The organism is Embleya sp. NPDC025285, from assembly GCF_055558835.1.
This window is the reverse complement of the sequence record NZ_JBVHLU010000089.1, coordinates 1-44,670: the sequence shown is the minus strand read 5'-3', so window position 1 is coordinate 44,670 and position 44,670 is coordinate 1. Positions and strand designations below refer to the sequence as shown.

Below are 44,670 nucleotides of genomic sequence, written 5' to 3'. Positions count from 1 at the left end.
GGCGCCCCCCTCCCCCTCTCCCCCTGTCTCCTTTTTTGCTCTTCCTTTCTTCCCCCCCCCCCCCCCCCCCCCCCCCCCCCCCCCCAGACACCCACCCCCCCCCCCCCCCCCCCCCCCCCACCGAGGCACCCACCCTCGCCCACCGCATCGGCGCACCCCGCTGCGTCACCCTCGTCCGCGCCCTCGCCCACGCGTTCGCACCCCATCACGCCGTCGATCACGTATCCGCCGGCGCGCCGGCCCCAGCTCGCGCAGTAGTCGCCGAGGTCCTGCGGGACGCCGTGGCCGAAGTTGTAGCTGCCGTAGTCGTAACCCCGGCCCGGCAGGTGACCGTGGGACATGGGTGGGCCGGCCTGGTCGTAGCCTGCGGCCGGATTATCGGGTGCCGGCTCGTGGCTCGGCGCCGCCTCGGAGGCAGGCCGGTCGTAAGGGAATGCCGGAGACAAGTGGGACTCCCTGGAAAGTCGCGTGCCGCGCATGCGAAGAAGACGGATCCAGGCGAATCGACGCGCGGTGCCCGGGACGGGCGGCGACGTCTTCCCCACCCGCCCGGGATCCCGTTGACGGCGGCAACCTACCCCGAGCGGTTGGCGATTGACAGAGGTTGTTCACGCGCGAGCGCGCTCCCGGCCGGGAGGCGGAACCCCGGAAGCGAACAACCGGCCCGGAGCAGCACGGAAGCAACGAAGCACCGACATTCCTGGGCGTACGGCTGCGTCTTCCGTGCCTCGGCGCCGAGGTGGTCCCGGTGGTCCCGGTGGTCACTCCAACTCCCGTGCGGATCAAGCGCGAGTCGTTGACGACGGATCGGATCGGGATACCGCGTTCCGCCTGCAGGTTCGGCCCATGTCCTCTGGGTGCGTTCATGCATGATGACGGGATGAACCATACCGACCAGCGCTTCCACGTCATCGTGCTGTCGAACTTCGCGAAGGGCTTCGACAAGTACGCGTTCGCTTACGGGAAGGAGGGAATACCGGAGAGTACCTACCCCGACCGGTTCCACCTGCTGACCCGTGCGGAGTTGGGAATCGGCATCGGCAAGGCGCGACGCTTGCTGGACCGTCTGGCCATTCCGGGCGATCGGCTGCTGGTGCTGGAAACCACGGTGGACCCCGACAAGCTGATACCCAACGTGTCGACAGGCCTCGGCACGGAACTGCACGAGGCTCGCATCCGGTTGTCAGCAGTCCACGAACTCGACCAAGTAGGCAACGAGTTCACTCTGCGTCCGACAACCGTCGAGGATGCGATGGCGGCCTCCCTGCACCTGCACGAATCGGCACAGCGTCGCTACGCCGACACGCGACCGCGCACGGTTTCGCTTCTGCCGGTCGCCTCCGCCTGCCAGGCCCGGTGTTCGTTCTGCTTCTCCTCGGCTTCGATCTCCAGCGACCAAGCACCGGCACGGGTCCCGTGGGACGCGGTCGCCCACTGGCTGGAGCGCGCCCGTGCGGCGGGGGCCGAGCGTGCAGTGATCACCGGCGGCGGGGAGCCCACGCTCATACCGTTCGAACAGCAGTTGCGACTGGTGTCCGCCTGCTCGGCGGCCTTCCCGAAGGTCGTCCTGATCACCAACGCGCACACTCTGGCAAGGGGCGGGCACGCCGACCGAGCCGACCGCCTCGCAGCCCTGAGCGCCGCAGGTCTGAGCGTACTGGCGGTCTCCCGGCACCATCAGGACGACGCCGTCAGCGAGCGGCTGATGATGCTGCGCACGCCGGTGAGTTCTGTGATCGACACCTGGCGCGTGGGACGTGACCGGTGGCCGGGGCTGCGGATGAGGCTGATCTGCGTGCTCCAGCACGGCGGCGTCGCCGACGCGGCCGAGGTCGCCGACTACCTGTCGTGGGCCGCGTCTCTCGGTGTCGAGGAAGTCTGCTTCAAAGAGCTCTACGTATCCACCAGTACCGAGTCGCTCTACTTCGACCGCGCCGCCAACGTCTGGAGCCGAGAGCACCAGGTATCGCTGTCCATCGTCACCCGGTTCGCCGAGCAGCACGGCCTCGAACTGGCGAGCCGCCTGCCCTGGGGCGCGCCGGTCTACCACGGCAGCTGGGACGGACAGCCGATGCGGATCGCCGCCTACACCGAACCCAGCCTGCTCTGGGAACGCACCAACGGCATCGCACGCAGCTGGAACGTCCTGGCCGACGGACGCTGCTACGCCTCGCTGGAAGACCGGGCCAGCGAAATCGTGCCGGAAGGTGCGACGGCATGAGGTTCGACGAGTTCCAGGAATTCCGGCAGCGGCAACTCCGTGCTTCCTCGTCGCTTCTGGACGCCGCCGAGACCAACGTGTACCGGGCGCTTGCTCCGATGCGACCGGAACCGCCGACCGACATGAGCACGGTGCACCGATGCGATCTCGCCCGTGCCTGGCTGCGGCGCTTCGAGCTGCCGGAAGAGTGGTCCGGCCACGCCATGGTCTGTCGCGGGGTCCGTCACGGGCTCGGCGTGGTGTTCCACCGGCTGCGCGCCGTGCAGGCGCGGTTGTGGCTGCCCAGCGACGTGTACCCGGTCTACTTCGAGCTGGCCCGCGCCGCGGGCCTGGCGCCCGCGTCCTACCCGACGCTACCCGCGCCGGTCCTGCCGGGGTCGCCGGCGTACCACCGGCCCGAATACCTGCTGCTCGCCAACCCCAGCAAGCCGCTCGGCCGATACCTGTCCGATGCCGAGTGCGCCGCGGTGATTTCGTGGTTGTGGGTATCACCACACCGCCGCCTGCTGATCGACAGCGTCTACGACCTGGGAGCCCCGCTCGCTGCCGGCACACGGCGATTGCTGGACACCGGTGGTGCGGTCCTGCTGCATTCGGTCACCAAGGGATGGCTGTGGCCACGTACGTTCGGCGTGGTCCTGCTGGGTCCGGCGCAAGCCGAATTGGCCGAAGCGTTCCGGGCGGATCCGCCGACGTCGGCACAGCTGAGGCTCGCCGACCGTCTGCTGACCGAGCACAGCGACGTGCCCCGGCAGGTCGCCGACGAACTGGCCGCACGGGCTGAGCGGCTGTTCGAACGGTTGCCGGACGAAGTGCTCGGGGCGATTCCCACGGCGAGCCGCACTTGTCCCGGCAACTACTTCTTCCCGGTTGAAATCCCAGCGGAGACGCTCCGGCACGAGTGCGGCGTGCTCGCCATGCCGGTCGGCGTGTTCGGGGAGAGCAGTTGGTCCGGCTCCATCCTGACCAGCCTTGCCGACGCTTTCGGCCCGACGCCGGCGGTGGCACGATGAGCCGGCCCAAGCCGGCCGGAGTGCGCGTTGGGTTCCCGGTGCCTTTCTCGATCGGGCAGGTCAACTGGGACCCGTCGGATCGGGGGTCGGCGCCGGCCCGCCGGAGGCGATCGGTGCGCGACCGTTTTCGGCTGATCCTCGGATGAGGAAGCGGATCCACCGGGCGGCGCGTGCGGCGGCGAACCCCACGAGCACGCCGATCAGTGCCGGAGCGAGATCGGCGGCGGGAAGAGTCTCGGTGCCGAGCAGTTCGCGCAGCCACGGGACGTACACGCCGGCCAGGCCGAGCGCCGCGGAGGCGAGTACCGCGATCGGCAGTGACGGGTTCGCCCGGGTGAGCAGCCGGGTGCGCAGGCCCGTCACGACGCCGAGTTGGGCGCCCAGCAGGGTCAGGAACAACAGGGTCTGCCACCCGCGGCCGGTGTGGTCGGCCCAGGTGCCCACGGCGAGACTGATCGCGGTGACGACGACGCCCAAACCGAGGACGCGTTGCCACAGGCCGTCAGCGAGGATGCTCTGCTCGGGCGGGCGCGGCGGGCGGTGCATGGTGCCGGGGTCGACCGGTTCGGCGCCCAGGGCCACTCCGGTGAGGCCGTGGGTGAGCAGGTTGATCCACAGGATCTGGCCGGCGACCAGTGGGATGGGCATCCCGAGGGCGGGTCCGATCAGCATGATCGCGATCTCCGCGATGCCGCCGGAGAGTGCGTACAGCAGGAAGCGGCGGATGTTGTCGTACACCCGGCGCCCTTCCTCCACGGCGGCGACCACGGTGGAGATCTCGTCGTCGGCCAGCACCACGTCGGCGGCCTGGCGTGCGACTTCGGTGCCCCGCTTGCCCATCGCGACACCGATGTCGGCTCGTCGCAGCGCAGGCCCGTCGTTGACGCCGTCGCCGTTCATCGCGGTCACGGCGCCGCGAGTACGCCACGCCTGGATGATCGTCAGTTTCTGTTCGGGGGTGGTCCGGGCGAACACACGGGCGGAGGTGAGGTCCAGGGTCGAGTCGGCGCTCATGTCGGCGCCGGTCAGGACAGTGGCGCCTCGCTCACCGATGATGCCCAGGCGCAGCGCGATGGCGCGGGCGGTGGCGGGGTGGTCGCCGGTGATCATCACGGGGGTGATGCCGGCGGCGCGGCAGGCGGCGACGGTGTCGCGGGCGGTGCTTTTGGGTGGGTCGGCGATCGCGATCAGGCCGAGCAGCGTCATGCCCGTCTCCGCCGACTCGGCCGGCTCCGGCAGGGTTTCGAGCCGGCGTGTCGCGAAGGCCAGGACGCGGTAGCCCGCGGCGGCCAGTTCGTCCGCCGCATGCCTGGCGATGCGCAGGCCGGTCGCGTCCGTCGTGAGGAATCGTGAGGTGAGCACGACTTCGGGGGCGCCTTTGAGGAATGCCCGCAGGCCGTCGTCCGGGTCGTGGTGGATCGTGGTCATGCGCTTGCGCACACTGTCGAACGGGGCCTCGGCCAGCCGCGTATGGCCCTCACGCAGGCAAGTGCGTTCGAGGCCCGCCTTGCCCGCCGCGGCGACGAGTGCGCTCTCGGTGGGGTCGCCCAAGGCCCGCCATTGGGTGTTGTCGGTGTCCGGAGGGACCAGTGTCGCGTCGTTGCAAAGCACTGCGGCAGTCAGCAGATCGCGAATGTGCGGGACGGCCTCGGCGTCGACCGCTGAGCCGGCGACGCGGAGTTGTCCGACCGGGCCGTATCCGCTCCCGGTGAGTTCGGCTGTTCCTGTCGGCGTCCACAGCCGCTCGGCGACCATGCGTCCTTCGGTGAGGGTACCGGTCTTGTCGGTTGCCAACACCGTCACCGAGCCCAGTGTCTCCACCGCCGGCAGATTGCGGACGATGGCGTGTCGGGCCGCCATGTGCCGGGCGCCCAAGGCAAGTCCGAGCGTTACCACCGCGGGCAGCGACTCGGGCACGGCGGCGACCGCGAGGCTGATCGCGGTGATCGCCATCGCCTCGATCGGTTCGCCGCGGAGCAGGCCGAGGCCGAACACCACCGCGCACAACGCGATCACCGCGACCGCGAGCACCCTGCCCAAGTGCGCGAGCCTGCGCTGCAACGGTGTGGGGCCCGGGTGTTCCCGCATGAGCACGGCGATCCGGCCCAGGGCGCTGTTCGAACCGGTTGCGATCACTTCGACCACGGCCCGGCCGCGGAGCACGACGGTGCCCGCGCCGAGCAGGTTTTCCGGCTGTACCTCGCCGGACGGGTCCGGGGCGGACTTGTCCGCCGGCATCGACTCGCCGGTCAGCGCGGACTCGTCGACGAGCAGGGCCGACCCCTCGGCCACGCACGCGTCCGCAGGAACGACGTCCCCCTCGACGAGGAGCACGACATCCCCCGGAACCAGTTCCGCGGCGGTGAGTTCGCACTCGATTCCGTCACGGCGGACCCGAACGCCGGGGGCGGCCAGATCGGACAGCGCGGTCACCGCGTGGTCGGCTCGGATCGCCTGCGCCACGCCCACCACCGTGTTCACCATGACCACGACGAGGATGATGGCGGTATCGGCGAAGTCGCCGGTCACCGAGGTCAATACGGCGGCGGCGAGCAGTACCAGGACCAGCGGATCCCGCAGTTGTGCCACCACTCGCGCCCATACGGGTGTCTGCTCGGCTCGTTCGATGGTGTTGGAACCGCACTCGGCGCGTTTGGTCTGCGCTTGACGCGTGGTCAGTCCCGTTGCGGACTCCGTGGGTCGGGTCGGGGGGTACCGGGCCTGTGCCTTGTGCATCGTTGTCCGCCGTTCCGAGGGGATGCAAGGTGGGTCGGGGCGAGCCGATCAACGCTGCGCAGGTTCCCGGTCGTCGTGCGCGCCGGGTACGACGACCAGGGGGCAGTGGGCGCGATGGATCAGTCCTTGGCTGACCGAGCCGAGCAACATGCCCCGGAATCCGCCGAGTCCGCGGCTGCCCACGACCAGGCACAGGGCGTGCTCGGACGCCCGTACGAGGGTGGCGACGGGGTGGCCGACCAGGACGTCCCGGGACACCGCGACCTCGGGATATTTCTCGTGCCACCCGGCGAGCGTCTCGGCGAGCCGGATCCGGCCCTCCTGCATCTCGTCCGGGATGGAGATCCCGCTTATCAGCCCGGCGAAGGGCTGCCGGACATGCAACGCGAGCAGCGGGAGAGCGCGTACGGAAGCCTCCTCGAACGCGTACGCCACCGCCGTCTCGGACCGCCGGGCCCCGTCCACCGCGACGACGATCCGCCGCGTGTCGACGCCCGCCGGCTCACCCGCCCGCACCACGACCACCGGACACGAGGCGTGCGCGGCGACCGGCACCGCGATGCCACCGGTCGTCATCAACTCCTTCGCCGAAGAGAGCTGTCGCGACCCAAGGACGAGCATCGCGGCTGTACGGGCCCGATCCCGCAGTACATGCGTCGGTTCGCCGTCGACCAGGTCGGTGTCGACCTCCAACCCGGGGTGTCGGTCCGTCGCCAGGACGCGGGCCTCGTCGAGCGCAACTTGCCCCGCGTTGCGGAAGCGGCCCGGCCAGGTCTGCGGGTACGCGGCGCCCCTGGCGTCGCGGTCGATTCCGAGCGGCCAGTCCAGGGCGTGCACCAGAAGCAACGGGAGCTTCCGTCGCGCCGCTTCGTCCGCCGCCCAGGCGATGGCGAGCTTTCCACCGTCGGTGTTCTCGACACCGACGATGATGGGCGGCAGTCCTCCGTGCGCCGTCATGGGCACTCCAATCGACCAGGGCCGACGCGATGTCGGCGCGTTCGAACTGTGCTCCATCGGAGCGTGCCGACAAAGGACCGGTCGGCCCCACCGAAAGGACCGATGGTCCCCTCGGCCATCGAACTCGGCTGCCCCGAGGGAAGTTCGGTGGCAGCCGCCGACGAGGGGATCCCGTCGGCGGCCCACTTCGCAGTGTCTTGCCGCACTTGCCCACGGGTGGGGACGATGGGCCGCCGTTGCGCTCGGCCTCGACGTGGCGGGCCATCGCCCGCTTCATGTGGTGCGGGAGTCGGGTGTCCTTGAACTCCGCCCGGGCCGATCGCGACGGTTCGACCGTCCGTTGTCGAGGCCGTGTCACGGGTCGTGTCGTCTTCGATCCGGTCGCGCGGCATCGGCGTCTCCCGACGGGGTGCGGCCGGCTCGCAACGTGCGGGCGATGTCGTCCGCCCAGGCGTCGATCTCGCCCCAGTCGCGATAGTCGCCGTAGTGACCTCGGAGCATGCGATAGAGGTTGCGCCCGAACCAGGGGAGATCGTCTTTGTCCAGCGCCCCTGCGAACACGTGGTGTTCGTGGATGCGCATGACCTCGCGGAAGCACGCGACCTGTGCGGGCTCGGGGGTGCGACGACCGAGTCGGCCGGCGACGATTCGGGTGAGGCCGACGCTGAACAGCCATCCGGGCCGTCCGTCGAGGTCGGCGGCGTGGCCGCGCAGGAACGCCTCCGCGGGCGGCAGCCAGCGACCATTGCGGATGGCACTGCCCAGGACGAACGCGTCGTAGCGTCGTGGGTCCGTGAGCGCACTCATGGGCGCGGTCTCCGCGTGTACGCCGTCCTGTTCGAGCAGCGTGGCGATCCGGTGCGCTATCTCGTGCGTGGAGCCGTGAACGCTCGCATAGCCGACGAGAACGATCACCGCGTCACCTCCCTGAGGCTGTGTCCACCCACCATCTCTCCACGTACGACCACACGGCAGGGCCGATCGGCCCTTCACAGTTGTCGTTGCCTCGATCTGCGAACGCCCCGGCACATTTCGACGCTGACGCTGTGGGTCAATTCGGGTCCTCGCGTGACGTACGGCCTTCAAGACGGCGGTTGTGGTCCTGAGGGCCGACGCGGTCGTTTGGGAGGGTGTCGATGTCGATGCAGCCGAGGGCTCACGGGGAGATCCCGGTCGAGACGGTGCGGGTGGCGTGGGCGGCTTTCCCGAAGGGAAGCCCGGCTATTCGGATCCGGGACGAGTTGGGTGTGCTGTTCGCCGACGAGCGGTTCGCGGATCTGTTTCCGCGCTCGTGGGAAACCCACCCGGTCACCGGGTCGGCTCGCCTTGGTGCTGGTGTTGCAGTGCGTGGAGGGGCTCACCGATCGGCAGGCCGCGAACGCGGTACGGGCGAGGATCGACTTCAAATACGCGCTCGAGCTGGAACCGAGCGATCCGGGCTTCGACTTCTCCGTGTTGTCGGAGTTCCGGGACCACCTGATCGAGGCGGCTGCCGGACGCTTCCGACCCGGATGGACTGGACGACACGCCCGTCGTCACCGACACGGAGTCGCGCAACGTAGTCGACCCCGCATTTCGCGCCCCGACGGACCGTTTGCGGCGTGACGAGCCCCCTGCAGCCGGCCCCTCGAAGACCGCGCCATAGCCCGGGAGTAAAGAGTGACCGCGCACGAGGGCGCGCGAACAGGGGGCGCCGATACCCACCATGCGGGCCCGGCGCAGTGAGGCGGGGCGAGCCCCCGGCGCAAACGTCGTGGAGGAATCCCCCACGTCGGAGAGCGATCCCCGTGATCCATTGCTGTTCGAGGGCGAATGCGTGTGGACTGTGACGGCAACTGCCCAGAAGAGTGACCGCAGTTGGGCTCGACGATGTCCTGCGGGGCGGCTCGAGGCCACCCCGCTCATCTGGTTAGTGGCGAAACGGTAGTTCGCGGTCAGGTGTTTCGTACCAGGGTCGTTGCTCCACCCGGCCGTCCTCGTCCACGGTGACGGTGAGTCCGAAGCGGTCCGTGTTCGACTTCCCGGCGGCGTCCCACCGGTGGTAGGCGGCTTGGACCTCGGCCCACAGGTGGCGGGGCCCGGCCTCGCGCGCCTGGGGATCGTAACCGTCGCCGAATGCGGCTACGGCGATGGACGGGCCCCTGCCGGTGTCGGCGCCGTAAAGCCACAGGTTCGTACTCTCCGCGCCGTGGACGAGCCGCGGTACGCAGTGCGGGACGTGGAGTCCAATGACGAACTCGGCAGGCTCGTACAGGGCCCCGGTGATGTCGGTGATGTCAATGTCCGGCTCGGACATGCGCGCGGTCGCCGTCCAGTCGGGCGGGAACGGCGACTGCGGGTAGCGGGCACGCTGGGACCGGAGCTTCATGAATGCGAGTGGCGTGGTGAACGGCCCGGACGCCCGGCCGGGGTCGGTCACGGTCAGCACCGCGGTCCAGTCGTACGTGGAGTAGTCGGTGCCCCAAGGCATGACGATCACGCCGCCGGGGCGGGTTTGTTCGATCCACGCGGCCGGGGTGCGCCGTACCCCGGCCGTGACATGTACGCGGTCATAAGGCCCGTGTTCAGGGTGTCCGAGCGTGCCGTCGCCGGTGACGACGGTGACGTCCCGGTGCCCGGCTTGGGAGAGGTTCTTGCGGGCTTGTTCGGCCAGGTCGGTGTCGAGTTCGATCGTGGTGACCCGGCAGCCGCGTGCGGCGAGTAGCGCCGCGGTATATCCCGTACCGGTGCCCACCTCGAGGACGTTTTCGCCGCCGGTGATGTTGAGATCGCCGAGCATGCTCGCGACTGCGGACGGCATGGACGCGGACGACGAGGGGCTGTTTCCGGGCTCGTCGCCGGTGTGGTTGCCGTCGTCCCATTGAGTAACGAGCGCGTTGTTTCCCTGGACAGCTTCGTCCCAGGTGTCCCGGCCGTGGCTGCCGCTCCCGGTGCGATCGATGACTGTCGTGTACTGGCTGCCGTCCCATGCCCAGATGCGATCGGGTGCGAAGTCCGCGCGGTCGACTCCCTCGAAGGCACCTTTCCAACCGTCGGGAAGGGCGTCCACGTCGGCGAGGACACGCGCAATGCCGGCGGGCGCGGTCACTTGTCGTCGCGATGCCGGCCGGGACCGGGGGGCGTGTTGCCGTCGGGATGGTCGTTGGGGCCGGTTGGCTTCGGATCGGGCACAGGCTCTTGGAGCGGGGCGGGGCCCTTTCCTCGGTTTCCCATACGTGCCTCCCTCGGCGCCGGCGACCGAACCCCTCGGGCGCCGTACGGGTGTCCCTCCTTCGCAACATACGGGCGATACGCACGGGCGTCAATCACGATCAGCTAGGAAGCGGCGACCCAACGTCATCGTGTGAGTCAACGACCAGCCGGGCGCCACCGACCTGTCGGCACTCCCGCTCAACTCTGATGAGCCCACGAATCCGTGGTTGTCCACCGTTACCGTCGGGGTCGGCAAGTACGGTGACACAAACGAGGATGCCCCCCATGGGCCGGGGGGGCATCCTCCCTGGAGCTGTGGTTATGCAATCGACGCTATGCAGGCCGCAAACGCGTTCGGTTCGAACATCAGCGCGGGGCCGGCGGGAATCTTCGAATCCCGGACGGCGATGGATCGCCTGGGCAGCGGGGCAACTTCCACGCATTGGCTGTTGTTGCCGGTGTAAGAACTGGTGCGCCAGGGAGCCCCGGACAGCTCCGTGGCATCGTGGACGTAGGCGTGGCTCATGTTTCTCACTTTCTTTCGGTCGATCAGACGAGGCTGCTGATCAACGTGCGACTGTCCTCTGGGCTGAGGGCCGCGTTTTGCAGCTCGGTGAACAGCCTTCGCAGGTGGCGTAGTTCGAGCGGTGCTGTGATGGCTGCTGCTCCACTCACCGATTCGCCGAACGCCAGGTCCTTTTCGCCGTAGGGCATCTCGTACACGTTGAACGTACCCGTCTGCGTGCCGTTTTCCCCAGCCGCGTAGGGGATGACCTGCACGGTGACGTGGTCCAGGCGGTCAACGACATCAAGGAGGTGGCGGATCTGACCTTTGTAGACTTCCGGCCCGCCGACGACGAACCGCAAGGCTGCTTCCGTCACGATCGCCTCCAGTCGAAGCGGGTGATCGCCTTGTAGGCGCGCCTGCCGCCTCATTCGAACCTCGGTGAGGGCATCGACCTGACCACGGCCCAGGTCCGCTGAGCCCATGGCGTTGACGGAGAAGGCGTATTTCGGCACCTGTAGCAGGGCCGGAACCAGAACGGTTTGATAGTCAAGGCAGCCCATCGCCGCGGATTCAGCTTCGAGCAGGCGTGCGTATGCGTTGCCGACGTTGTAGGGCGTCCACCACGGAGCCTCGGCCTCGCGCGCCTGTTGGCGCAGCGACTCAAGGGCGGCGACCTGTTGCTCGTCAAGATCGTACTCCTTCGCGAAGGATCTGATCAGCGCGCGCGTTACGATCCGCTTCCCGTTCTCCAAGCGACTGATGTGCGCTCCGGAACATCCGAGTTTCCCGGCGACCTGCGCACCTGTCATCTCGCTGTCTATCCGGTGCTCGCGGAGGAGTTCCCCAAGCCTGCGGCGGGCGTTCCCGGTCGTAGTCAGCATCAAGTCATCACCCTCGAAAGCCTGTTCGCTGCCTCACTTCGGATCGATTCGAGTCTGAGGCTAGTGGCCCGCTCGCGTCACGTGACAGCGTCTTGGTAATTCTTGGTAAGTACCGGTAAGGGACTTGGTCGGCTTGACCATGCGTCCACGCCCGGACGACTCTATCGAGCGTGACGGAACGCACTTCTCCGCTCACACAAGATCATCGATCTTCGGCGCGGTGAGTCACCGTATGCCGTTCTCCGACATGCCCTGAGCACCATTCAGCAAGGGGAGTTCCTGCCATGTCCACCCAGTTCGAACTGTCGGACCAACCTGCATCCTTGGTCAAACTGCCGATGTCGCGGCAAGCGCCGGGGCTGGCCCGCGTACACATTCGCGGCGTATGCCACGCGGCCCGCATGGACGACGAGCAGACCAATGCCGCAGTGCTGGTGATTTCCGAGTTGGTGACCAACGCGGTCAGCCACGTAGGTTCGGGCATGGTGACGGTGGAGTGGATACGGCGTGACGATCTTCTGCTCATCGAGGTCGGGGACGAAGCACCGCACAAACCCCCGCGCCTTCACCTGATGACCGGCGATGATGACGAGCACGGCCGTGGACTGCCGCTGGTCATGATGCTGACTCGGCAGTTCGTCGTGCTCCGTCGTGACCGAGAGCCGGGCGTCGCCTCGCAAAAGATCATTCGCGTCGCCTTCGATTGCCCGTAAACGGGGAACGATTGCTGCCTCGCGCAGCCGGCCTGGGCCGGCGAGTCGTGAGCCGGCGACCGAAGCGCCCGACAGTCTCAACATCCCCCCGACTACGAGCCGGTCATCGCCGGTACCGCTCGCCCCGGGCGGTACCTGCCCGTTCCTGTGTCGCGCGTTTCCGAGGGGCGCGCGACACGACCCGGCCTCCGGGGATGGGCCAAAGCATTCCCGGCGGCCAACCACCGGCCTTCCCGGCCGGGATGTGCGGCAGCACCGCGAAATCCGCGTGTGGCCACCGCAACGACTTCCGCACCCGACGCCCTCCGACGATGCAGGGCGCACGGGTCGCGGGCTCCTCACACACCCCGGGTGAGGCTGCGCCAAGTCCCCGGCCGGGAAAGGCCTTTGGGGCACGGCGCGGCCGGGTGATGCGGTCTTGAGGATCGCCCGCATCGCCCGCACCACACGAGAGCCGCGCGTCCGGTTCCGACGCGCGTCCGTTTCCCCGGCCACCCCCGCTGCCGGTGCCCGTCCGTCCCATCCGTGGCTGCCGCCGGCGCAGGCCGGGCCGTTGTCCGCCTTGGCCGAGGTGGGCAACCGGCGAACGTCACCGCCACCGGCCCGGCCGTGGTGTTCGCCGTCCCAACCATCAGTCCGTGATTCGTCTGGAGTGTCATGAACCAGCTCAACCCGCCGGAGAAGTCCGGCCGAAGGAATGTCCGGGCGGCGAGGAGGTCTCCCCTGGCCACCACCCTCGCCCTGCTCCCCCGCCTGCGTGCATGGGCCGAGGGCGGCGCCTTGTCCGACGCGCGTGTGGCGCGGGTGTCGTCCGTGTTCGGTGAGGACTGGTTGGGCAACCTGGCACCCTTCGAGTGGAGCACCGCGGCGCCCACCGTGGGAGTGGGCGCGACCACCTTGAACCTGGGCGCCGAGGGGATCGGCCGCCTCGACGGGGCGTTTCGCCTCGCGCTGACGGTCGAGTCGATCAACGACGGCACGGCGGTGCTCGCCCGTTCGCGCGAACTCGCGCTGGAGTTGGCGGTTTTCGCCGATCAGCGCCGCGCCGGCCTCGCGTGTGCCGCCCATCTGCCCGCCGACCACCCCGGTCGGTCGTTGATCCCCCCGGGCAGCGTCGAAGCCGCCTTGGCCCTGCCCGCCGAAACGGTGGTGTGGTCGATGGGGCCCATGGACATGCGTGTCGAGGAGTCGGGGAGCCCGTGGCTGCTGGGATGCGGAATGGTGCCGGCCTACGGGCCGTTCGGGGCGAACCTGGCCGATGTCGTCACCCTGCTCGGACGCCACGAACTCACCTGCGACGCGCTGCGCGAGGCCGTGCGGCACTACAACAAGGGCCTGACCGCCGTTCTCGGTGACGGCGCCCCGTACCTGACCGAGGGCAGGTTCGCGGTCCTGCTGGAGATGGCCGCGACCGGCCCGGTCGCCTCCGACGCCTGCGAGTCGGAGAGGTGGGCCGCCGTGCGACCGGACGGATTCGACGTGCTCGTCGGTCTCGGTCTGACGAACCTGCCGACGCCCGGGGGCCGGTCGTGAACCACCCGAAGGCCGTCGAACCCGACGTGCGGATCTCCAAGTATCCCAAGCACGGCAGGCGTCACGCCGGCGACGCCAAGCAGTACCACGTGTCGGTCCCCATCGGCCGCGGAACCATCCACGGCCTCACCGAGGTGCTGAGCCTGACCCCGGCGGAAGCCGAGGCGGCCGTACTCGGCCTACTGTGCGAGTTTCCGGTCGCCGCCGCCGGCCGGGTCACCGCCGCATCCCTGGCCCGACTCCCCGACACGCTGGAGACAACGCCTCTCGACGGCGACGAACTGATCCAAGCCGCCATCCACGCGGTGAACGCCGCAGCCAGGCTCGCACCGCCCGGGAGCAGTCGCCGCTTACGGGAGGCCATGGCCTCCACACTCGGCACGCCCCCGCTCCCGGCACCGGACGGGAGAACACGATGAGCGCCCCCAGGACCCGGCCATACCTCGCCGGGTACCCGGAATGCGTCCCCCGAGAGACGTTCCGCCCGTTCCTTCCGCTCGCCCACTCGGTCAACGCCGTGTACGTCCCGCACCCCGCCAGGCCCATCGTGGTGGCGTGGCGGCACAACATGTTCGACGCCTCGGGCCGGCACATGATCCTGTCCGAGCCCCGTCACCTGACGAAGCCGGAAGCCCTGCACTTCTTCCGGGAGTTGCGGGACTCACTGGCGGCCGCGGGCTTCACCCCCGAAGAACTCGGACTCTCGGCATGATCGTGACCAGCGGGAAACCCGCGAGCACCACCGCCTCGGCAGCCTCCTGGCCCCACCACGGATTCAATCGGCGCCGCCGACGGCTGATCGCCATCGAGGGCGGCCCCGCCTCCGGCGTGACCTCGGTCGCCACCCGCGTCGGGAGGGCTCTGGGCATCACGGCCATGGCGTGCCCCGACCCCCGGTTCTCGGAACTGGCCTGGGATCACAGCCTGCTCAGTCCCAACGCCCGCACCCGGATCTGGCAGGCGGCCCTGACCTGCGCCGCGGAGAACCAGGAACTCCTCACGTACGACACCGTGGTGATGGCCGGCTACACCGCAACCGCGATGGCGGCCCTGTGCACCGATCTCGCCTGGGACACCGACGACCCCAGCGACCGGGTCGCCCACATGCGTGACCACCTTCCACCCGCGCACCTGACGATCCACCTGCGCGTGAGCCCGAACGTGGCACGCCGCCGCATGCGCACCGCCGCCGACCCGTCCGCGCGCTACCTGCACCTCGTGGCCTCCACCCCGGCCCTGACCGAACGCCTACAGGCCCAGGCCCGGATCGCCGAACTCTTCCCCGGCCCGGTCGTCGACACCGACGAACTCACCGCCGAGGAGGCCGCCGCAGCCGTGGCGTCCCTCATCCGCGAATGGCCCGGCCACACCCCACCGGCCCCAGTGGAGGCGCAGTGAACGCGCAACCACGCGCACCGGAGCCGATTCGCTGCGTCTCGTACAACATCCGCGACGGCGGCGGCGACCGACTCGCGGCCCAGATCGAGCTGCTCCGGGTCATGTCCCCCACGCTCCTGTGCATACAGGAGGCCAAGGAGTGGGACGCCGGCATGGGCAGGACGATGTACGCGTTCGCGAACGCCTTGGGCCTGGTCGCGGCCCCGCTCGCGTTGTCCGACAGCCACCGCTGCCACCTGGCGATGTTCTACGACCCCACCCGGCTGCGGCCGACGGCGTACGACCCTCGCGCCGACCAGGGCACCGCCCATCACCGCTTGGTGAAGGCCGAGTTCGAGACCACGGGCGGGATCGCGTTCACCGTGCTCCACACCCACCTGGGCCCGTTCAGCCCGGCCAAACGACTCGAAGAGGTCGGCTGGTTCACCGAGGCCGGCGGCACCGGCCACCGCACCGTCCTCCTGGGAGACCTCAACACCCGCCCCCTGCGCCGGGGCCGCCTCGACTGGAGCCTGATGCCGCGCCACCTGTGGTCACGACATCGCTCCGCCCGAGGCAACCGCTTCGCGGATCGGCTGGTGCGCCGGTGGTCCGGAGACGACCATCGCGCCATCGCCGAGCTGACATCGGCGGGATTCCGCGACCCCTACGACATTCTCGGCATCCCCCACCCCATGACCGTCGGCCACTGGTCCCCGGACGAGCCCCAACGCAGACCGGTGGTCTACGGCCTCGTGGCCCAGGACATTGCCGACTGGGTCGAAAACGCCTGGACCGACGACTCCCCGGCCGCGCAAGAAGCCTCCGATCACCTGCCCTTCGTCCTCGACCTGCTGATGCGAGCCCACGCGTGACGCCCACCCGCCGACCGCGCATCGGCCCTCTCGCCGTAACCGGCGCCGTCGCCCTGACACCGCGGGGTCGAAGGGGCGCGACAAGTGCACTCCGGCCCGGCCGCCGCCCCGCTTGCCGAAACCACCACGAACCGGTCCCCGAAGCGAGAGTCTGAACCCGGGGCATCGGTCATCGAACCCATCACCCTCGAAAGGCAGGAGCGCACCATGGCAACCGCTGTGGAATGCCCGACCCACACCGCCGAACACGGACTCCGCTTTCTCTGGCTCGACATCACCCGCCGATGTCAGGCCGGCTGCGGCCACTGCTACAACTCGTCCGGACCGAGCGGAACCTCGGGCGACATGACCCGCGAGGACTGGCTGAACGTCCTGGACCAGGCCGCCGAGATGGGCGTGCAACAGATCCAACTCATCGGCGGCGAACCCCTGCTCCACTCCGACCTGCCCGAACTGGTGGACCACGCTCTCGACCTGGGTCTGACGACCGAAATCTTCAGCAACCTCATCCACGTCCGCAAGCGAATGTGGCCCGTGCTCCGCAGGCGCGGCGTAACCCTGGCGACGAGTTTCCACAGCGACGACCCCGCCGAACACCGGGCGATCACCCACCACGGATCCCACGGGAAGATCGTCGACAACATCGCGAAGGCCCTCCGCCTCGCCATCCCCCTGCGCGTGGGCATCATCAAGACCCGCGACGACCAACGGATCGCCCAGGCCGAGGCGATGCTGCGCGCCATGGGCGTGCAAAGCATCGGCATCGACCATCAACGTGCCATCGGCCGCGCCGCCGGAGGCGACACCGACGTCGCGTCCCAACTGTGCGGACACTGCACCCGGCGACAAGCCGCGGCCCTGCCCGACCGAACCGTCGCAGGCTGCACCATGTCCGCCGGGCTCGGCAACGGCGGCAACGTGCACACCTCACCCCTTACCACGATCCTCCACAGCCGGCCTTGGCAGGCCATCGCCGAACGCGTTCCGCCGCCGCGCGCGAGTGCCTGCGCGCCCGAGACCTGCACGCCCAAGGAAGACTCCTGCCAACCCTCGCCCGGCATCGACCCGTTCGACGCCCCGGGCGGCGAAGCGTGCGTGCCCCAGACGTGCACATCCAACGAAGACTCCTGCCAACCGTCGTCCGGCATCGACCCGTTCGGGCCGTCGCACGGAAAGAGGACCCCATGAACTGGCGAACCCACGCCGCGACACTGGCCGAACGGGTGACGCGCCCTTCCTCGCGCTGGCACCAGCCGATCGCCGGCACACCCCGCCACGTATTCGCGCCTCGCTGGTGGCAGTACATCCCCGACCGGGGATGGACCCTGCGCGACGGTGCCGCACACCCCGACCTGTGGCAGCGCCTGTACCAGGACCGCACGTTCGTCACACGCATCGGCCCCCTGCACGCCGACCACGCCGCCGAAGACGACCACCCCACGGGTCTGCCCACCTCGTCTTCAACACTGCCGACCCTGATCGTGGCGATGTACCGCCACGCCCTGATCGACGACGGGAACGACGTCCTGTGCGTGACCGGCACCGGCTACGGCACCGCCCTGCTCACCCGCCGCCTGGGCGAGGGTCACGTCACGAGCGTCGACGTGGATCCGCACCTGGTCGACGCGGCCCGGGGCCGGCTCGCCTTCGTGGGAGCCGCCCCCACGATGCTCGTGTGCGACATCACCGGGCCCCTGCCCGGCCGCCACGACCGCATCGTGTCCACCGTCGGCCTCCCCGGCATCCCCTCAAGTTGGCTCGCCAACCTCAAGGAGTGCGGCCGACTGGTCACCAACCTTGCCGGAACCGGTCTGATCATCGCCGCCGACAAAACCCCCGATGGCGGGGCCAAAGGCCAAGTCCTTCCCGACCGCGCGGGCTTCATGGCGACACGCACCGGAGACGACTACCCGCCCTCACCCGACACCGGCCCCGCCTGGACCGCCGACGCCGACGACGTCACCACCGGCCGATACCCCGTCGTCCGCGTCGACGAGTCCTGGGAACTGAGATCCGCTCTCGCACTCGCGGCCCCCGGCATCGAACACGGCTACGACGAGGACACCGACGGCGTACGCACCGCGGTCATGGTCCACGAGGACGGCTCGTGGGCACGAGCCACCGGCCGACGCGGCGAAGCCCCCACTGTCCACCAAGCCGGCCCACGACGCCTGTGGGACGCCCTGGACGACATCCGCCACCGCTGGCTCTCCGACGGAGGGCTCCCGGAGTACGGGGCCGGTGTGACCATCGCCCCCGACGGCACCATGAACATCTCCCGCGGTCGGTGGAGCACGACGATTCCACCGGCCCCGCAGAGCACAACGGCCGTGTAGCCGCGCCCTGTTCGGGAAAGGAGAGGCGACCTGGAAATATCCCCGAACGACCACCTCGATCGTCCCGACAACCACGTCGGAGACCGAAGAACCCGTCGCCTCCCCTATCCCCACCCACAGTCGGCGGACACTCCCGCGCCACGCCCGCTCGTCATCGACGTCACGCTCATCCTCGACCGCGAGGACGACGCGATCCTGCTGGGCGAACGCCACGGTGAACATCACCCGCTCCCGCCTCGGCCGCTTCGGCCGCTTCGCCCGCCAAGGCGTCCTCACTCAGCCCGGACGCGGCCTGTACCAGAGACGGATGTAACGGCCTCTCAGCGGGCTGGGATCGGCACGGTCGGCGGCCGCCACTCTCGCCTGATCAACCCGAACACCCACGTGTCGGATACCTCGCCGTTCACGATGCATTCTTCCCGCAGCGTCCCTTCACGCACGAATCCGATCTTCTCCAGGACCCGGGCAGATGCCACGTTGCGCGTATCGGTCTCGGCCTGAACTCTATTCAGGTCCAGTGTGTCGAATGCCCACTGCAGCAAGGCGTGCGCGGCTTCCGTCGCGTAGCCGTGGCCCCACACAGCATCGTCGAGGCAGTACCCCAACGACGCGCTGCGGAAGTCCGGATTCCAGTTGGTCAGACCGCACCAGCCGACGAACGCCCCGTCAGAAGCACGGTCGATGGCCACCCGCGCCCCGGCGCCTTCGTCCGCTATCTTCCGGCACATAGCGATGAAGCGGTCAGCGCGGGCCCGTTCGATCCACGGTGCGGAATCCCAGAAGCGCATCACGAGGGTGCTGCTGTGCAGCGCGAAGAGGAGATCCGCATCGGCGTCGGTGAAGGGTCGCAGTCGCAGGCGAGCGGTGTGCAGCGAGGGAGTGGCCAAAGTCATGCGCACCATCGTGCGTCCTCACGGGCCGCGCAGAACACCGAATATCCGACCCCGCTCCGGTCCTCACGACCAAGGCACCACCCACCGGAAGCGGACTCAACGCCCTCGCAGGGGCGAACCGTTTGCGGTCCACGGCTGGTAGGACGGCTTCGACGGCGGGTCGTGGTTCTCACCGACCATCCGACTTCGCGTCGCAAGGACGCCGGATGTCGAAGTCATCGGAACCGCCCGCGCCGCCCCGGCTGCGTGGATTTCACGCTGGGCGCCGATCCGCTGGAGCCCGGCTGCTGGAGCCGGGCTGCTGGAGCCGGGCTGCTGGAGCCCTGCTGCTGGAGCCGGGCCGGATCAACGTCCATGAACGCCGGGAATCGGACGCTGCGCCGGAGCGGTTCCGCGCGTCGGGCCCCAGTAGGGAGCAGTCGGCCGCGGATGTTGATGTCAACTCCCGGAACCGATTGTCCCCTTGCGGACGCGGAAGCGGAGCATCGTCACGGCACCCGACCTGATGGTGCTGAAAGGTTCCAGGTCGATCCTGCCGAGGCCCGGGGGTGAGAAGCGGACACCGTCGCCGAGCAGGACCGGCAGGACGTACACCAGGACCTCGTCGACGAGTCCGCGCTGCAGGCACTGGGCTGCGACGTCGGCACCGAGGATCTCCAGGTTCCCGCCGCCCGCGGCACTGCGTGCCGTGGCGACGGCCTCCTCGATGTCACAGGTGAGGAACGTGACGGTGGGGTCCGGCTCGGTGGGAGGTTTGTGCGTCAGGACGAACTGTGGTCCGCCGTCGTAGGCGGTGTCCTCGTCGGACATGCCCTTGGCGACGTCGTACGTACCCCGCCCGACAAGCATGGCTCCCGTGGCCGCCATGACCTCCGGGAACATGTCGTCGGACAGGTGCTCGAAGATCCAGTCCATCGCGTGGCCGGGACCGGCGATGAAGCCGTCCAACGACATCGCCCTGTTCACGACCACTTTGCTGGTGCTGGTGTCGGTCTCAGTGCCGGTGCGCACATCACCCATGCGTCTTCTCCAAGGATTCAGCAGGCTTGAATCTGGATCGTAGTCCGGCCGACGACTGTTGGGGGGCCGGTCCGGACCGCAGGCGGCGAGATCGGCGCCGGCAGTTCGTACCCCGACCGACACTGCGTGTGGGCCGAGCGAGCGGGACCGCCGGCGTCTCGAACAGCGCCTTCAACGGGGCGATGCCGATCCGCCGACGCAGGTCACGCAGCGCCTTCTCCGATGGGAAAACACCGCCGACCCCTCCGGACCGCGAGTCGACTTCCGCCGGACCAAGCCCGCGCCGACATGCCCGAACGGTCCCAGCACGGGGACGAAGTACACCCTCGCTCGCGACGGCAGTATCCGCAGCCGGTCAGGCCTGTGGGAGTGGGCGCCGCGCAAGAGGTCAGTGATCGTCACGGCGGGGGTTGAAAAACACCCCGGCAGGCTTCGGGCGGAGACGGCGCGGCTGGTCTCACCAGGGAATCGGCCCGTCCTCGGCCAGAAGGGCGCCCGTCGGGCCATCCTCGCCCGCCGTCGCCAGGTCAACCGCGACGGCCGCGCCCTCCTCCGCCGTGCGTATCCCGGTGTGGCGGTTGAGGTCGGTCGCGCAGTAGCCGGGACTCACCGCGTTGACCAGGATTCCTTCGGCGCGCAGTTCATCGGCGTAGAGCACGGTGATCGCGTTCAGCGCGCTCTTCGAGGTGCAGTAAGGGAGGAGGATCGAGGAGTAGGCGGACCACGGGCTGCCCGGGTCGGCCAGGTGGGTGAGGGAACCGAGTTCGCTGGACATGTTGACGATGCGTGCGGCCGCGGAGCGACGCAGCAGGGGGAGCATGGCGTGGGTCACCGCGATGACGCCGAACACGTTGGTTTCGTAGACCTGCCGGACGGTGGCGGCCGGGGTTTCACTCGGTTTTTGCGGTCCGGCGGCGATCGCGGCGTTGTTGACGAGGATGTCGAGGCGGCCGAACGTGGCGTCGATGTGCTTGGCGGCGGCCTGGATTGAGGTCTCGTCGGTGACGTCCAGCGGAACGAACCGTACGTCGGCGCCGCCCGCGCGAAGCTCCTCGGTCGCCGCCTCGCCACGCTCGGCGTTGCGGGCGCCGATCAGCACGGTGATGCCCAGGGCCGCGAGCCTGCGCGCCGTTTCCTTGCCGATGCCCTTGTTTGCGCCGGTGATCAGAGCAGTCTTCTGCGAAGTCGTCATGGCACCCAGCCTCCCCTCATCCACGGGCAGCAGGGAAAGACCGGAAGACTCTGGATCTATAGTCCACAGATATGAGTGAGCTGGAGGTGCGGGAGCTGAGGTACTTCATCGCGGTCGCCGAGGAACTGAACTTCAGCCGGGCCGCGCAACGCCTGGGGATGGCGCAGCCCCCGCTGTCGAAGGCGATCGCTCGGATGGAATCCCGGCTCGGTGTACGCCTGCTGGAGCGCACGACCCGGCAGGTGAGGCTGACCACCGCCGGTCAGGTGCTGCTCGACCAGGCCCGGATCGCGGTCGACGCGGTGCAGGCGGCGGCCCGGCGTGCACGCCGGGCCGGTCAGCCGACACCCCAGCTCGTCGTGGCGGTCAAGCCGGGAGGCGATGCCGGGCTGTTGCGGGAGATTCTCGCCGCCTATCGGGGAACGGGTTCGCATCTGCCGCCGCCTGAAGTCGTCGTCGGCGGCAGCGGAGAGCCGATCGCCATGCTGCGGGACGGCCGTGCCGATGTAGCGCTGCTGCGCAGCCCGTTCGACGATCGAGGGCTGGATACCCAGACGCTCGTGGTCGAGCCGCGACTGGCCGTTCTCCCCGCCGCGCACCGCCTGGCCGGACGCCGGCGACTGCGGCTGACCGACCTCAGGGGCGAACCGATCCCACGCTGGAAAGGGGCCGCCCCCTCCACCACCGCCTACTACACAGGATGCGACGGAGCGGAAGCAGGCGATGGCCACACAGGGCTGGCGCCGGCCGACACTCCCGAGGGGCCGCTCGTGGCGAGCGTCGAGCAACTCCTGGAGGTGGTCGCGCTGGGCCAGGCGGTGGCGTTCCTGTCACTCTCCACCACCAAGCGGCACCAGCGCCCGGACATCGCATACCGGCCTGTCACCGGCCTCAGCCCCAGCGCGGTCATGGTCGCCTGGCCGGAGACCTCGCGATCCGCAGCCGTCGCCGCCTTCGTCCAAGCCGCCCACGACGTCGCCACCCACCACCTCGACCACATGACCGCACTGGCCTACTGACCGGGGCACTCACCTACGTGTGTGGACGCGGTTCGGCAACGGGTGACCGCGCCGGATCCTCGGGCCCCGACATCCTTGTGGGCCCGGGTGTCGCGGGTGTGTACCGGTGCGGGTCTTCGCCGGACACGCCCCGCGGCCCGGTTCCACCGTTGTGCCTTCCTGGCAGTGTCACGAGGGGGATCGTCGTGGAGATCGAACTGGCGGACGCCGTGGCCGCGTTGCGGGACGAGTTGCCGGCAGCCGCGGCGCAGGCGACCGGGGCGGGGGCACGGGCGGTGGAGTTCGCGGTGGGCCGATCGAGTTGGAGTTCGCGGTCGAGTTGAGGCGTGACACCATCGTGAAGGCGGGCTTCAAGGCATGGGTCGTCTCCGCCGACCGCGTAGGCCGGGCCGCCGCGTTGCCTCGGGTTTCCTTTCAACTCCGGCTCCGCTGCGCCCGCCGAGCCACATCGCCTTCCGCACATGCTGTTTCGTGCCGACGCGCCCGACACGCAGGCGGGTAAAGCGTGTTACCCCGGGTAACGCTTCTCGTTACCCTCGCAGGTCACCGCCGCCCCGGGGCGCCGAGGGAGGGCCGTTGAGCGGGGCGCGGAGGTACACCGTGCCCGCGCGGACGCAGGGAGCCGCGCACGTCACGGCGGAGGTGCACCGCCCCCGCGCCGTCGCACGGTGCCGCGCACGTCACCCGCTACTTCGCCCCACGCGTCCTCCGGGCAGCACAGCGACACGATCCGAACTCCCGCCCGCCCGCCACGGACGTGTCGCCGTCTGGGACGGCCGACGTGGCGTGATGGCGGATCCGCAGCCGGCGCAGCGGATTCCACGACGTGACGGGTTCACCCGACACGACATGACACGACACGGGCATCGGCCCGCCGCGGACGCCCCGCCACCCCACGGCGGCGTCAGCCGACCCGACACGATCCGCCATGGGGCCGCCATGCCACGGCCGTTCCACCCCGACACGACACGCGTCGGTCGGCAATGCGTCGACCGGACACGCGGCGACACACCGCGAGGTGTGCGTCACCCGCACGGCGTGCGGTCGCTTCGTGTGACCCGGGTTGGATAGGACGAGGGAACCTCGGCCTTGCGTCCGGGACTTCCCGCGTGGGCGGCTCCGGCTCCCTTCCACTTGCGTCCGGACGTCGCCGACGGCCGTCTCGCGTCCGCACCGTACGACTCTCCGATGTCCCTGCGGGTCCTGCGAGTTACAGTGGCGAACCTGGTCGGGGGAAGGGAACGCCGGTGGAAGAACTGGTCGGGTGGCTACTCGCCGCGACGCTCGGAAGGTTTCTCGAGGTCGACGAGGACAAACACTGGGCCAAACAGCTGACCGCCTTCGACCAGGGACACGAGGTGCAGGCCCGCGGCTACGCCATCGGGGATCCGGGCTCCGGACCCTCCTTTCCCAAGCCGCCCGAAGGCCACCTCGGACTGTCCAAGAGACAACTGGCCGTGTACCCCTTCGCGGCGTCACCGCTGCTGCTGCGCCGGACGCTGCCCCTCGAGGGATTCTGCGTCGACGTGCTGCGCGACCGGACCGACGCGGACCCCGCCACCTGGACGCGCGAGTGGCAGGCCGCCGAGTGCACCACACAGGGACGACCACTGCTGCTCCTCACCGACGCGAGGTTCCTGCGGCTCCTTCAGCAAACGGTCACCGCGCCGCCCGGTCAGGACTGACCGCTGTCGAGCGTGTCGGGGCGGGTGCTCGCATGGCGGCCCGCCAGGGCCCGCATGAACTCGCCGACCGCCCACCGTCGTTCGGGTTGGCGCCTGGCGTATCGCGCCGCCCCGCACTCCCGCATCGACCATCGACCATCGACCATCACGCTCCACCACCCGCCACGGACGTGCCGCCGTCCGAAGACGGCCGACGTCTGGATCGTCATCGCCGTCCCCACGGGGCTCTTCATCGCGCGCCCGCCCGCCGACGTCCTGCGGCGGCCCTCGGAGGATCTGCGGCGCCGAATCGGCTCATCCCGACCAAGCCGTGGCAGACATGGGACTTCCGTGGTTCCCGGCCCGAGGTCCGGGAGCGGCGTGCCGGGCGGGGGTGGGGCGCCGGGGAGGTGCGGCGCGCCGCGGTGCGCGCCGTGGGCGATCCGCGTCCGCCGGCCGGCGCTGTGGGAGTTGGGAACCGGCCGGCGGTGTTGGCGGACCGGCGGTGTCAGCGGGCCGTGCCGAAGTTCTGCGTCCAGTAGGAGTTCGGGCCCGCGAGGCCGACGCCGATCTCCTTGAAGGCGCAGTTGAGGATGTTCTGCCTGTGCCCGGGGCTGTTCATCCAGCCGGTCATGACCTGCTGGGGCGTGCTGTAGCCGTGGGCGATGTTTTCGCCGTAGGTCGTCCAGGTGTAGCCGGCGCGGGTGATGCGCTCGCCCGGGTCGGAGCCGTCGGAGCCGGTGTGCGACATGTTGGCGTGGGCGGCCATGTCCTGGCTGTGTTGCAGGGCGGCGGCCGTCAGTTTCGTGTTGACGGTGAGTGCCGAGCATCCTGCCTTGGCGCGCTCCTGATTGACGAGACTCACCACCTCGGCGGCGGGACCCGAGGGCGGAACGGCCGGGGTGGTCGGCTTCTGCGTGTCAGTCGGGGTAGTCGGCTTCTGCGTCTCAGCCGGCGTGGTCGGCTTCTGCGTGTCGGCCGGGGTAGTCGGCTTCTCCGTGTCGGCCGGCGCGGTCGGCCTTTGCGTATCGGCCGGCGCGGTCGGCCTTTGCGTATCGGCCGGCGCCGTCGGCTTCGTCGGGGTGGGGGGCTTGCTTGCCTCGGTGGTCGGCTTGCCGAGCGGGTTCGTCGGCCGGGTCGGGGCAGGCTGTGTCGGTGTCGTCGCGGTGTGGGGCTTGGTCGTCCAGGTGGGCTTGCGCCAGTGCGGAGTGTGAGTGGTCTTCGCGGTCGGCTGGGTTCCCCCGGCCGGATCGGCCGCACTGTCCGTCCAGCTGGGGACCGGTGTGCCGGGGAGGGGCCGGCTGGAAGAGGGGTGCGTGCTCTGGTTGCCGACGTTCCTCGTCGCGCCCGCGACGTTCTTCGACGCGCCCGGGCCTTGGGCTATGCAGGCCATGGCGGCGGTGGGTACGCCGATGATGCCCAGGGTGGCGGCGGCTATGGCCATCTTCTTTTTGTACTGCGTTCTACGGTGCTTCCGCATGCGTGACCTCACTTGGTTTCGGCGTAGCGTCCTGTTTCCGGGGCTGTCGGACGCCGGCGGGCCGCCATTGTTGGAAGTCCGGGAACGGGCTCGCAAGTGTCGGCGCCCGCGTGCGAGGCGGAGCCGGACGGCAGACTTGACTCGAGGCGGACAGTCATGCCTGTGGAGTGGTCACCGGGTGGTGCGAAATTGGTAATCGGCAATCGGAAACGCCTATGGCCATCGAAAATGACGCATGGGATCCCGTTCGCCGGGATGCTCAATTCGACCGAGAAGTGGACTGGTCACCTTCAGTCGGACAAAGCACGATAAGTAGGCGAGGCTCAGAGGGCGCAATGCTTCCGCGACCACTCGCGCGCTCGTGACGCATGTCACTGTTTCAGCAGCGGTCGGAATGTTTCGTGGGCATCGTGCGCCGTATTCCGTGGGACGGCGGCACTCCGTGGCGGCGGGACATGGCCGCCGCCGTCGACGACGACCTGATCGCCGACCCCGAACGCGGCCTGCTTCTTTCCCCGCTGTCCGGCGGAACACCACGTCCTGGCCCTCCCCGACGCCGAGGCCACACTCGACGAGGACCCCGACCCGGTCGTCAACGAAGCCGCCGGCCTCCCCGCCGATCCCACCGCCCCCACCGCCCCCACCGCCTACCAGCGGAACGCCTGCCGGCGACACCTGCTCATCACCCGCCGAACCCCCGACGAGGACCCACAGCGTTGGTTCGCCTCGTTCCCGGACGTCGACCCACGCCACCCCCGGCCACCCCCGGCGACCCGGACGACGCAAGCATCCGCACCCGACCGGGCAGGCCGCGCCTTCAGGTGGTGGTGCGCTCCGTAAAGGACTCCGCGTTCAGGATCGCGAGCGTGGCGGCGTTGCCTCAGCCGGCAGCCGGTCCACGGGGTGCTGGAGGGCGAATATGCCCCTGGCGGTCACGCTGTCTCCGCGGCAGACCGTCTTGAGCCACCGGCACGGGCCGGACGCACGTGCAAGCGGGTCACGACAACCGGGACAGTCCCGAGTCCATGGCGGCCTGCAAGCTCCCGCACGGTCGACTCGTCGGGCGTCATGTCGTCAGGAAGCCGCACGCTGTCGCGACGCCGGGAACCTGCGGCGAAGGCGCACCCTTCGACCATCAACCCCGGCACGTGGTCACCCGGCCGGCCGAGGTGCGTGCGGTGGAGCGGTGGGAAGCCCATGAAGACGGTGATCGGAGCAACGGTTTCCGGTACTGCCCGGCGGGCGTGGCCCGTTGAAGGGACGATTGATCCGACCACGCCCCCACCGTGCCTGCCGTATGAAGGCTGCTATCCGGGAGACATGACCTCGTACAGGTTTCCGGCGTCGTCGGTGAAGTACAGGGCACGAAGGCACAACGGGTGGTCGATCCGACCGTTGTCGGGCTCGCTGGGGTCGTTGCCATAGGGCACACCGGCGGCGGAGCCGAATCCTCATCCCGGCCCCGCGCCGGCTTCGTCGGTGACGGCGGCCTCGGCGGTGAGGCCGCGGCCGCGCGCGAAGGTCGCGGCGAAGCTCGCGTCGTCCAGGACCGTCCGCACGGCGGCGCTGGTCCGGTCGACGTCGCCGCGTTCGGCCGGCGGCAGCGGTGCGCCGACCGACTCCCTGGCCGCCTCGGCCGCGCCGAGCAGCAGGGCCGCGGCCCGGGGGCGGCCCGCGATCGCGTGGGCGCCGGCGAGACCCTCCAGGGCGAGGGCGACGGCGCGGGGGTCGGCGAGGCCGCGCGCGGCGAGATAGCCCTCGTGGTGGAGGTCCCACGCGGCCCGCGCATCACCGCGTTGTTCGGCGAGGAATCCGAGTTCGGCCAGGATGAGCGCAGTCCCGGGGTCGCCGTCTCGCCGGCGGTTCCAGTCGAGCCAGACGCGCAGGTGCCGCTCGGCGGTGGCATGGTCGCCACGCCGCCGGGCGGCGAGCGCGAGGCCGACCTGGGCGAACTGCTCCGCGCGTTGGTCGAATTGCTCGGCGGCGAGCCGCAGCGCCCGTTCGTGGAATTCGTCGGCCGCTTCCAAGTCGCCGGTGAGCAGGGCGATCCGGCCGAGTTGGGCCAGCTTGTGGGATACCTGCGGCCATAGGCGCAGATCCTCGGCCATGCGCAGTCCCTCGCGGTGCAGGCGGGCGGCCTGGGCGTAGTCGCCGACGACCTCGACGGCCATGCCGAGGCAGTCGGTGGCGCGTAGTTCGCCCCATCGGTCGCCCAGTTCGTGGAATCGCGCGACGTTCTCGCGACAACTGCGGCGGAAGACCGCGACGTCGCCGCGGATGAGCTCCTCCTCGTCGAGGGCGGCCTGCGCCGAGGCGATGCCCCAGGGGTCGTCGAGTTCGCGGAAGGCGGTGCCGGCTTCGCGCAGATGGTCGAGGACGACGCTTCGGTCGCCGAGTCCGCTGGTGGCGAAGGCGAGGAAGTACTGAGCCCTGGCTCGCCCGTGCGGGTCGTGCCCACCGTCGAAGGCGCGCAGGGCCGTGTCGATGTGCCCGGTCGGATCGGCGGCGGCGCCGGCCTGGAGTTCGAGCCCGGCCAACCAGGCCCCGGCTCGGGCTCGGGCGCGAGCCGTGGCGTCGGTGGCGGGCAGCGCGAGGGCGGCGCTCAGGGCCCGGCGGGCTTCGGTGGTTCGCCCGCGCAGGAACCAGTACCAGGCCAGCGCGTTGGTCAGGCGCAGGGCGATCTCGCCGGCCCGGTGGCACAGGGCGCTGTCGAGCGCGTTGCGCAGGTTGGCGGTCTCGGTGTCGAGGCGTTCGAGCCAGGCGCGCTGACCGTGTCCGTGCAAGTGGGGTGCGGCGCGTTCGGCCAGGTCCGTGTAGTACCGGTCGTGGCGGCGGCGGAGATCCTTCGACTCGCCGGCTTCGCGGGCACGTTCGACGCAATAGGCGGCGACCGATTCGAGGAGGCGGTAGCGCGGACCGGTGGGACCTTCGGCCACGACCACGAGCGATCGGTCGACCAGGCGGGCGAGAGCCTGCACGACGGTGGGGCCGGGGACCGCGTCCGTGGCGCAGACGGCTTCGGCTGCCTCGAGGGTGCATCCGTCGGCGTGTACGGCCAGTCGGCGCAGGACCGCGCGCTCGGTGGCGGTGAGCAGTTCCCAGCTCCAGTCGATCATCGCCCGCAGGGTTTGTTGACGGGCCGGCCCGACGCGGCGACCTGCGGCGAGGACGGTGAAGCGGTCGTCGAGGCGGTCGGCGAGGTCGTGCACGCCCAGGGCACGCACCCGGGTGGCGGCGAGTTCCAGCGCGAGCGGGATCCCGTCGAGGCGGCGGCAGACGGCGGCGACGGCGTGGGCGTTGCCGGCGTCGAGCCGGAATCCGGGCGCGGCGGCCGCGGCACGGGCGACGAACAGCCGTACCGAGCCGGCGCGTTCGAGGGTCTCGGGGCGAGGGTCGGCGGTGGGGTCGGGCAGGGTCAGCGGCGGCACGGGCCACAGGTGTTCTCCGGCCAGGCCCAGGGCCTCCCGGCTGGTCGTGAGGATGCGCAGCTCGGGGGCGGCGCGCAGGAGGCGGTCGACCAGGGCGGCGGCGGCGTCGACGACGTGTTCGCAGTTGTCCAGCACCAGCAGCAGCCGGCGCGGGCGCAGCGCGGCGGCGAGGCGGGCGGTGATGTCCGAGGGGCCGGCGTGGGGTCGGGCCTCGGCGGTGTCGTCGCGGATGTCGAGGGCCGCGGTGACGGCGTGGGCGATGTCGTCGGGCGCAGCGGGCGGGTCTGCGTCGGGGCGGCCGTGTCCGGCGAGTTCGACGAGCCAGGCGCCGTCGGGGTAGGTGTCCGCGACGCGGGTGGCGGCGGCCACGGCGAGGCGGGTCTTGCCGACGCCGCCGGGTCCGGTGAGGGTGACCAGACGGCCGGCGCCGAGGAGTGTGCGCACGTCGTCGATGGCCTGTTCCCGGCCGACCAGGTCGGTGAGCGCTGCGGGCAGGTTGTCGCGGGGGCGGGCGACGGAGGTGACGGGGGTGGAGGCCGGCCGCAGTTCGGCGTCGTGGGTGAGGATCGCCTGGCGCAGGGCGGCGAGTTCGGGTCCGGGGGCCAGGCCGAGTTCGTCGGCGAGGCGGGCGCGGAGTTCGTCGTGGACCGCGAGGGCTTCGCTGGTTCGGCCCGCGCGGTACAGGGCGCGCATGTACGTGGCGCGCAGACCTTCGCGGAGTGGGTGGGCAGCGCTGAGTTCGGCGAGTTCGGCGATGAGGAGGCTGTGTTCGCCCAGTTCGAGTCGGGCTTCGGCTTGCGCCTCGAGGGCGGCCACGCGTTGTTCGTCGAGGCCGGCCGCGGCGGAGCGGGTGAACTCGGCGTCGGCGAAGTCGGCGAACGCGGGGCCGCGCCACATGGCCAGCGCGTCGGCGAGCAGTCCCGCACGCGTCCGGGGGTCGCCCGCGGTGCGCGCGGCGGCGGCCAGGGCCGCGAAGCGGTCCGCGTCGACCGTGTCGGCCGCGGGGTGCAGAGCGTAGCCGGGGGCGCGGGTGACGACGAGATCGCGGCCTCCCGGTTCGGCCCGTTCCAGGGCACGGCGCAGTTGGGAGACCCGGGTCTGGAGCGCCGCGGTGGGGTTGGCGGGCGGGTTCTCGCGCCACAGATCCTCGACGAGACGGTCCACCGACCGGGTTCGGCCGCGATGTGCGAGGAGGTCGGCGAGCAGAGCCCGGACCTTCAGGTCGGGGACCTTGACCGGCGTTCCGTCCGCCGTTCGGACGTCCAGTGGCCCGAGTACCCCGAAGTGCATGGCGCCACCGTAGCAAGGGGCGGGCGGGCGCCCGATGCACGCGATCGGCGAGCGCCACACGGCCGCCCGGAGGCTACCTGAAGCGAACCGGTAGGAGACCTGAAGGCGCGGCCGGCACATTGGTGTCCGGTCCGGCCGGTGTGGTGCTCGCGGGGTCGGAGTCGGAGAGGCGCCTCGGCCTCCTCGTTCTCCGTTCCTGCTTCGTCCCCACCCGTCGCGACCCCGTCCCGGCGCGGCGCATAGACGGGCGCTGCCGAAACAGCATGACGATTCCTTGGGAGATGTCCCGTGTCTTCGCACAGTCCGACGATGTCCGGTGTTCGCGCCGGCCCCCGCGAGTGGATCGGGTTGGCCGTTCTCGCGCTGCCCACGATGTTGCTCTCCCTCGACGTGACCGTCCTCTACCTCGCGTTGCCGCAACTGGGCGCGGATCTGCGTCCGGACGGCGCCGAGACGTTGTGGATCACCGATGTCTACGGCTTCATGATCGCCGGGTTTCTGGTGACCATGGGCACGTTGGGTGACCGGATCGGCAGACGGAGGCTGTTGGTGATCGGCGCCGCCGCGTTCGGGGCCGCGTCGGTGCTGGCCGCCTACGCGACGTCGCCGCAGATGTTGATCGTCGCCCGCGCGCTCCTGGGTGTGGCCGGGTTGACGCTGATGCCGTCCACGTTGTCCTTGATCAGCACGATGTTCACCGACCCCAGGGAGCGGGGCTCGGCCATCGGGATCTGGGCGAGTTGCTTCTCGGTCGGCATCGCGGCGGGTCCGGTCGTCGGCGGTCTGCTGCTCGACGCGTTCTGGTGGGGTTCGGTCTTCCTGCTCGGTGTGCCGGTGATGGCGGTGTTGCTGGTCGCCGCGCCGTTGTTGCTGCCGGAGTACCGGAATCCCGAGGCCGGGCGGCTCGACGTGGTCAGTGTCGTCCTCTCCCTCGCGGCGATTCTGCCGGTGATTTACGGGATCAAGCGGTGGGCCGGACACGGTTTCGAGACGTCCGCCGCGGTGGTGCTGGTGGTCGGCCCGGTCTTCGGGTACGTCTTCGCCCGTCGCCAGCGTCGGCTCGCCCATCCGCTCCTGGATCTGCGGCTGTTCCGCAACCGCACGTTCCGGGCCGCGGCGGTGGTCTCGGTCCTGGCGGCGAGCGGGCTCGGCGGGATGTATCTGTTCGTCACGCAATACCTGCAACTTGTCGAGGGCCTGTCCCCGGTGCGGGCGGGGATGTGGCTGCTGCCGGCGGCCTTCGCGTTGATCGCCGCGACGTTGGCGACCACGGTCGTGGCCCGTCGGGTGCGGCCGGGCTACGTGCTCGGCGGTGGTCTGGCCGTCGCGGCGGTGGGGTACCTGCTTCTGGCCCTGGTCGACAGCACGGGTGGGCTGCCGCTCCTGGTGACCGGATTCGTCGTGCTCTACGCGGGGTTCAGCCCGGTGATGGTGCTCGGCGTCGATCTGATCGTGGGATCGGTACCGGCGGAGGAGGCGGGTTCGGCCGCCGCGGTGGCGGAGACCGGCACGGAGTTCGGCTTGGCGCTGGGGATCGCCGTGCTCGGCAGCCTGGGCGCCGCGGTGTACCGGGACCGGACGGACGAGTCGATCCCGGAGGGTGTCCCCGACAGGGTCGCCGACGCCGCGCACGACAGCCTGGCGGGGGTCACGGCAGCGGCCGAAGGATTGCCGGCGGGGCCGCGGGACGACGTACTGGGCTCGGCGCGGGATGCCTTCACGACGGGCTTGAACGTGGTGGGCGGGGTCGGCGCGGCGCTGATGCTCGTATTGGCGGCTTTGGCGGTGTCCATGTTGCGGCACGCGGGCCCGACCGCCGATCGGGACACGGCCGAGAGCTCACCCGACGCGGGGGTGGAGCCCGACCGGGTCCCCGTCACCGCCGGGATCGCCGCGGACCGGGACCGGTCCACGATCCCCGACCCGCCTGCCGGTACACCCCCGACGATCGCGTGAGGCCGTGCGTTGCGGCGGATCGCGCCCCAACCAGCCCCTGAACCCGAACAGGACACCCGTGAACGCCGGGCGCGTCGGTGTCGCGGGTGGGCGGTGCGCGCTCGAGGAGGTTCGCGGTCGCTGTCGGCGGGTTGTCGTCGGCACCGGGATACGACCGCGTCCGGTCGGCGGGCTCGGGCGCGGTCGGGCCGTTGCCGTGCGGGGGAAGGCGCCGGGACTCCCACCGACCTTGCCCGTTTCGCGGGGCGCCGGCGTGCGGGTTCGTCGCGCCGGCGCGTCCGCGCGTCCCGCTGCTCGCGGCTCGCTGCTCGCTGCTCGCTGCTCGCCGCTTGCTGCTTGCTGCTTGCTGCTTGCTGTGGCGCCCTGCCGGGATCTCGGCTCACCCGGTCCCCACCAGCAGGCCCTCCACGTCGTCGTGCACGTCCCCACCGGGAAGTTCTCACGCCGTAGTGGTTCGGCGTGCGGGGCGCACGAATGGCTACGTGACGCGGAAGTTGGCCATCATGGTCATGTCCTCGTGTTCGAGGTTGTGGCAGTGCATCATGTACCGGCCCTTGAACCCGTCGAAGCGGGCGAGGACTTCGACGGTCTCGTATGGGCGCACATCCACCGTGTCCTTCCAGCCCGCGTCCGTGGCGGCCGGTGCGCCGGCACCGCGACCGACGACCGCGAAGTGCGCCAGGTGCAGGTGGACCGGGTGGTGGAAGTCGCTGGACAGGCGCCACAACTCGACGGTGCCCAGCGCCGGGTCGGCGAGGTGCTCGTCGGGGTCGAATACACGGCCGTTGATCGTCCACATCCGTGCGCCTGCGCGTTTGGTCTGTCGGAAGTCGAACGCGCGGGTCCGCACCGCGTCACCTCGTGTCGGCAGCCTCGGCTCCGAAAGCCGTTCGGGAATCCGGGACTCGTCACGGGCCCGACGTACCACCCGGAACCGCATCACCTCGCGGGTGCCGGCGGTCTCGCCGAGCATGTTGCGCACCGTCACCTCGGTGCCGACGGGGTAGCGACCGAAGTCGACGACCAGGTCGAATCGCTCCGCCGGGGAGATCGGCACCCGGTCGTGCCCCACCGGCCGCTCCAGCAGGCCGCCGTCGCTGCCGACCTGCACGAACGCCGGGCTCCCGTCCGGTGGTTCGGGGTCCAACCGCAGCCCGTACCGGCGGGCGTTGGACGCGTTCAGCACGCGCAGCCGGTACCTGGTCGCCTCGACCTCCAGCACCGGCCACGGCGCCCCGTTGACCAGGACGACGTCGCCCAGGACCCCCTCCATGAAGTCGTCCTCGACACCGGGTCTCCCGATCAGGGTGGGGTCCAACGCCGGGTAGCGAAACTCCCCGCCGGCCTCGAACGCGCGGTCGCAGATCATCAGCGGGACGTCGCGTTCGCCGGACGGCAGCGGCAGCGCCTCGTCCTCCGCATCCGTGACCAGGAAGAAGCCCGCCAGGCCGCGCCACACCTGCGGCCCGGAGAAGTCCATCCGATGGTCGTGGTACCACAGCGTTGCCGCCCGCTGGGCGAGCGGATAGACGTAGTCCCTGGTGTGGGCGTGTGTCGTCCACTGGTTCGGGCGCACCACCATCGCCCCATGCCCGCCGTGCCCGCCGTGCCCGCCGTGCCCGCCGTGCCCGCCGTTCTGTGTTGCCTGGTGGACGGCGTTCACGGCCGGGCTGTACCCACCCTTGGAGATCACCAGATCGGTGGGGTAGCCGTCGGACTCGGGCGGGGTCACGCCGCCGTGCAGGTGCGTGGACGTCGGCACCACCAGCTCGTTCCGCACCCGTACCACCGCCTCGTGTCCCGACCGCAGCCGAAACGTCGGGCCGGGAAACGTCCCGTCGTAGCCCCACACCGTGGTCCGCGTCCCCGGCAGGATCTCCACCTCGGCCGCCCGCTGCACCACCTCGAACCGTGACGCCCCCGACCCGTCCACCACCGGAACCGCCTGCGCGGGAATCGGCAACGGCACGGTGAACGGTTCGGGCAACCGCGCCCGGCTGCGCAACAACTCCCCGCTCGTCGTGGTCGTCGAACAACCGACCGCCGCCGACAGGGCCACGCCCCCGCTCAACCCCAGGAATCCCCGACGCGACAAGTATCGGCTCATATCGTCGGCTCCCGATGCCGACGAAACCCGAACGACCAGGTCAGATTCCAGGCCGCGACTCCCACGAGAGCCGTCCCGAGCGGGATGTGCAGGGCGAGATTGCGCGCGCCGCCCGCGCCGATCTGCGTGACGACCAGGACGAACAGCACAGGCGGATAGGCGAGGTACCAGACGGGGCCACGCCCGAACCACCACAGCAGCACGGCCGCGACCATCTGCACCATGGGAAACAGGACCAGCGACCCGCCCACGGCCCCGTGGACCCGGAGCAGATCCACATCACCGGTCACGAACCGGCCCGCCACAATCGCCTGGGTCAAAGTCCCGACCGCGAACAGGACGCCCAGTACGCGCACCACGACGACGGGCCACGCCCTCGGTCTGACACCCGATCGACGCGAACTCACCCGCCCCCGGCCACGTTTCCCTTTCAGCGCGGAGAACCGCGCTTCGTAGCGATCCGGTGGTACATGCATCGCGATCTCCTCGTTCCGGCGCAACCGGATCGCATGGGTGGGGGCATGTCGCCCACCCCGGGGGGATGGTCGTTTTCCCAGGTGTTGAAGCAACACGACAGGCCCTTCGGGTCGGACGAGTCGCGACCGGACGTGCGTGCGTTGTGAGTCGACGTCCGGCCGGGGCAGCCGGGGCGCGAGGCCGCCTACTCGACGTCGATCAGCGCGGGCATTCCTTCGGCCCCCAGTGGCAGTTCTCGACCCGGGATGCGGCAGCCGCGGGGTTGATCGTGCACGTCGGCAGCCGCCGCGGACGGCACGGCGCAGCAGAGGACCGCGACGGCGGAGATGACGCCCGGAAGACGGGTGGTGTTGGAAATGCGCATGGCAGTGCTCCCCTGGTTGTTGCTGCGTTGGGCCGCCGTCGGCGCGTCGAGGAAAGCGCCATCCTTCGGGAAGACGCCGGGACTGTGGGCATGCGGGACCTCGAACCACTCTGAAAACGAGGTGGTTTCGTGGGCCGACCTACTCGGTTGCGGAGCGATTCGAACTGAGATCAGTCTGTTCGACGGCTCGTGTGACGCCCTCATGAGCAAGAACGAAGTGCGCCGGCACCGGACGGAGTAGATCGGCTGCGCCGGCCACAACCGAGGTGGTACACGCACCACGTGCGCTCACAACTCCGACCGTACGAACACCCCGAGGCCGTCTCGGGATGGGTTGGCCGTAACCACGTTCTCCTCCCCGGCCGAACGGGCCCCGCTCGCCCAGGGCGTGAGCGGCGTACGAGCGGGGGCGGATGTCTACGAGCCCTGTGTCCGCGTCAACGCGTACGGGTTGCGGTGATGGCCGTGGTGAGGTCGTCCCACAGGTCTTCGACGTGTTCGCACCCGACACTGAGGCGAAGCAGGCCGGGCGGGACGTGTTCCTGGCCGAGGAGTTTGGCGCGTCGCTCGATCGTGCTCTCGACGCCGCCGAGACTGGTGGCCGAAGTGACGACGCGCACTGCGGCGCAGACGGCGTCGACGTGCGCCGCGTCGACGAGTTCGAAGCTGTGGCCGCCCGGCGGGCGGAGACGCTGAGCGGATGGTCGGGGCCGAGCACGCGTTCGGTGTCTGCGGCCCATCGGAGGTGTTCGTCGCGTATCAGGGCGCGGGCCTTCCGCTCCGCGTCGGCCATCGCCGACGGCCACGTGCGTCGAGCCGGCGGCGCGCACGCGCAGGGTCAGCTCGTGGTCACGGCCCAGGACGCGGGAGGCGTCCTCGACGACCTCCCGCAGCAGCTCCCGGCAGAGCAGCACGTCGCCGGCCGCCGCGACGGTCTGCGCATGGATCAGCCGTACGGCGAGGGTGTCGACCGTCCGACCGCCCGCATCCGCGGCCCACTGCGAGGCGAGCTCCGCCAGGCGCTCCTTGCACGACGATGCGGACGCGGCACCGCACGCCTCTACCGCGGCCCGCGCTTTTGCGGTGAGCATGTCCTCGACGCCGTAGACGTGTTCCCCGGCCCGCCGTTCGCCGCGTTGCTGCGCGCGGGCGCGCCCGCGCGCAACCATGAGAGCACACGGTGCGCGCCGCCCGGCCCGGTCCGCGCCTATTGGACACCGACACCTGCGGCACCTGGCTGTGGCGGGCCCGCGGGACGAGTACGTGCGGTCGAGGAGCACGAATTCGCGCACCCGGGACGCCTTCGAAGGTGCGGTCGGATCCGGTGAGAGGCCCACCAACTACGCTCGGTACCAGACACGTTCACATCGGGGGATGAGCATGGGCAACCGGAACACATCCCGCACGGGCGGGGTCGCCATCCGATGCGCGACCGTGCTCCTGTCGATCACGACGGCCGCCGCCTGCTCCGGCGGCGACAACGGGAAGGCACACCCGAAGCAGCCGAAGGCGGCCCCCTCGGCGGTCGCGGGGTCGGCCGGGCCCGGCTCCGACGGCGCGGCCGGGGAGGCTCCCGTCTGGGGCGCGGACAACCTGCCGCCGGGTGTCGACTTCTGGGCCGGGAAGGTGGACTTGACGGTGTTCCTGTGCCGGGTCTCCGACCCGAAGACGGGCGGCTGCTCGAGCGGCGCCGTCACCAACGCCCAACGCGAGGAGATCCTCGCCGCGCTCAAAGCCATGCCGCAGGTCGAGCACGTGTACTTCGAGGACCGGGGACAGGCATGGGAGCTGTTTCGCGCGCAGAACGCCGGCAACCCCCTCCTCCTCGACGCGATGACGGCCGAGCAACTCCCGGAGTCCTTCCGCATCAAACTCAAGGACCCCGCCACCATCACGACGGTGGCGTCCGCGTTCGAGGAACGCCCGGGAGTGGCCTCGACCATGAAGCGGACCCCCTCCGGCCCGCCCGCCTCTCCCCCGGCCCCGCCACGGCGCCGCTGACCCCGGAACGGGCCAGGCGCGCCGTGCTTCGTGAATCACTTGGGCCCTGGCTCGAAACCGCGGGGCGTCGTGACCGACACCGAGCCCAAGCCGGCCGTCGCACCGTACTCGGGCCTCAGCTGCGCAGGGTGTAACCGTGCCCTGGCGGGTGCGCCGACCGGCCCGATCGCCGCGCTCCTGGGATCGACCCGACGCTTCCGAGGCGTTCGGGACGACGTCGCGGAGGCGGTGAAGGCCCGGTTGGAGCGGTCGCGGGTGCTCCACCGCCCCGGCCACCGCTTCGCGCGGTGATCGAGGAACGGGTGCTGAGGCAGCGGTACGACGACGCCGCGACCATGGCCGGTCCGCTCGGGCACCTGCTCACGGCGATGGCCTGTCCGCAGGTCGCGCTCGGCGTCATACCGTTCGGCGCGGCACGCGAACACATCCGGGGCGTGGCGTCGTTCACCGTCTACGACGAGGACCGGGTCGCCATCGAGTGGCCGAGAGCCGAGGTCGACATCACCGCTGCCGGCGACGTCGAGGACTGCGTGCGGGCTTTCGCCGAACTGACCAAACTCGCCGCCGTACACGGGACCCGGGCGCGCGCGCTCGTCGCTGCCGCGACCGATGCCCTGGAGTAGCCCGTTCGAGTGTTCCCCGCGGAATTTTGTGGAACTTCCTGGCCGCCGGGCCCGGCGCCGCGTCACGGTGGACGCATGGCCGCATCCGGCAGGTTCCCGAGGTCCGCGCGCTCGCCCCCCGATCACCGACATCAGGTTCCGCGTGTGCTCGATCGAGGCGGACGGGTCGGTCCGCGACGGTCCGGCGGGGAGACCGCCGAACGTCCCCGGTCAGCCTTGCGACAACCACTGTGCCGGTCACCGCATCGCCCTCATCCCCGGGGATCCCTGTCGTGCCCTCGCGATCGAGGGATCGCGCCATGGTCGAACTCGGTTTTCGGACTCTGCGCCGCGGGTCACCGAGACGCGCCTCGGTGGGCCGCCCGCAACGCGAAAGGACAGGTCGGCGCCGCCACCCCTGGCAGGCTCGGCCGCGCCGACATCGGATGGCCCACCGCCTGACGATCCCGCGGAGGGACGCATGGACTTCGGCACGTGGCCGCGCCTGCTCGTCGTCGACGTCGAGGGCAACGGTGCCCAACCGCCGGACCTCGTCGAAGTCGCCGCAATCCCTGTGGCCGATGGCCAAGTGCGCTCGGAGTCCGCGCGCTCCACGCTCGTCCGCCCGCCGCGGCCGATCACCGCCTTCACAACGGGCGTTCACCACATCACCAACCAGGACGTCGAGAACGCGTCTTCGTGGAACACCGTCGCCCCCTACATCCGACGCGACCTCGACGGCGTGTGGATCGCCGCACACAACGCGTCCGTCGACTACCGGGTCCTGTCCCGTCACCTCCCCGACTGGCAGCCGCTCGGCGTCCTGGACACCCTGCGCCTGGCCCGCGCGATCCACCCCACAGCCACCCGCCACACCCTCGATGCGCTCCTCGAGTACATCGGCGCCGACACCGCCGCGATCCCCGGACGACGCCACCGCGCGGGATTCGACGCCCACGCCACCGCCCTGCTTCTGCTCGACCTCGCCGCGCACTATCCGACCTGGGAAGCCCTGGTCGCCGCAGCCGTGCCCCCGGGCCTGCCCGGAACCTCTCCCCCACCTCATCGAGACGAGGAACTCCCACTGTGGTGACCCCCGCACACATCGATGTCGCCGGAACCCACGCCAGCGGCATGAAAAGACCCTCGCCCGCCGCATCGAGATGGGACTGCGGGCGAGGCGCCTCGCCGTCGCCCGTACCGGCGGCCCGGTCCCACGCGCCCCCGCCGTGGAACTGCCGACGATGACGCGCCACACAGGCGGCCTCCGCCGTCCCGCAACTCCGCCCAGGCACGCACTCGTCGTTCGCGGGCCCCCGCCTCCCGCCGACCATCCATCGATCCGGCGATCCGCCGATCCGCTCCACTTCTCCAGGAGGCGCCCGTGCACGAGAAATCCGCAGCCCAGGACGTTCCGAACGGCGGACGGAGGACTTCGTGACCCGACGACCAAGGCGACGCCGTGACCAGGCGGCCGAGACGATCGCTCGCGGCGCGGCCAGCGGCGAGGAACTCTTCGGCGGCAGGCTCGTCTACGACCACGGCGCCTTCGCACACCAGAACGCGCACCTGCACCTGTCGCTGCTCGGCACGTTCCGGCAACTGCCCAGGCTTGTCGCCGCGTCGGTGCGCCTGGCGTGGCGCACCGACCCCCGGGCACTGTCGGCCGTCAGCCTCGCCGAGCTCGGTCGCGGTCTGGCCGGCGCGTTCAGCCTGTTGGCCACCAACCAGGTCCTGGTGCGGTTGTTCGCCGCCGGCGCCACACCCGACCGGGTGCGCGCGGCGCTGCCCGCGCTGATGGCGCTCGCGGCCTCCGGGATCGTCATCTCGCTGCTGCAGGCGGTGTCCACCACCGCGTCCGGGCGCCTGGAACCCAAAATCGAACGCGCCGCGGAGACCTCTTTGCTGAGCAAGACCTCCAGGGTGGAGATGGCCACCCTGGAGGACGGTGATTTCAAACGGCTCCTGCAATCGGCGAACTGAGGCACGGACGCCTCCCGACGCATGATCTCCTACACGATCGGCATCGCCAACGCGTTGATCTCGCTCGCCGCAGCCGGAACGGTACTCGCCGTGCTGCACCCGGTGCTGCTCCCCCTCCTCGCGCTGATCACCGTGCCACAGGCCTGGGGCGCGGTCCGTGACGCACGGCGCCGCTACACCTCCGTCCAACAGTGGATCGACCACAACCGGCAGCAGGGCGAGGTCGGCTGGCATCTGCGCCACATCGGCTCGGGGCCCGAGATCCGCGTGCACGGCGTCGGCGACTACCTGGTGGGGCACTACAAACGGATGGCCGCGGCAAGCGAGGCCGAGGAGAGCCGACTCGCCCGCGCCGAAGCCGTCACCGGGCTGCTGTCGGCCGCGCTCGCGGGCCTGGCGACCGGCGCGACCTACGTCGTACTGGGGTGGCTGACCTGGACCGGCCGCACCGGACTGGCCGCATCCGGCACCGCGGTCCTGGCGATCCGCACCGGCACCGGCGCACTGACCCGCCTCGTCGAACAGGTCCAATACACCTACAAACAGTCGCTGTTCGTCCAGGACCTCGAACGGACCTGCGCGCTCGCGGACGAACACGCCATCCCCCGCGGCGGCCTGCCCGTGGAAGCGTTCCCCGACGAGATCCACGTCGACAACGTCACCTACACCTACCCCGACCGGGACAAACCCGCCGTCGACGCCGTCTCACTGACCATCAAACGCGGACAGATCGTCGCACTCGTCGGCGAGAACGGCTCCGGCAAGACCACCCTGGCGAAGATCATCGCCGGACTGTACCGGCCACAATCGGGACACATCCGCTGGGACGGCATCGACGACACCACCCTGGACCGAGACCAACTCTTCGCCCGCGTCGCCCTGATCTCCCAATCGTTCACCGAATGGCCCTTCACCGCCGCCACCAACATCCGCGTCGGCCGCCCCACCCTCACCGACGACACCGCACGCCCCGGCACCACGACGGTGCCCGGCCCGCGCGGCCGGACCGCCACCAACGAGGAACACCCGGCGCCGGACCCGGACGCGGCCCTGGAGGCCGCCGCACGATACGCCGAGGCCAACCACGTGATCGACGAACTGCCCAAGAAGTGGGACACCTTGCTGGACCGCTCCTACATCGGCGGAGTCGCCCTGTCCGGCGGACAGTGGCAACGCATCCTCCTGGGCCGCGGTGTCTACCGCGACGCCGACCTGATCATCGCCGACGAACCGACGTCCGCCCTCGACGCCCGAGCCGAGATCGCCGCGTTCGAACGAATCCGCGCACTCGCCGACGACGGGCACACGATCATCCTCATCACCCACCGCCTCGCCAGTACCCGACTCGCCGACCACATCTACGTCCTCGACCACGGCACCCTCGTCGAGCACGGTAGCCACCGGGAACTCCTCGCCGACGAGGGGCGCTACGCCGCCATGTACCGCATGCAGGCCGAGCAGTACGACACCGCACACACCACCGACGAAGAACCGACGCGTGGCGGCCGACCACCAGACCCGGGCGGGAAGTCACCCGTCTGAGCGAACCGAGCCGGGCGTGCGGTCGGCCCCTGCGGCACCCGCGGGCCGAGTCCTGGACGGGCCCGCGTTCCGCGTCGGGCGTTCGGCGTGCAACGTTGCTGCCGATCCGGCTCGGGCGCGAGTTGGACGTCCGGGATCCGCCGGAGCTCGTACGGTGTCTGCGCGAACTCGGCGGGGTGTTCAGCCGCGCCGGGCGCGGATGAGGTCGCGATACCAGAGGAAGGACGCCTTCGGGGTGCGGATCTGGGTGTCGTGGTCGACGTGGACGAGGCCGAAGCGCTGGTGGAATCCCTCGGCCCATTCGAAGTTGTCCAGCAGGGTCCAGGTGAAGTAGCCACGGACGTCCACACCTTGGGCCACAGCGGCGTCGACGGCCCGGAGATGGGTGTCCAGGTAGTCGATACGGTCGAGGTCGGGGACGGTGCCGTCCGCGGTGACGACGTCGTCGACGGAACAGCCGTTCTCCGTGATGTAGACCGGAGGGAGCGTCGGGTAGCGCTCCTTGAGGCCGACGAGCAGTTCACGCAGGCCGTCGGGGACGACGGGCCAGTCGAAGGCGGTGCGGCGGTAGCCCTCGATGGGGGCCTCTTCGAACGGCAGGCCCTCGGACGTCGGGGCCTGAATCCGGGTCGGGTTGTAGTAGTTGATGCCGAGCGCGTCCAACGGAGCCGAGATGAGTTCGAGATCGCCGTCCCGGACGGAGCCGCCGAGGGTGGCGTCCGCGCCGTAGGCCGACAGGTCGGGGTAGGCGCCCGTAAGGATCGGGTCGTTGAACAGGCGGTTGTGCAGGTTGTCGTAGGCCTGCGCGGCGGCGCGGTCGCCGGGGGCGTCCGAGGCGGGCCAGACCGGGGTGCAGTTGTTGGCGATCATCACCTGAAGGCCGCGTTCGCGCAGCTCCCTCAGCGCCAGACCGTGGCCGAGCAGCTGGTGGTGGGCGACCGGCAGGCAATCGAGGAACAGGGTGCGGCCCGGCGCGTGGGTACCGAGACCGTAGCCCCAGACCATGTGGATGAACGGTTCGTTGAGCGTGATCCACTTCCGGACGCGGTCGCCCAGCCTGTCGGCCACGATGGCGCAGTACTCGGCGAAGCGGTACGCGGTGTCGCGGTTGAGCCAGCCGTCGTCGTCCTCGAGGCCCTGCGGGAGGTCCCAGTGGAACAGGGTCGGGACGGGCTCCACGCCGCGCGCGAGCAGACCGTCGACCAAGCGGTCGTAGAAGTCCAGGCCCCGGAGGTTGACATCGCCTCGGCCGGTCGGCTGGATTCGGGGCCAGGCGATCGAGAAGCGGTAGCCGGTGAGGCCCGCCTCGGCCATCAGCGCGAGGTCCTCCTCGTACCGGTGGTAGTGGTCGCAGGCCACGTCACCGGTGTGCCCGTCGCGGATCGCGCCGGGGCGGGCGGTGAAGGTGTCCCACACCGACGGGCCACGGCCGTCCTCCTTGGTGGCGCCCTCGATCTGGTACGACGCCGTCGAGGCGCCCCAGATGAAGTCCGCGGGCAGATGGTCAAGCGCCACATCAACCTCCAAAACATGAGTAGTACTCATGTTAGTGCGGATCGATGGGATGATGGAAGCGTGAATCAAGATCGCACCTCGGGGACGCTGCGCCGGCGGCCCGTGCAAAGGCGCAGCGCCGAACGATTCGAACGGCTGTTGGACGCCTGTGCCGAGCTCCTGGACGAAGTCGGCTACGTCGCGCTGACCACCAAGGATGTCGCCCGCAGGGCCGAGGTGCCCATCGGGACCCTGTACCAGTTCTTCTCCGACAAAGAGGGGCTGATCGGCGCGCTCGCCGCCCGCAACCTGGGCGTCTTCCTCGAGCGGGTCTCGGCCCGGCTGGAGAGCGAGCAGCCCGAAGACGTCTCGGGCATCGTGGAGGTGACCGTCGACGAATTCGTCACCATGCGTCGGACGATCACCGGGTTCGGCGTGGTCGACTTCGGAGCGGAGGGCCGGGACCACACCCTCGATCCGGCCCTGGACAACAACACCGCGGTCGCCGGACGGCTGCTCGGACTGACCGCGGCCCTGACCGGGGCTCGGGACGACGCCGAACTGGAGATCGTCGTCCGAGTGGCCCTGGAGTGCGCGGACAGCCTGCTGAAACTGGCCTTCCTCACCGATTCGCAGGGCGATCCCCGGCTGATCGCCGAGTGCAAACGAGTCCTCAACAGCTATCTGAACGATCGAATCCGTGCACTGACAACACGGTAGTGGCATGACACGCTTGACCGTTGGTGGCATGACACACGCTTGGCCGCCGAAGGACACGAACGGCGCTGCGGCGACTGCCTACACGAACGCGGCACCCGCCCCCCGCCGAGCCGCGCGCGTCCGATGTGACCGTCCGGCGCCATCCGACCGTGCCGCGGGAGCGCGGACCGCTAACGAACGCTCGTGACCTTCCAGACCAGTGCCGCGCCCAGCACGGACATGGCCGCGGAGCAGAGGAACAACGAGCGGTAACCCCCCAGTTCGCCGAGCACGACCGAGGCGATCGGGGGGACGAGCACGTACGGCAGGGAGGTCATCAGGTTGGCCAGCGCCATATCCTTGCCCCGGTTCCCCGAGGCCGGGAGCACTTCGGTGACCAGAGCGGTATCGACGGCCAGGTACACGCCGTAGCCCAAACCCAGAATCACGGCCGCGACCAGCGTCATGGTCCAGGTGGGCGACAGGGCGAGCGGGACCGCGGCGACGGCCATGGTGACGCCGCCGAGGAACACCGGCATGCGGCGCCTGCCCAGCCTGTCGGAGAGCCAACCGCTGAGGACGACCGTCGAGATCGTGGCCAGGCAGTTGACGCCGATCACGATGAGCAGGCCGTCCTCGGTGGACTGGCCGGGGAAGAGCTGTTCGTAGTGCAGGACATCGTCCAGGAAATACGGCAAGTACAGCGTGCCCAGCCCGTAGCCCAGACCCATGACGAACCGGGAGCCCATCGCCCAGACGAAGTCCGGGTGTTCGCGAGGGCTGATCCGGTAGCCGGCCAGGAAACCGCGCAGCGAGAAAGACTCGCGGTGGCTGCCGGGCAGCGGCGGGTCCTTCGAGACGACCGCGAACAACACGATCAGTAGCGGGAAGGCGGCCATCAGCACGTACTGCGCGGAGAACCCGACGACGAGGCCGATCGACAGCCCGCCCACGATCAGGCCACCCGCCTGCGGGACCGTGGCCCAGCCCAGCACCACGCCGCGCTGGGGGGGGGGGGGGGGGGGGGGGACCAACCCGGGAAGCGCCGCCCCGAGTAGGTCCGAAGAAGGGGGTTTCGGGGGCAAGGGTTTCTTGACCCATGCCGCTCCCGCTGTTC

At 70.2% G+C, this 44,670-nt stretch carries 39 protein-coding genes and 1 pseudogene; 22 read left to right on the top strand and 18 right to left on the bottom strand.

Features of this window, described 5'->3' with window-relative positions; genetic code table 11:
- Positions 1-880: 880 nt before the first annotated feature.
- Both ACZ4FV_RS39905 and ACZ4FV_RS39900 read left to right on the top strand, forming a co-directional pair.
- Positions 881-2,221 (top strand): radical SAM family protein, encoded by a 1,341-nt coding sequence (locus ACZ4FV_RS39905; protein WP_465325587.1) that lies wholly within the window; start codon positions 881-883, stop codon positions 2,219-2,221.
- Positions 2,218-3,234: an aminotransferase class I/II-fold pyridoxal phosphate-dependent enzyme gene (locus tag ACZ4FV_RS39900; RefSeq protein ID WP_465325585.1), complete on the top strand. Its 1,017-nt coding sequence runs from the start codon at positions 2,218-2,220 to the stop codon at positions 3,232-3,234. Before ACZ4FV_RS39905 ends, ACZ4FV_RS39900 begins: the two co-directional genes overlap by 4 nt.
- Positions 3,235-3,294: 60 nt before the next feature.
- Here the strand turns inward: ACZ4FV_RS39900 and ACZ4FV_RS39895 are convergent, their stop codons facing one another.
- From ACZ4FV_RS39895 to ACZ4FV_RS39885, 3 genes are all read right to left on the bottom strand, one after another.
- On the bottom strand, positions 3,295-5,970 hold the full coding sequence (locus tag ACZ4FV_RS39895) for a cation-translocating P-type ATPase (RefSeq protein WP_465325583.1): 2,676 nt from the start codon (positions 5,968-5,970) through the stop codon (positions 3,295-3,297).
- A 48-nt stretch (positions 5,971-6,018) separates the two neighbouring features.
- A complete protein-coding gene (locus ACZ4FV_RS39890) occupies positions 6,019-6,927 on the bottom strand; it encodes a universal stress protein (protein WP_402235703.1) in 909 nt (302 codons plus the stop codon).
- A 354-nt stretch (positions 6,928-7,281) separates the two neighbouring features.
- Positions 7,282-7,842, bottom strand: a complete 561-nt coding sequence (locus tag ACZ4FV_RS39885; protein ID WP_402235700.1) for a flavodoxin domain-containing protein — start codon at positions 7,840-7,842, stop codon at positions 7,282-7,284.
- Positions 7,843-8,063: 221 nt separating this feature from the next.
- Here ACZ4FV_RS39885 and ACZ4FV_RS39880 point away from each other — a divergent pair.
- A pseudogene (locus ACZ4FV_RS39880) lies at positions 8,064-8,427 on the top strand (transposase); the annotation flags it as partial.
- A 409-nt stretch (positions 8,428-8,836) separates the two neighbouring features.
- On the opposite strand, the gene ACZ4FV_RS39875 reads toward ACZ4FV_RS39880, so the two are convergent.
- The 3 genes from ACZ4FV_RS39875 to ACZ4FV_RS39865 all read right to left on the bottom strand — a co-directional run bounded on the left by ACZ4FV_RS39875 (position 8,837) and on the right by ACZ4FV_RS39865 (position 11,508).
- The gene (locus tag ACZ4FV_RS39875) at positions 8,837-9,976 is read right to left on the bottom strand and encodes a methyltransferase domain-containing protein (protein ID WP_402235698.1); all 1,140 of its coding nucleotides are present in this window, start codon (positions 9,974-9,976) and stop codon (positions 8,837-8,839) included.
- 462 nt (positions 9,977-10,438) lie between these two features.
- Positions 10,439-10,645, bottom strand: a complete 207-nt coding sequence (locus tag ACZ4FV_RS39870; protein ID WP_402235695.1) for a DUF397 domain-containing protein — start codon at positions 10,643-10,645, stop codon at positions 10,439-10,441.
- A gap of 23 nt (positions 10,646-10,668) precedes the next feature.
- Positions 10,669-11,508: a helix-turn-helix domain-containing protein gene (locus ACZ4FV_RS39865; protein ID WP_402235694.1), complete on the bottom strand. Its 840-nt coding sequence runs from the start codon at positions 11,506-11,508 to the stop codon at positions 10,669-10,671.
- Positions 11,509-11,792: 284 nt separating this feature from the next.
- On the opposite strand from ACZ4FV_RS39865, the gene ACZ4FV_RS39860 reads away from it, so the two are divergent.
- From ACZ4FV_RS39860 to ACZ4FV_RS39825, 8 genes are all read left to right on the top strand, one after another.
- Complete coding sequence (locus tag ACZ4FV_RS39860) at positions 11,793-12,221, top strand: ATP-binding protein (RefSeq protein ID WP_395868466.1); 429 nt, start codon at positions 11,793-11,795, stop codon at positions 12,219-12,221.
- A 657-nt stretch (positions 12,222-12,878) separates the two neighbouring features.
- On the top strand, positions 12,879-13,754 hold the full coding sequence (locus ACZ4FV_RS39855) for a hypothetical protein (RefSeq protein WP_402235692.1): 876 nt from the start codon (positions 12,879-12,881) through the stop codon (positions 13,752-13,754).
- On the top strand, positions 13,751-14,173 hold the full coding sequence (locus ACZ4FV_RS39850) for a hypothetical protein (RefSeq protein ID WP_465325577.1): 423 nt from the start codon (positions 13,751-13,753) through the stop codon (positions 14,171-14,173). Before ACZ4FV_RS39855 ends, ACZ4FV_RS39850 begins: the two co-directional genes overlap by 4 nt.
- On the top strand, positions 14,170-14,466 hold the full coding sequence (locus tag ACZ4FV_RS39845; protein ID WP_465325575.1) for a hypothetical protein: 297 nt from the start codon (positions 14,170-14,172) through the stop codon (positions 14,464-14,466). The genes ACZ4FV_RS39850 and ACZ4FV_RS39845 overlap by 4 nt, the downstream gene beginning before the upstream one ends.
- Entirely contained in the window at positions 14,463-15,152 is a 690-nt protein-coding gene (locus ACZ4FV_RS39840; protein WP_465325573.1) for a DEAD/DEAH box helicase family protein, read from the top strand. Before ACZ4FV_RS39845 ends, ACZ4FV_RS39840 begins: the two co-directional genes overlap by 4 nt.
- On the top strand, positions 15,149-16,006 hold the full coding sequence (locus ACZ4FV_RS39835; RefSeq protein WP_465325571.1) for an endonuclease/exonuclease/phosphatase family protein: 858 nt from the start codon (positions 15,149-15,151) through the stop codon (positions 16,004-16,006). Before ACZ4FV_RS39840 ends, ACZ4FV_RS39835 begins: the two co-directional genes overlap by 4 nt.
- 207 nt (positions 16,007-16,213) lie before the next feature.
- On the top strand, positions 16,214-17,194 hold the full coding sequence (locus tag ACZ4FV_RS39830; RefSeq protein WP_465325569.1) for a radical SAM protein: 981 nt from the start codon (positions 16,214-16,216) through the stop codon (positions 17,192-17,194).
- A complete protein-coding gene (locus tag ACZ4FV_RS39825; RefSeq protein ID WP_465325567.1) occupies positions 17,191-18,342 on the top strand; it encodes a protein-L-isoaspartate O-methyltransferase family protein in 1,152 nt (383 codons plus the stop codon). The genes ACZ4FV_RS39830 and ACZ4FV_RS39825 overlap by 4 nt, the downstream gene beginning before the upstream one ends.
- 320 nt (positions 18,343-18,662) lie before the next feature.
- Here ACZ4FV_RS39825 and ACZ4FV_RS39820 read toward each other — a convergent pair whose 3' ends face one another.
- From ACZ4FV_RS39820 to ACZ4FV_RS39810, 3 genes are all read right to left on the bottom strand, one after another.
- A complete protein-coding gene (locus ACZ4FV_RS39820; protein WP_395868873.1) occupies positions 18,663-19,235 on the bottom strand; it encodes a GNAT family N-acetyltransferase in 573 nt (190 codons plus the stop codon).
- Positions 19,236-19,673: 438 nt separating this feature from the next.
- Positions 19,674-20,255 (bottom strand): dihydrofolate reductase family protein, encoded by a 582-nt coding sequence (locus ACZ4FV_RS39815; protein WP_465325565.1) that lies wholly within the window; start codon positions 20,253-20,255, stop codon positions 19,674-19,676.
- Between the two features lie 457 nt (positions 20,256-20,712).
- Positions 20,713-21,447 carry an SDR family oxidoreductase gene (locus ACZ4FV_RS39810; RefSeq protein ID WP_395868484.1) on the bottom strand — a complete coding sequence of 245 codons (735 nt, stop codon included), beginning with the start codon at positions 21,445-21,447 and terminating at the stop codon, positions 20,713-20,715.
- 71 nt (positions 21,448-21,518) lie between these two features.
- Here ACZ4FV_RS39810 and ACZ4FV_RS39805 point away from each other — a divergent pair, with 71 nt between their 5' ends.
- The 4 genes from ACZ4FV_RS39805 (at position 21,519) to ACZ4FV_RS39790 (ending at position 24,151) form a co-directional block, all read left to right on the top strand.
- On the top strand, positions 21,519-22,466 hold the full coding sequence (locus ACZ4FV_RS39805) for a LysR family transcriptional regulator (protein ID WP_465325562.1): 948 nt from the start codon (positions 21,519-21,521) through the stop codon (positions 22,464-22,466).
- A gap of 185 nt (positions 22,467-22,651) precedes the next feature.
- Positions 22,652-22,789 carry a trypco2 family protein gene (locus ACZ4FV_RS39800; RefSeq protein ID WP_465325560.1) on the top strand — a complete coding sequence of 46 codons (138 nt, stop codon included), beginning with the start codon at positions 22,652-22,654 and terminating at the stop codon, positions 22,787-22,789.
- Positions 22,768-22,968: a hypothetical protein gene (locus ACZ4FV_RS39795; protein WP_465325558.1), complete on the top strand. Its 201-nt coding sequence runs from the start codon at positions 22,768-22,770 to the stop codon at positions 22,966-22,968. Before ACZ4FV_RS39800 ends, ACZ4FV_RS39795 begins: the two co-directional genes overlap by 22 nt.
- A gap of 745 nt (positions 22,969-23,713) precedes the next feature.
- The gene (locus ACZ4FV_RS39790; RefSeq protein WP_402235672.1) at positions 23,714-24,151 is read left to right on the top strand and encodes a hypothetical protein; all 438 of its coding nucleotides are present in this window, start codon (positions 23,714-23,716) and stop codon (positions 24,149-24,151) included.
- Positions 24,152-24,638: 487 nt separating this feature from the next.
- Here the strand turns inward: ACZ4FV_RS39790 and ACZ4FV_RS39785 are convergent, their stop codons facing one another.
- The 3 genes from ACZ4FV_RS39785 to ACZ4FV_RS39775 form a co-directional block, all read right to left on the bottom strand.
- Positions 24,639-25,574, bottom strand: coding sequence for a CAP domain-containing protein (locus ACZ4FV_RS39785; RefSeq protein ID WP_465325555.1), 936 nt, complete (start codon positions 25,572-25,574; stop codon positions 24,639-24,641).
- Between the two features lie 1,343 nt (positions 25,575-26,917).
- Entirely contained in the window at positions 26,918-27,040 is a 123-nt protein-coding gene (locus tag ACZ4FV_RS39780; protein WP_465325552.1) for a hypothetical protein, read from the bottom strand.
- Positions 27,041-27,061: 21 nt separating this feature from the next.
- Positions 27,062-30,328 (bottom strand): AfsR/SARP family transcriptional regulator, encoded by a 3,267-nt coding sequence (locus tag ACZ4FV_RS39775; RefSeq protein ID WP_402235668.1) that lies wholly within the window; start codon positions 30,326-30,328, stop codon positions 27,062-27,064.
- A gap of 309 nt (positions 30,329-30,637) precedes the next feature.
- Here ACZ4FV_RS39775 and ACZ4FV_RS39770 point away from each other — a divergent pair, with 309 nt between their 5' ends.
- Positions 30,638-32,284 carry an MFS transporter gene (locus ACZ4FV_RS39770; protein ID WP_465325548.1) on the top strand — a complete coding sequence of 549 codons (1,647 nt, stop codon included), beginning with the start codon at positions 30,638-30,640 and terminating at the stop codon, positions 32,282-32,284.
- Between the two features lie 478 nt (positions 32,285-32,762).
- Here ACZ4FV_RS39770 and ACZ4FV_RS39765 read toward each other — a convergent pair whose 3' ends face one another.
- From ACZ4FV_RS39765 to ACZ4FV_RS39750, 4 genes are all read right to left on the bottom strand, one after another.
- Entirely contained in the window at positions 32,763-34,391 is a 1,629-nt protein-coding gene (locus tag ACZ4FV_RS39765) for a multicopper oxidase family protein (protein ID WP_465325546.1), read from the bottom strand.
- A complete protein-coding gene (locus tag ACZ4FV_RS39760; RefSeq protein WP_402235663.1) occupies positions 34,388-34,750 on the bottom strand; it encodes a hypothetical protein in 363 nt (120 codons plus the stop codon). Before ACZ4FV_RS39760 ends, ACZ4FV_RS39765 begins: the two co-directional genes overlap by 4 nt.
- A 302-nt stretch (positions 34,751-35,052) precedes the next feature.
- Positions 35,053-35,232: a hypothetical protein gene (locus tag ACZ4FV_RS39755; protein WP_465325544.1), complete on the bottom strand. Its 180-nt coding sequence runs from the start codon at positions 35,230-35,232 to the stop codon at positions 35,053-35,055.
- 437 nt (positions 35,233-35,669) lie between these two features.
- Positions 35,670-36,401, bottom strand: coding sequence for a PLP-dependent transferase (locus ACZ4FV_RS39750; RefSeq protein ID WP_465325542.1), 732 nt, complete (start codon positions 36,399-36,401; stop codon positions 35,670-35,672).
- Between the two features lie 205 nt (positions 36,402-36,606).
- Here ACZ4FV_RS39750 and ACZ4FV_RS39745 point away from each other — a divergent pair, with 205 nt between their 5' ends.
- The 5 genes from ACZ4FV_RS39745 to ACZ4FV_RS39725 all read left to right on the top strand — a co-directional run bounded on the left by ACZ4FV_RS39745 (position 36,607) and on the right by ACZ4FV_RS39725 (position 41,360).
- On the top strand, positions 36,607-37,233 hold the full coding sequence (locus ACZ4FV_RS39745; RefSeq protein WP_465325540.1) for a permease-like cell division protein FtsX: 627 nt from the start codon (positions 36,607-36,609) through the stop codon (positions 37,231-37,233).
- A gap of 182 nt (positions 37,234-37,415) precedes the next feature.
- A complete protein-coding gene (locus ACZ4FV_RS39740; protein ID WP_395868875.1) occupies positions 37,416-37,856 on the top strand; it encodes a Scr1 family TA system antitoxin-like transcriptional regulator in 441 nt (146 codons plus the stop codon).
- Positions 37,857-38,316: 460 nt separating this feature from the next.
- Positions 38,317-38,928 carry a 3'-5' exonuclease gene (locus tag ACZ4FV_RS39735; RefSeq protein ID WP_465325536.1) on the top strand — a complete coding sequence of 204 codons (612 nt, stop codon included), beginning with the start codon at positions 38,317-38,319 and terminating at the stop codon, positions 38,926-38,928.
- Between the two features lie 344 nt (positions 38,929-39,272).
- Positions 39,273-39,818 (top strand): hypothetical protein, encoded by a 546-nt coding sequence (locus ACZ4FV_RS39730; protein WP_465325533.1) that lies wholly within the window; start codon positions 39,273-39,275, stop codon positions 39,816-39,818.
- 21 nt (positions 39,819-39,839) lie between these two features.
- A complete protein-coding gene (locus ACZ4FV_RS39725) occupies positions 39,840-41,360 on the top strand; it encodes an ATP-binding cassette domain-containing protein (RefSeq protein WP_465325531.1) in 1,521 nt (506 codons plus the stop codon).
- A gap of 180 nt (positions 41,361-41,540) precedes the next feature.
- On the opposite strand, the gene ACZ4FV_RS39720 is transcribed toward ACZ4FV_RS39725, so the two are convergent.
- Entirely contained in the window at positions 41,541-42,875 is a 1,335-nt protein-coding gene (locus tag ACZ4FV_RS39720; protein WP_402235656.1) for a GH1 family beta-glucosidase, read from the bottom strand.
- Positions 42,876-42,935: 60 nt separating this feature from the next.
- Here ACZ4FV_RS39720 and ACZ4FV_RS39715 point away from each other — a divergent pair, with 60 nt between their 5' ends.
- Positions 42,936-43,574 (top strand): TetR/AcrR family transcriptional regulator, encoded by a 639-nt coding sequence (locus tag ACZ4FV_RS39715; protein WP_395868512.1) that lies wholly within the window; start codon positions 42,936-42,938, stop codon positions 43,572-43,574.
- A gap of 170 nt (positions 43,575-43,744) precedes the next feature.
- Here ACZ4FV_RS39715 and ACZ4FV_RS39710 read toward each other — a convergent pair whose 3' ends face one another.
- Entirely contained in the window at positions 43,745-44,548 is an 804-nt protein-coding gene (locus tag ACZ4FV_RS39710) for an MFS transporter (protein WP_465325529.1), read from the bottom strand.
- Positions 44,549-44,670: the final 122 nt, after the last annotated feature.

Excerpts from the sequence above, each read along its gene's own strand:
- ACZ4FV_RS39815 (WP_465325565.1), bottom strand. The coding sequence starts at position 20,255 with ATGGGTGATGTGCGCACCGGCACTGAGACCGACACCAGCACCAGCAAA.
- ACZ4FV_RS39735 (WP_465325536.1), top strand. The coding sequence starts at position 38,317 with ATGGACTTCGGCACGTGGCCGCGCCTGCTCGTCGTCGACGTCGAGGGC.
- ACZ4FV_RS39825 (WP_465325567.1), top strand. The coding sequence starts at position 17,191 with ATGAACTGGCGAACCCACGCCGCGACACTGGCCGAACGGGTGACGCGC.
- ACZ4FV_RS39890 (WP_402235703.1), bottom strand. The coding sequence starts at position 6,927 with ATGACGGCGCACGGAGGACTGCCGCCCATCATCGTCGGTGTCGAGAAC.
- ACZ4FV_RS39725 (WP_465325531.1), top strand. The coding sequence starts at position 39,840 with ATGATCTCCTACACGATCGGCATCGCCAACGCGTTGATCTCGCTCGCC.
- ACZ4FV_RS39820 (WP_395868873.1), bottom strand. The coding sequence starts at position 19,235 with ATGACTTTGGCCACTCCCTCGCTGCACACCGCTCGCCTGCGACTGCGA.
- ACZ4FV_RS39770 (WP_465325548.1), top strand. The coding sequence starts at position 30,638 with ATGTCCGGTGTTCGCGCCGGCCCCCGCGAGTGGATCGGGTTGGCCGTT.
- ACZ4FV_RS39830 (WP_465325569.1), top strand. The coding sequence starts at position 16,214 with ATGGCAACCGCTGTGGAATGCCCGACCCACACCGCCGAACACGGACTC.
- ACZ4FV_RS39845 (WP_465325575.1), top strand. The coding sequence starts at position 14,170 with ATGAGCGCCCCCAGGACCCGGCCATACCTCGCCGGGTACCCGGAATGC.
- ACZ4FV_RS39895 (WP_465325583.1), bottom strand. The coding sequence starts at position 5,970 with ATGCACAAGGCACAGGCCCGGTACCCCCCGACCCGACCCACGGAGTCC.
- ACZ4FV_RS39900 (WP_465325585.1), top strand. The coding sequence starts at position 2,218 with ATGAGGTTCGACGAGTTCCAGGAATTCCGGCAGCGGCAACTCCGTGCT.
- ACZ4FV_RS39865 (WP_402235694.1), bottom strand. The coding sequence starts at position 11,508 with ATGCTGACTACGACCGGGAACGCCCGCCGCAGGCTTGGGGAACTCCTC.
- ACZ4FV_RS39870 (WP_402235695.1), bottom strand. The coding sequence starts at position 10,645 with ATGAGCCACGCCTACGTCCACGATGCCACGGAGCTGTCCGGGGCTCCC.
- ACZ4FV_RS39855 (WP_402235692.1), top strand. The coding sequence starts at position 12,879 with ATGAACCAGCTCAACCCGCCGGAGAAGTCCGGCCGAAGGAATGTCCGG.
- ACZ4FV_RS39860 (WP_395868466.1), top strand. The coding sequence starts at position 11,793 with ATGTCCACCCAGTTCGAACTGTCGGACCAACCTGCATCCTTGGTCAAA.
- ACZ4FV_RS39765 (WP_465325546.1), bottom strand. The coding sequence starts at position 34,391 with ATGAGCCGATACTTGTCGCGTCGGGGATTCCTGGGGTTGAGCGGGGGC.
- ACZ4FV_RS39755 (WP_465325544.1), bottom strand. The coding sequence starts at position 35,232 with ATGCGCATTTCCAACACCACCCGTCTTCCGGGCGTCATCTCCGCCGTC.
- ACZ4FV_RS39785 (WP_465325555.1), bottom strand. The coding sequence starts at position 25,574 with ATGGCCATAGCCGCCGCCACCCTGGGCATCATCGGCGTACCCACCGCC.
- ACZ4FV_RS39775 (WP_402235668.1), bottom strand. The coding sequence starts at position 30,328 with ATGCACTTCGGGGTACTCGGGCCACTGGACGTCCGAACGGCGGACGGA.
- ACZ4FV_RS39745 (WP_465325540.1), top strand. The coding sequence starts at position 36,607 with ATGAGCATGGGCAACCGGAACACATCCCGCACGGGCGGGGTCGCCATC.
- ACZ4FV_RS39750 (WP_465325542.1), bottom strand. The coding sequence starts at position 36,401 with ATGGTTGCGCGCGGGCGCGCCCGCGCGCAGCAACGCGGCGAACGGCGG.
- ACZ4FV_RS39805 (WP_465325562.1), top strand. The coding sequence starts at position 21,519 with ATGAGTGAGCTGGAGGTGCGGGAGCTGAGGTACTTCATCGCGGTCGCC.
- ACZ4FV_RS39810 (WP_395868484.1), bottom strand. The coding sequence starts at position 21,447 with ATGACGACTTCGCAGAAGACTGCTCTGATCACCGGCGCAAACAAGGGC.
- ACZ4FV_RS39840 (WP_465325573.1), top strand. The coding sequence starts at position 14,463 with ATGATCGTGACCAGCGGGAAACCCGCGAGCACCACCGCCTCGGCAGCC.
- ACZ4FV_RS39905 (WP_465325587.1), top strand. The coding sequence starts at position 881 with ATGAACCATACCGACCAGCGCTTCCACGTCATCGTGCTGTCGAACTTC.